This window comes from Halalkalibacter suaedae (genome assembly GCF_017939705.1).
GTDB classification, from domain to species: Bacteria; Bacillota; Bacilli; order Bacillales; family Bacillaceae_D; genus Halalkalibacter; species Halalkalibacter suaedae.
On sequence record NZ_JAGKSQ010000004.1, the window covers coordinates 57672 to 115342 of the forward strand.

The following is a 57671-nucleotide window of genomic DNA, read 5'->3' on the forward strand; positions in this document are numbered from 1 at the left end:
TCCGAAATTCTGAGTCTGTGCCAATGTTGGTAACGTAATAAAGTCATTGAAAAATCGGTAGTAGAGTACATTTGCATACAATAGGAGGGACATAAGTAAACCTATAATGATAACTGACAAATACTGTTTACGTCCCTTAAAAAGCAACCCCAAACTTAAGAACAATAGTGAAGAGCCAAGGGGATTTAAGAATAAGAGAAATTGTTGAGTAGCATTGTCAATTCCTAACTCAAATTGGGTTAATTGAACAAAGTAGGTCTTCAACCATAGAAGACCTACTGCACAAAAAAAGAAAAACGCAAATGAAGTCGTGATCCTTTGATTTTTAATTAATTCAGTTTTCATATTATCTAACCATCCTTCTTAAAACGAACTTGAAAATAGTGAGCATTAAATTATTTACAAAAGCCTCACATAAATATTAAAAAGAGTTTACCATGACAAGCATCTAAAAGGAACCATTTTGGTACATATACTTCCAGAACTATGGTAAATCTGTGACAATATTAATCATTAAACGAACACCAGAAAATAAGGTTAACATAAATTAAGAAACCAAAACACAAACTGTTTAAAGATGATGTTAAGATTTAATAAAATTTATAGCATTATTGAAGGATACTCGATATTCCATATTAAGTAAATACCTATTTGAAATTTTTTTTAGAACAGATATTTCTTTATGAGAATGAATCCGTTTACACCATCTGGTAAAATATAGTAATCTGATAATAATGTAGAAGAATTACTTAGATGGGAAATTTTCTTTTGTTACTGCTGAACTGGAGGGGGTGTAATTGATGCTGAAAAAATACATAGGAGTTATTTTGACAGTTTTAGGAGCCCTAATTTTATTATCCTCTGTCGTCGTATTTGAAGATTATGAAAATAATCGAGTAATTCGCTATAGTGGAGGGTTAATGTTTTTAATCGGGTCGCTCATAATTTCAACAAAATCACAATCAGGATCAGACTTAACAAAGTAGGTTTCCAGTACATAGTGCTGGGAGTCTTTTTTTTATTTAGAGAGTATTGGTTGAAATCATATATGCGAGAATAAAATCAGATGATTGGCTAGAAAATAATCTATTATAAAACCAATGTTAACTTAATATATTATGAGGTTGACGTATTTAGTTGATTTAAAGTAAACTTTATTTTAATTAGGTTAACAATATTCATCTTATTGATGTTTATTTTTAAAAAACTACTATATAAAGGAGAGGTTTAATGAATCAGTGGTTAGAGTGTTCAGAAAGAGTGTTAGCTGGGGGAGAATTGACAAATGATGAGGCACTTTCAATACTTAAGTGTTCAGACGAAGAACTACTTTTGCTCATGCATGGGGCATACCGAATCAGGAAGCGATATTTTGGTAATAAAGTAAAGCTGAATATGATTATGAATGCAAAATCGGGATTATGTCCTGAGAATTGTGGCTATTGCTCTCAATCTTCTATTTCAAAAGCACCTATTTCTTCCTATAGAATGGTAGATAAAAACCAAATTCTAGCTGGTGCGAAAAAAGCATTCGAGTTGAACGTAGGTACGTACTGTATTGTTGCAAGTGGAAGAGGTCCTACTAATAAGGAAGTTAATCAAGTTGTTGAAGCGGTTAAGGAGATTAAGGATAACTATGGCTTGAAAATTTGTGCCTGTTTAGGAATTTTAAAGCCAGATCAAGCAAGGCGGTTAAAAGAAGCAGGAGTTGATCGCTATAATCACAACCTAAATACGTCAGGAAGTCATCATTCAGAAATTACAACCTCTCATACATATGCTGATCGTGTAAATACAGTTAAACTAGTAAAGGATTCTGGACTTTCTCCCTGTTCAGGGGTGATTGTTGGTATGAAAGAATCAAAACAGGATGTCGTTGATATTGCAACTAGCTTACGAGCACTTGATGCTGATTCTATTCCAGTGAATTTCCTCCATGCAATAGACGGTACTCCACTTGAAGGGGTAAAGGAGTTAAATCCTCGCTACTGTCTAAAAGTATTAGCTTTGTTCCGCTATATTAATCCAACGAAAGAAATTAGAATCTCAGGAGGGCGAGAGATGAATTTAGGTTCCTTACAGCCGTTAGGTTTGTATGCGGCCAATTCTATTTTTGTAGGCGATTACTTAACAACAGCAGGACAAGAAGAATCGCTAGATCATAAGATGCTTCGTGATCTCGGGTTCGAGGTGGAATCTGTAGAGGAAATGAAAGCAAGTTTGGTGAAGGGATAGGATTTTTTTGTATAAAAGACTCCTACCTATAGAATTTGACATGAATTCAGATCTGTATCTCATTCCAATGAACGAAAAACAATCGTCCATTTCCCGCCAAACTGGTATACTAGTGTGTAGCAGGTATTTTATGTGAAAGGGTATGTGGATAGTTAAAATGGATAGAAAACATAATGACAAAATGAGGCAAGAAAACAGTTCATTTAGAGAGAGTGTTAGGAGAATAGTTGAGCATCAGTATTTTCAACCCTTTGTAATTGGATTGATCTTGTTTAACGGGCTTATTATCATCACTGAAACGTACATAACAGGAAATCAATTTCTAATTACTCTCGATAAAATCATTGTTTGGATCTTTGTGCTTGAATTAGTACTAAAAATTATTGGTCTCGGTTCGAGGACGTATTTTTCTGATAAGTGGAATATATTTGACTTTAGTATTGTGGTCGGAAGCTTGGTCTTTTACGCAACGCCATTTGTAAGTGTGATGAGATTAATTAGGGTATTGCGTTTGATAAGGATGATTCCGGCGATTCCTGCATTACGAAAGATTATTGATTCCCTGCTTAAGTCGGTCCCAGCGTTGATGGGTATCTTGGGATTATCAATATTAATCTTCTCGATTTATGCAATTATCGGAACAACCTTTTTTAGCGATGTTCTACCGGCTGAATTTTTTGGGAGTTTTCATAGTTCGCTGTTCACCTTGCTGCAGGTTGTGACGTTTGAGTCATGGGCAAGCCAGGTGGCTAGACCTATTATGCATGAAGTCCCATGGGCATGGGTGTATTTTGTTTCCTTTATCATCATCGGTGCCCTCGTCATCTTAAATCTCGTCGTAGCGGTAATTTTAAGCTATTTAGGACAAGATGATGATAATGTACGAGAGGAACAAATGAATCAATTATTTAGGGAGAATCAGGAATTAAAGAAAGATATACAGGAGATTAAGCAGATTTTACTTGAAAAGAAATAGCTTGTAATGTGAAACATCCACCTGAGTACCTCTACTCAATGGTGGATGTTTTTTCTTTCTATCAAGGGCTAGATGTCCTAAAAATCATAATGCTTACGAAGTAAAATGGAAATCCATGTAAATTCTGAATGATCTTTGATATTTTCAATTAACCCCTTTATAATGGCACGACTGTAAACAGGCTCAAGTAAGTCTTGTTTTAGTAAATGGAGTGATTCTGTTTCAATAGTATCTTCTATATCATTAAGCCTTTCTTCAATTATTTCAATCAATTGATCCTTTGTAATGTGTTCATCTAATGGATACTTGAGCTGTTGGAAAAAACCTTTGGAAATGAATGGCGTGGTCATATGCTCTGCTAGGATATTTGTTTTTTCTACAAGTGAACGAGTTAGTAGATCTAAGTCTAGTTCTAAATTATAAATTAATAATAACTCAGAGTGTATTCTTATAAATCCTTTAATAATATGCGCTAAATCATGTTTAGTATGCTGTACATTTTCACCGTACAAACGCTCTACCATCGACAAAATAATCGTTCCGACTAATTGATCGAAGTTCATGGTCTTTTGAATAAGCTCTTTGTTAAATGACTGAGTTTGCTCTTTAATAAAAATCTTAGCAAAATCAGCATGCTGATGAAATGATTGAAAGGTTTCATAATAAAATTTGTATAGTAGATCTGCGTTATTTCTAGTTTCTCTGACTGTGTAGTCAATATTCGAGATAAATTGCATCATGAAATGGTCCATTAATGCGAGGATTAACTCGTCTTTTGACTTGAAGGACAAATAAAAGGATCCTTTGGAAATCCCACAATGCTCGGTTATTTGTTGTATAGAAGTAGATTCAAACCCTTGATTTGCAAAGAGTTCCAATGCTTTTTCCATAATAAGTTGTTTTTTTATCATTTTAGTCACTCCTGTATCATCTTGTTGACAAATGACCGTCTAGTCATTAGTATAAGTAATTGAGTGTAACAAGTCAAATAAGGGTAGGTGTAATGGTGAAAGGTTTAGTCAATTTTGTCTTGAAAAATAAGTTAGCAGTATGGTTGCTAACGATCATTATCACTGTAACTGGTATGTATTCAGGTACACAGATGAAAACAGAAACAATCCCAGATATATCCATTCCATTTTTAATGGTAACGGGAGTATATCCAGGAGCAACACCTGAGCGAGTGATGGAGGATGTATCCATCCCTTTAGAATCAGCATTAGAAGGTCTTGAAGGTGTAAAAACTGTCTTCTCTAACTCGTATTCTAACATGGCGAGTATCCAAGTTGAATATGAATATGGGGAGGACATGGAAGAAGCACAACGAGAGTTAGAATCTGCGTTAGACGCAGTGAGTCTACCAGACGCTGTGCAAACACCTACAGTTTCAACATTTAGCATGAATATGATGCCGGTAGTTGCACTAAGCATTAGTAGTTCAACAGGAGATATTGTTGATCTTACTGAAACAGTAGAAGGTGGGTTACTTCATAAAATTGAGAGCATCGATGGGGTGGCTTCTGCGTCAATCACTGGGCAGCATATTGAAGAAGTGGAACTAACCTATGATGAATCAAAGATGGCTGAGCTTGAGCTTACAGAAGATGCTGTCAAGCAAATGATCCAAGCAAGTGATTTGAATGTTTCGCTAGGTCTCTTCGAATTTGAAGAGGGCGAACAAGCGGTATCTGTAGATGGGAAGTTCATGACTGCAGAAGAGTTAAAGGAAATGCTTATTCCTGTTACACCTACTGAAGCCAATCCCTCACCATTCGTAAAGCTTGGAGATATCGCTTCGATTGAGGTTGTTGGTAAGGTTGAGTCTATCTCGCGTACCAACGGGGAAGACGCGATTGCCGTTCAGATTATCAAGGGACAGCAAGCAAACACGGTTGAAGTGGTAAACAGTGTGAAAGAGTTAGCTGAAGAGGAGCAGGCTAACACAGAAGGACTCATGATTGATGTAACACTAGATCAAGGTGAACCAATTGAGAAATCCATTCATACGATGGTTGAAAAAGCAATAATCGGTGGAATAATTGCGGTATTAATCATCCTATTATTCTTACGGAATTTCAAATCTACGATTATATCAATCGTTTCGATTCCAGTTTCGATTTTCATGGCTTTATTGTTATTAAACTGGTTAGATATTACGCTGAATCTTATGACGTTAGGTGCGATTACGGTTGCTATTGGTCGTGTTATTGATGACTCAATTGTCGTCGTAGAAAACATCTACCGCCGCCTGCATCTAAAGGAAGAGAAACTAACGGGTCGGGCTTTAATTCGTGAAGCGACAATTGAAATGTTCAAACCAATTCTATCATCAACGCTAGTAACGGTTGCAGTATTCGCACCACTAATCTTTGTTGGTGGGATGGTTGGAGAGTTGTTCCTACCATTCGCATTAACAATGACGTTTGCACTTGTTGCTTCGTTAATTGTGGCAGTGACAATTGTACCTGCGCTCTCTCACTATTTATTTAAGAAAAAATTATACAGTGAAAAAACAGAAAGTAAGCATGAAGAAGTAGGTAAACTAGCAAACTGGTATAAGGGAATCTTGAAATGGTCACTTAATCATAAGATCATTACTTCATTAATCTCAGTTGTTTTGCTAGTAGGTAGTTTGGCCTTAACACCATTCATTGGCTTTAGTTTTATGGGTAGTGAAGAAGAAAAGATGATGACTCTGACCTATACACCAATGACTGGTGAGGTTCTAGAAGAAACGATAGCGAATGTTGAAGAGGTCGAAGAAGAGCTACTAAAACGTGATGACATTGATATCGTTCAACTATCAATCACCACTAGTGGCAGCGGTGATCAAATGGCAGCGATGATGGGTGGCGGTGGAGATGGTGCACTTATGTCCCTCATTTTCGATCCGGATATGGAAAACTTCACAGAAGTACGCGAGGAAATAGAAGAGTATGTGTTGAATATTGATCAAACAGGTGAATGGCAGAGCCAGAACTTCACGCAGATGTCAATGTCAACAAATGAAGTTAGCTACACATTCTATAGTGAAGATTTAGATAGACTGAATGAAGCCGTAGCTATGGTAGAAGAAGTGATGAGTGAAAATGATGGCTTGGAGGATGTTTCTTCAAGTGCAGAGAACCCATATGTGGAATATACATTTAAGGTAGAACAAGACGAAGTGCTTCAATATGGCTTAACAACAGGTCAAATTATTGGTATTTTAAGTCCTACAACGACTGAAGATGTATTAACAACCGTTGAAAATGACGGTAATACCCTTGAGGTTGTTGTTCAACAAGAAGAAACGGAAGAACCGAAATCAATCGATGATATCCTAGCTACAGAAGTGCCAACAGCACTTGGTACAACAATGCCACTATCTGAGCTAGTTACGGTCGAGGAGGGGACAACGTTAAGCTCCCTTTCACGTAGTGCAGGCGAATATTATGCAACAGTTTCAGGAACAATCATTGGGGATGATATTTCAACAGCAACAACTGAAGTGGATGAGGCCATTGATAATCTTGAGTTACCTAACGGAGTTACCGTTGGGGTAGCGGGTGTAGCCGCTGACATGGAAGAAACGTTTACACAGCTTGGTATCGCGATGGTTGCAGCGATTGCAATTGTCTATTTCATCCTTGTTGTTACATTCCGTGAAGGTGTTGCACCATTTGCAATTCTATTCTCATTACCGTTTGCAGTTATTGGTTCATTTGTCGGCTTATTAATTGCTGGGGAAACGATTTCTGTCCCAGTAATGATGGGGCTACTAATGTTAATTGGAATCGTTGTAACGAACGCAATTGTTTTAGTTGACCGAATCATTCATATGGAACGTGATGGAATGGGAATGCGTGAAGCGGTACTAGAAGCAGGAGCAACTAGACTACGTCCAATACTAATGACAGCAATCGCGACAATTGGTGCGTTAATTCCATTAGCCATTGGTTCTGGTGGTGGAGGATTGATCTCTAAAGGTCTTGCGATTACCGTAATTGGTGGATTAACGAGTTCAACGTTGTTAACATTACTTATTGTTCCAATCGTTTATGAAGTCTTATCGAAGATCTTTAAGAAAAATCGTAAGGAAGTAGAAGAAAACTAAATAAATTAGGTCCTATAGGATAATCGCTTCCTGTAGGACCTTTTTTGTACGATCAAGGTTGCTAAAAAGATATCTGTTCTGAAACAAATTACTTACTAGCTGCAACAGATAGTCTACACTATTTAATGAGTGAATGGACTTGAGACAACCCATAAAAAATCCTATTGACCTCAACCAATTGTTGTATTAAAATTAGTAAAATTTTCTAATTAGGAAGTGACCCATAATGACTCAACTCGAAACAAATCGTTTGCTATTACAATCTTTACAATTGTCAGATGCCGCTCGAATTGAAGAGCTAGCATCAGATGTCGATGTAGCAAAAACAACAGCAACAATACCTCACCCGTACCCCAAGGATTCAGCTGGAATGTTTATCGAGAAAATGTTAGAAGATGAGAAAAAAGGAGATATAGCTATTTTTGCGGTGAAACTAAAGGAATCGAATGAGTTGATTGGTGTAATTAATTTGAAAATATCTAAAGATCATCAACGTGCTGAGCTTGGCTATTGGATAGGAAAAGCATACTGGAATCAGGGTTTTGGTACAGAGGCAACCAAAAAGCTAGTAACCTATGGGTTCGATAGATTAAATTTAAATAAAATAATGGCGGCGGCATTTGTTCATAACCCGGGATCTTGGAGAATTATGGAGAAGAGCGGTTTGTGTCATGAAGGAACCTTTAAGCAACATGTGATCCGAGATGGGAATCCGATTGATGTTCACTTCTATGGAGTGACTAAAGATGACTACAAAGCTTCTTAAATTCCCAGTATGAATGAATCAAGTAAGTCACCGAAAGGTATGGTGGCTTTTTTTTGTTGAATCTTTTCGAAGAATCGTTCGTAGAAAAATAATGAGAGACTTTCTAGGGAAAAGAGGTTATTGTGGTGAAGGACGAAGAACACTCTAACAAGGACATGGCAAATGGAATGTTAGTTGGCGTAGCAATTGGTGTCGCTATCGGAATAGCAATAAGGAATATTGCAATAGGGGTTGCTGTTGGTTTTGTTTTAGGTATTGCGATTGGATCAAAGTCTGAGAAGCAAGATAAGTAATCGGAAAAGATGTACTAGTTAAGGTGGGTATTCTCATTTGTTTCCTGGTTCATTATGAGGAATATGTTTGTTTGCTTGAAAAACGCGTATAACATGGTAACTGTGATAAATAAACTATACAAAAATAAGGGAAATACTGTTAAAATTTAAAGGGGTGGGAGGATTTACGTGAACAAAATGTTGCAGGGAATTGCTTTTGTTCTTCTAGGTACGACTTTCTTATTGGTGGCATTATCAGTAACAGGACCTTCAATTTTATGGGCCGCTTCCCTTGGAACAAGTGTCATATTTAATTTAGTAGGTACGGTCAAGTTAGTTCAGTATTTAAAGAATTGCAAAAAAGAGTATTAAGTGAAAAAGTGACCCCCTAGGTCACTTTTCTTATGTCTCTTGAAAGTGTATCTTATCGTTTTATACAGTAGAAAGGAGGTTCAAGTACATGAAAATCTTATATGTGGAGGACGAAGTCGAATTAGGAACATGGGTAAACAAAGACTTAACTGAGCGTGGATATAAGGTGAAATGGCTAAAGGATGGTGAAGAGGCATTAGGGTATGCTGAGGATTCGGATATCGTCATTCTTGATGTGATGTTACCTGGTCTAGACGGGTTTTCAATAGGGAAGCGGATAAAAAAAGCATTGCCTAAACTTCCTGTCATTATGTTATCTGCACGGTCACAGGTTGATGATAAATTAGAGGGACTTCAATTTGCGGATGATTATTTGACGAAGCCGTTTCATCCAGATGAGTTAGTTGCAAGAATTATGGTATTACTACGTCGCTTCGACCGAATCATTCCCTCGGAAATGAAGGTACAGCACTTGACCTATCTACCAAAGCAGTTTCAGTTGTTTGACAGCGAGATCGGAGAGGAAATTGTCTTAACCGCTAAGCAACTGCATATTTTTGATTATTTAGTAAAGCACGGAAATCAAATTATGACAAAGGAACAAATCTACGAGTCGGTTTGGGAGGAAACTTATTTAGAAGGAGACAAAACGTTGATGGTCCATATTCGCTATTTACGTGAGAAAATTGAAAAGAACCCGGCAAAACCAACAATTATTGAAACTATTCGTGGCATAGGCTATAGGTTAAAACAATGAAGCCACGGTTTACGCTACAAACAAATCATTTGGTGTTAATTTTGAGTGCGATGTGTATTCTTCCACTTTCTTTTCCTATCGCCTCACTCTTTGTCTATATTCCTGCTCTTGTTGTTCAGCAGGATGAGTTAGACGTCTATAATAGTCAAGAAGTAGAAGAGAGCTGGCATGCAAAGGCGAAGGGGTTTGATCTTTTATCTGATAGTGAGCTAATTGCTGCATTAGAACAGACGGTGGAACAGTATAAAACTGCGAATGTGTTTTGGATCGATGAGAAAGGGAAAACTCGTTTCATTTCGGATGAAGAATTGTCCATTCCAGATGTGTGGGATCCAAGCTATACCGTTTCTTTTATGAAAGCTAGCTATGATAGAGATCCGTTTACGGTCGTTGCTTTCATAGGTGAGAGCACAAATGATGGCTTTGTCGTCTTGCAAATTGATCGAACATATATGGATTACCCGATTAAACAAATAGATGATTATTTTGAATATATCTATTTTGCAGTTGTTGCACTATTACTATTTTTATTTTTAATCTTATCTTGGTTATTTTTTCGTTCAATCAGAAAACGAATCGTTAGACTGCAATCCTCAATGGAAGTAGACCATCATGATATTCCTAATAAAGTAGTCGTTGGGGAGATGGATGAAATCGGTGCGTTGGAGGAGTCATTCAATCAAATGATCGATCGTTTAACTGCAAGTAGAAGGCGAGAGCAGGAGGAGGAAAAGCTAAGAAAAGATCTGATTGCCAACCTTTCTCATGACCTCCGAACACCACTTGCAACGATCCGAGCACATACATACTCATTACAAAAAGAGGAGCTATCTATGGAGGGGAATGATTCGATTACGATTATCGACCAGAAGATTGACCATTTACACACGTTGATAGAAAATCTTCTTTCTTACACATTGTTAACTTCAGGAAGATATACATTAAAGCGTGAAAAAGTTGATGTGAATCGAATCATACGTATGACATTAAAAGCCTGGTATCCTTTTTTTGAAAAGGAGCAATTTGTTGTTGATATCGCCTTATTTGAGGAGACAGTTTATTGGCAGATTGATCGTAACTGGTTTGAACGTATATTAGATAATTTGTTTCAAAATGTGTTAAGACATGCCAAGTCAGGTAAATATATTCGAATAACCTGTAAAGGAAAGACAATAACGATCGAAGATAAGGGTCCTGGAATGAAAGGAACCACTGATCAATCAGGCGTTGGTATTGGGCTAACAATTGTTGAACTAATGATAAAGGAGATGGAGATGTCATGGGAGATTGATTCGTCAACGAAAGGAACAGTAGTTACGATAACGAAGCATAAGGTTTGAGTGAGTAGGGTGTTGAAAGACAGCCTATTCGCTCTTTTTTTGTAACTAAATGACCTTCTGATTTTTAAACGAAATTTAAACATAACAAGTAGTTGGTTTTAAGCTTCTTTGTTTATTGTTTAGATGAGGTGATAAATATGGGTGAATTTGTTGTAGAGACAACTAATTTAACAAAAAAATTTAAAGGGACTCCGGTAGTAAATCAAATCAATTTACAAATTCCTAAAGGGTCGATCTATGGTTTTCTTGGCCCTAATGGAGCAGGGAAGACAACAGCAATTAAGTTACTGCTAGGATTAATGAAGGAAACGTCAGGCTCGATAAGAATCTTTGGAAAGGATATAAAAAGAGAAAAAATTGCTATTTTAAGAAAGATAGGGTCACTTGTTGAATCTCCTTCGTATTACGGTAATCTAACAGCAAAAGAAAATCTCCAACTACTCCAACGGATTTTGGATGTTCCAAAAGAACGAATTAATGAAGTTCTTTCGATCGTTCGCTTGGAAAAGGATGCGAATCGACCAGTTAAAAGCTTTTCTTTAGGGATGAAGCAGCGTTTAGGGATTGCGGCTGCATTAATTGGTAATCCAGATTTGCTCATACTTGATGAACCAACTAATGGACTCGACCCTTCTGGCATTATTGAAATGCGAGAATTAATTAAGAGTCTTCCGGAAAGATACGGTGTTACTGTCGTCATTTCAAGTCATCTGCTATCAGAGATTGACCAAATGGCAACAGAGGTAGGAATTATCTCAAAAGGTTCTCTCATATTCCAAGATTCAATTGAGATGTTACGAAAAAAATCGGTGAACCGAATACTAATACAGACGAGCAATAATGTTTCTGCATGTAATACTCTTCTTAAAGAAGGATGGAAGGGAGAAAGGGAAGCGGAGTTCATTACATTTCCTGAAACAACGAATAAAGAAGTTGCGGCAATCATTCGGACCTTGATTGAAAACAACATTGATGTGTACCGAGTAGGTGAAACGAAACGATCACTTGAAAGTATTTTCCTTGAATTAACGAAGGAGGAACAAAGCTTATGATCCTTCGAGTGTTGCATACTGATTTTAAAAAAGTGTCGCTTGGAATGTGGATTCTTGTATTCTTAGGGCCGATCGGCATCTTTTCATTAACTGCGATTAATTACAATGTTCGCTATGATTGGCTCATTACACAAACCGATGATTACTGGCTGCAACTGTTACGTCAAATCAACCTTTTTCTAACACCGGCATTATTACTCGGTACAACGCTTCTTGCGTCACTGATGGCAAGTATAGAACACAAGACAAATGCATGGAAGCAATTGCTGTCATTACCAATCAATCGGCTAAGCATTTATTGTTCGAAATTCATAACAGTAGGTATTTTACTATTTATACCAACGATTCTAATGTTTGTTGGCACGCTCTTCTTTGGCTTCTATTTTGATTGGGATTTACAAGTTCCTTATCAGGCTATAGCAATTAATAGTTTTTATCCATACTTCGCGGCAATCCCCGTTTTAGCGATCCAGCTTTGGTTTTCTGTTGCATCATCGAACCAAGGCACTCCCTTAACTTTTGGTATTGTAGGATCAATCGTTTCCATGTATGCATATGGGGGACCCGAGTGGTTAATCTGGAAATGGCCTCATTTAGAGAACAAATGGAACATCCCAGAAATTAGTGTATTACTTGGAATCGTCGTTGGGGGAATCATCTTATTCGTTAGTCTCATCCATTTTCAACGGAAGGATGTCAAGTAATGATTACACTTATGTATACAGAATGGATCAAGCTAAAGAAATCAAAGGTTCTACAAATCCTTTATATAAGTCCAATTCTAGCAACAATAGCGGGCTATTTCACTGAATTTACTGTTGCAGGGAATGAATGGATTGATACTTTTTTTACCATGATTTTAGTTCATGCAGTCCTATTTCTTCCGTTACTGGCTGGTTTGTTCTCGGCAGCAGTTTGCCGTTATGAGCATGCAGAAGGTGGATGGAAGCAGCTTCTGACATTACCGGTCAATCGAACTCAGGTATATAGTGCCAAGCTGATTGTTGTTTGTGTTTTCATTGCTCTCACTCAAATCCTATTACTAGCAGGCTTGTTTCTCATTGGGATTTTACATGGTTACACAGATCCTTTTCCAGTGAGGGAAGTCTTGATTCGTTTGTTGATGGGCTGGTTAGGTACATTACCCCTTATCTCCTTGCAACTATGGGTTTCAACCGCCTGGTCTAGCTTTGCAGCACCTGTTGCACTAAATGTAATTTTAACACTACCTAATATGTTAATTGCTAACTCAGACAAATATGGACCCTGGTACCCTTGGGCCCAACCATTTTTAGGCATGATTATCGACAGTGGATCGGGAATTACGTTCTCAATTGAAACGTTAATTTTTGTGATTATTGGTGGGTTTGTTATTTTTACAATTGGTGGGATTAGTTATTTCCGACAGAAGGCAGTTTAGAAGTAAGACATAAAATTCCGAACAAAGCATTTATTTAGCGGATGAAATATACGTAGACTCCTGCGGGATCAAAAGCGAGGCCACTGAAAAAGTCCCTTTGGGCAGGTTCGAGGAAGCAGCAATGGCTCCTCACGTTGCACGCCTTCTATGAGAAACCCACTCATAGCAGGCTTAAGACAATGCAACGGTTTCGCTCATTGCTTAAAGGCCACTAAAGAAAGGTGAAAATCACACCTTTTTCAGTGGCCTCATCAAAAGCCAAAGGTGAGACCCCGCAGTAGCGAAGCGTACGAGGAGGCTCACCGGCTTCCCGCGGAAAGCGCAGTATATTTCAGTAGCGGTTTACGTCCGCCAACCACCAATGTCCGGTTTTTCTATTAGTTAAATCACCTTTTGTTCCAACCTCATTTGCTGATTATTAACAATGAGCGTTCGAATATGAATTTTAACTGCAAACAATTATAATAAGCACTAGACTACAATTGTTCTGTCCATATTGTTTAATAAACCGCGAAATACATAGTAGAAAGGTGTCACTAATGGAAAAATACCGGATTGACCAAAGCAAAGGACTTGAGTTTGGAATTTACACATTAGGGGATCATCTACCTGATCCTTTAACTGGGGAAAGAGTATCGGCAGGGGAGCGAATAAATGAAATTATTAATTACGCTAAACTAGCTGAAGAAGCTGGTGTTGACTTTTTTAGTGTAGGAGAAAGTCATCAAGAGTATTTTGCGACTCAAGCACATACGATTGTGTTATCAGCTATAGCTCAAGCGACGAGCAAAATTAAAATAGGAAGCTCCTCGACGATTGTTAGTACATCAGACCCAGTGCGTGTTTATGAGGACTTTTCAACAATTGATTTAATTTCAGAGGGACGTGCAGAGATCGTTGCAGGCCGTGCTTCAAGAATAGGACTTTTTGAGCTATTAGGCTATGATGTGAACAAGTATGAGGAGTTATTCGAGGAAAAGTTTGATCTATTACGCCTTATTAATGAAAATGATATCGTAAACTGGAACGGTGAGTTTCGCGCCCCTCTAAAAAATGCTGAAATTCTTCCGCGACCACTTAATGGTTCACTACCGATCTGGCGTGCTGTTGGAGGTTCTCCAGCTAGTGCGATTAAGGCAGGTCGTGCTGGTGTTCCGATGTTCTTAGCTCATCTAGGTGGACATGTACTAAGTTTCAAGAGGTCGATCGATGCATACCGTGAGGCTGCAACAGAGGAAGGATTTGATCCAAATGAGTTGCCTGTTGCAACAGCTGGTTTCTTCTATGCTGCAGAGACATCACAGCAGGCAATTGAAGATACCTACCCTCATATCAATGAGGGAATGAAACGAACGAATGGTAGAGGATTTCCTAGAGAAGCTTACGCACAAGGAATTGATCCACAAAATGTTATGAATATTGGGAGTCCACAACAAATCATTGAGAAAATTCTTTATCAGCATGAGGTTTACGGTCATCAACGATATATTGCTCAAATTGATTTCGGTGGCGTTCCATTTGATCGATTACAAAAAAACCTCGAGCTAATAGGAACCGAGATTTTACCAGCGATAAAAAAATATACAGCAAAATAAGAATGGAAGATGATATCGTTAAGGGGATAATAGAATGGAACAGAAGCAAAAACAAAAACACAGTTTAACCATTGTTGATTTTACAATTACTGAGCATCAGACAATATTTGTTCAATTCAGTTGCTACGATGCCGTTTTAAATAAAGTAGTCAAAGGCGAGGTTAAATTTATTGGTGGTGTGCCGTATGGGGATATTCTTCACCCCGATAGGTCCATTCTGTCAATGGAATGCAGAGAAGTAGTTAAGGAACAGCTAGTAACTAAATATCAATCAGGGGAAATAAGTTAGTAGTACCTGTTATCTAGATAGTGGCAATGACAACAGTAAACGAGATAAAAAAGACCAACAAATAAGTGGTCTTTTTTTCTGTTTCATAAGGGAATCAATGTGTCCAACTAATTAAGAAAATAACATATGAATGATTACAAGATTTCAATCTTTTGTTGAGGTTCTTATATTTGATAGATAGTAAGAATATATCAGGAAGTCTTAAATTTCTAGGGTATATTCTTTAGTTTATCTGATTAAAAACTTCTCCTTACTTGTCATAATTATAATTTGAGAGGGGGATAAAATTTATTTTGTTTTTATAATTTTGTAAACGCTTTACTAGTTTTACCTAAAATTCTTTAATGGGGGAATGTAGCATATGAGTAGGAATTTTAAAAAGTTAGTATCATTACTTCTAGTAGCCATTTTGGTAGTTCCATCTAGCTTGTTTACGCAGGCTACACAAGCTGCAACGGAGAAAAATATTCCGGTTCTTCTATATCATCGAATCGTCGATAATCCTACCAATGAATGGACGGATACGAGTATTGAAACGTTCGAACAGACTATGAAGTACCTTAACGATAATGGGTATAATACTTTATCTGCTACGCAATATGTGAGCATTATGGAAGGAACAGAAGAGGCACCAGAGAACCCAATTCTATTAACCTTTGATGATGCGACACCTGACTTTATTACAAATACTCTACCAATATTAAAACAATATGAAATGAATTCAGTGCTGTTTGTTGTAAGTGACTGGATCGGTGGTGGTTTCAGCATGTCAGCAGAACAGCTGGAAACACTAGTGAATGAACCAAGTGTTAGTATTGAAAATCATTCCAAAACACATGATCAAGAAACGGTCTGGAATGGAGAAGGGGACTTAACAAAGGAAAAAGCTTCTGAAGAAATTGCAGAAGCAAATGTATATTTAAAGTCAATTACAGGTAAAGACCCACTTCTTATGGCATACCCATATGGAGCTTATAATGCAGATGCAGAAGCGGCAAACGCAGAGAATGGTATCAAGTATGCATTTAAAGTTGGGTATCCTGACTCGGGTAACTATGCGATGGGTCGTCACTATATTATGATGGATACAACTTTGGAGGAAATTGCCGGCTGGATAGGTGGACCAGCACCAATTGCTGATCCAGTACCAGAAGTACAGCCAAGTACGGAAACAGTTTATCATGAAACGTTTGATAGTGGCTTGGGTGTTGCAACACAAGCAGGTGGTGCAACATTGGAGGCAGTTTCTGATATGGTCTTTGTTGGCAATGAAGACGGGAAAGCTCTATATGTAAGTAATAGAACGAATAACTGGGATAGCGTTGATATCAAATTCGACGATGTCGGTATGGAAAATAGCAAAACGTATACGATTACTATCAGAGGCTATGTTGCTGATAGTGTGTCAGTTCCTGAAGGTGCACAAGCATTACTTCAGAATATAGACAGCTATGATGGCTTATACGTAAATACCAATTATGTGGCGGGTGAAGCTTTTACATTAACAGGTCAATATACGGTTGATACAAGCAAAGATTCAGCCTTACGCATTCAATCTAACACTGAAGGGGCAGCGGTTCCTTTTTATATCGGCGACATATTGATCACTGAAGAAGGAACATCGGGTGGTGGTGATGAGCCAGATGAGCCAGAGGAACAAAGACCTCCAGCTGAAGAATTTAAAACGATTACTTTTGAAGATCAAACTACAGGTGGTTTCGAAGGTAGACACGGTTCCGAATTACTTACTGTAACCGATGAAGCGAATCACACAGAAAACGGTTCTTATGCATTAAAAGTAGAGAATAGAACAGATACATGGCATGGTCCAACGCTAAATGTAGCGAAGTATGTGGACAAGGGTGCAGAATATACTGTTTCGGCTTGGGTTAAGTTAATTTCGCCTGATAGCTCACAGTTACAGTTATCCACACAAGTTGGAAATGGTGACGGTTCAAGTTACAACAATATTCAAGGTACAACCGTTAGCAAGGAAGATGATTGGGTTAAGCTAGAAGGCACATACCGCTATAGCAGTGTAGGTAATGAATTTCTAACTATCTATGTTGAAAGCTCTAATAATAGTGAAGCGTCTTTCTATATTGATGATATCAGCTTTGAGCCAACGGGTTCAGCACCAATTGAAATTGAAAAGGATTTAACACCAATTAAAGATGCTTATCAAGACTATTTCTTGATTGGAAATGCAGTATCACTTACAGAATTTGAAGGCCAAAGACTTGAGCTTTTAAATATGCATCATAATGTTGTTACAGCAGAGAATGCCATGAAACCAGGTTATACGTATAACGATGCTGGAGAATTTGATTTCACAGCAGAGGATGAACTTGTGAGTAAGGCATTAGCAGAGGGGCAGAAAGTGGTTGGGCATGTACTTGTTTGGCATCAGCAGTCGGTAGAGTCACAGCACACTGACGCAGATGGTAATCCATTGCCACGTGAAGTAGCTCTTGAAAATCTAAGAACTCATGTAAAAACGGTTGTCGAACACTTTGGTGAGGACGTCATCTCTTGGGACGTAGTCAATGAGGCGATGAATGATAACCCATCTAACCCAACGGATTGGAAAGCGTCTCTTCGTCAATCAGGTTGGTGGAAGGCAATTGGACCTGATTATATTAAAGAGGCTTTCATCGCTGCAAAAGAAGCACTGGGCCCAGATTCAAATGTCCAGCTTTATTACAATGATTATAATGATGATAACCAAAACAAAGCTACTGCGATTTATCATATGATTAAAGAAATCAATGAAGAGTATGCAGCAGAGAATAATGGTGAACGTCTAATCGATGGGATGGGTATGCAATCTCATTACAACCTTAGTACGAATCCAGAGAATGTAAGAAGCTCATTAGAAATGTTTGTTTCATTAGGTTTAGAAGTAAGCATTACTGAACTTGACGTAACAGCTGGAAGTAATAACGTACTAACAGAAGAGGAAGCAATTGCACAAGGATACTTATATGCTCAATTGTTTAAGCTCTATAAAGAATACAAAGACAATATCGCACGTGTTACGATTTGGGGATTGAATGATTCAACGAGTTGGAGAGCAGCCCAAAATCCATTGCTTTTTGATGCGAATTTACAAGCAAAACCAGCATATTATGCAATTATGAACCCAGATCAGTTTATTGCAGAAAACCCTCCTAAGGAGAAAAATGCAACACAAGCAAAGGCTTTACGTGGCACACCTGTCATTGATGGAGTAGCAGATGATGCTTGGAGCGTAGCACCTACTTTGGATGTTAATCGCTATCAAATGGCATGGCAAGGTGCAAGTGGTGAAGCGAAAGTTCTATGGGATGATCAAAACCTTTATGTGCTAGTTAAAGTTAGTGATTCACAATTAGACAAATCTGCTGCGAATGCATGGGAGCAGGATTCAGTCGAGGTCTTCCTTGATCAGAATAATGCAAAAACATCGTCATATGAAGCAGAAGGTGATGGACAATATCGTGTTAATTTTGATAATGAAACATCCTTTAATCCAGCCGCTATTGCAGAAGGATTCGAATCTGCAACGAATGTTGCGGAGGGTGGATACACAGTTGAATTTAAAATTCCACTTAATACGATTACTCCAGAACTCAACAAGAAAATTGGTTTTGATATTCAAATCAATGATGCTAAAGACGGGGCTCGTGAAAGTGCAGCAACATGGAATGATATGAGTGGTGTTGGCTATCAAGACACATCTGTGTTTGGTGAAGTGACGCTTGTTAATGATCTAGGGACAGAAGATCCGGTCATTGAAACTCCAGGTGGTGAGAACCCAGGTACAGGTGATCCAGGTAGTGAAACTCCAGGAGACAAGGACCCAGGTAACGAGAATCCAGGTAATGAGAACCAAGTAAAAGAAGTAACAGAAGATGACTTAGTTATTACTGAAGATGAAAAAGTGTTTGAAGTAAAAACGACATCTGATTCATTTAAATTTAGTAAGTCAGTTTTAAATAAGCTCGGTTCAGATGCTGAAATTCTAATAACAAACGGAAAGGCCAGAGCTCAAGTTCCAGTATCAATTCTTTTATTGACCGGTGCAGATCATGTTACTTTTAACTTTGGTGAAGATCTTTCAGAGAAGTATACATTTGGGAATGCACAAGCAGTTAGTGCGGTGTATGACTTCACGATCACTGATGCTAGTGGTAATGCCATTACCGAATTTGGTGATGAACGTGTAACATTGATGTTCACGGTTAGTGCAGATAACATAAATAATGTAGTGATTTGGTACATTGACGAAGATGGCAATGCAACATCATTTGAAACGAAAGTGACAGGGGAAAATGAAGTCTCTGCAGATGTGAATCATTTTAGTATGTACGGTGCTTTTGAGGTAGAAGCTTCAGCAAATCCTAAACCGAGTACTCCAGAACTAGGAACTGAAGGCCCTTCTACTGAAGTTCCAAACGGTGGTGATACCGAACAACCTAAAGCAGAAGATCCTGTAAAAGGTAATGGAGTAAGTGAAAAATTACCTAATACAGCAACAAATTTCTATACAAGCATGTTAATGGGTGTCTTGCTAGTCATTGCTGGTTTCATTGTATACCTTGCTAGCAGACGCAGAGAAGCTATAAAATAAGTAATCATTATAAACTGAGAAGGAAAAGGCTGGGAAATTCGAACAATGATAGTTGGCAGACGTAACAGCTCCTAAAATATACTTCGCTTCCGCGGGAAGCCGGTGAGCCGCATCACGCTAAATCTGTGGGGTCTCATCCTTGGCTTTTGCATGAGGCCACTAAAGAAAGGTGGAAATCACTCCTTTTTCAGTGGCCTCTTTTGCATCAAGCAAGAGTCTACGTATATTTCATCCGCTACGCAATTGCCTTGTTCGGTATTTCAGTTAGCCACTTTAGTTATGTCCCAGCCTCTATCTCAGTCTTTTTTGGTTTGAATTTTAAGGCAACAGTTAAGTTAGCTAGTTATAATATTAACCTATTCCTAGGAGATCTGTGACCAATGATAGAACTAGTAAAGTTGCCATAATTGTTCCGGTGAATAAAGCTCTTGAAAGACTAACCTCACTCGTTTCCCTCTGTCGTGTTAGAACATATCGGAAATAAAGGATAGATCCTATTATGACGAGAATGCCTTCTACCGTCATGCTAATGATTGGCCATTTCCACATTCCTAAGCCAAGCAGAGGGAAATTACCTAGATTTCCTGGTACAATAGCCATGTCAGCACGATGGACAAGGAAATCTAACAACCAGTGACTAAAAACAACACCACCAATGACAAAACCACTTCGTTTTCCCCATCTCCATGCTCCAAGAAAAAAGGCAATGAGTGAGATAATTAACGCACTTACTAAAGAGTGAGAGTAATCAGCATGAATGATAACTTCTCCTATTCCTGGTCCGAGCAGTTCAAGTCTTTCAATATCTGCAATCAAAAGAGGAACAAAGATGAGATCGAGTAATTGTGTGCTAACCATCAATGCCCAGAGTGGTACTTGAGGTTCTTTTGCTTTGACAGCTGCCGCTAAGCCAAAATGACCTGCAAACATTTAAACCACTTCCTTATTAATGTTTGTTTCGATTTTTGAATCCAAGTATCCAGTGATGACTGAGAAGAGTAAAATAAAGATGATGAACTTCATATATGAACTCTCCTCTCCATATATCGATAAACTAACACCATTAGTTAAATGGTAAACTAATGGTGTTAGTTTATCAATGGGGATTTTATCGCATATTCTTCACCCTCTCATTCTTCAGAATTTTATTGTTCTATCTTTAATGGTGATCTCAAATTATAATGGTGTAATGTGTTGTGAAATTGATATTAAATTAAAGTGAGGGACCTGTGCGTGTTTAGACAAATTAACGGTAATGCAAGGGCTTGTTTGATGTTAGAACCAATGTTTATTATCCCGTACAGTCTATTTGTCACATATGCTTCTGTATATATGTTGATGATTGGGTTAAGTGAAATGGAAATTGGACTTATTACGAGTATTGGACTTTTTGTACAAATTTTTGCTTCCTTTATAAGTGGTTTTCTAACAGATAAACTCGGTCGGAAGCGTGCATTACTTATTTTTGATTTATTTAGCTGGTCGGTTGCTACTCTTTTATGGGCTGTTTCACAGAACTTCTGGTTTTTCCTAATTGCTGCAATCATTAATGGCTTTCAAAAGGTTCCACATATTGCCTGGACTTGTTTGATCGTTGAGGATACTGAGCCAAGTAAACGGTCGATTGTTTATACGATATTGCAATTCATTTCAGTAGTTGGGGGTTTATTTGCACCAATTGCGGGAATTTTGGTTGCTCAGCTAACCATGGTGCCAGCTGTAAGAATTATGTATATTTTAGCGTTCATTAGTATGACGTTAATGTTTATTATTCGTCATCTTACCACGACAGAAAGCGAACTTGGCATAAGAAAGCGTGAAGAGTTTGGTGAAATGAAAATTGGCAGGCTATTAAGTGAATATGTCAGAACGGTTAGAGATATCGCTCGAAATAAAAAGCTTCTTATCATTTTTTTCGTATATGTTCTGTTTCAATTTCAGTTAGTTATGCAAAATACATATTTATCAATCTACCTAGTTGATGTTCTATCTTTTCGAGACTCAACAATTGCTATTTTTCCGGCCATTTCATCATTCTGTATGTTAATTTTGTTAGTCGTTGTTGTTCCAAGGCTGAAACAGGAACGACATGAAGGTTATATGGTGCTAGGATTTGCTTTATCAATCGCTGCACTGCTATTACTGATTACAGCAAAGCAGGGGGATATCGTTGTTATTGGTATTAGCACGATTCTTCTGGCTGCAGGTTTGCTATTTGCCAATCCTTATTTAGAAACGGCTGTGGCTAATGAAATGGAAGATGATAATCGTGCAAATATGTTCTCGATTTTGCAGGTGGTCGTATTGCTATTTATTTCACCAGCGGGGATTATCGGGGGGATTACCTACAATATTGACCCGAAAATACCTTTTCTATTAATGATCATTGCTTTATTTCTAAGTGCGATCCTTATTCTTATAAATAGAAAGAACCAGATTCGGCAACGAGTAACTAATGGCTCTAATTTAGAAGTGCAATAAAGAGATCGAATATATATTTCCAGTGACTATCATTAAACATTCTAAGATCTTTCATGTTCTATATGCTATAATTTCATTTTGGATGAAAAAGATTTAATGCTTAATAAAGCAAGTAGGTGGACAGATGATGAAGAAACAACTAAATCCATATCGTTGTCCGGTTACTTTAACGAATAAAGCGAAGGACAAGATGCGGGAGCTCAAACTTGATGAGCCCTCGTTTTTTTCTTTGGAAAAATCATTTCACGTATATATAGAAAAGTATCCTCCAGCGGCTGATCGGACTCTATCCGCAGCGTTGTTCTTCGATAATGAAACAAACGTGAGGATGGCTGAGAAGTACAGTGAATTTGTTGTTGTATTACATTGTGTAATGGAGAGGGATAGACTCATTGCAACGAATGTGACGACAAGAGCCTCACATACACCGGTGCAGACTAATTGGCGGCGATCTGCTACTATTTCATTTGATTTGAATCGACATAGTGGAGAGACGATCTCACTTAGTCTATTAAATTTGCTACACGAAATGCCAGTTGCACAGGAAAGCTCACAATATGTCAAAAAGCGTATTGCCAGTTGGGAAGGGTATTTGAAAATTCAAGAACGTTCTGCTGATATTCCAGATATGACGTCACGTTACTCTGGACTAATGTTCAATCGTGATTTCACCCGAGTGACAATTAAGGATTGTGAGTTTAATGAAAAGGAGTGGAAATCACTCAAGGATTTAAGCGTTAAGCTAAAAGGAATTGACCGGGATATCGGGAAAGTATTGAAAGCAAATCGTTCAGCTCGAACGGTTGAAGTTGAATTAAACGGTAATATGGAAGAGCGGGCACGAAAGCAGGAGCTAGATGTAAATCCAAAAGAAGTTATCTTTAGTAATTTTGCGACATTAAGTCAGGTGAAAAGACTACGACAGGGATTTAGGCATTTAGAAAATGGACTAGCAGTGAATCCGGAGCTTGAACGACTATTATTTGAAAATAAACCGCCTGTTCAAATAGCTAAAAAACAAGTTGTCTTGAAATTTCATAATCGTTTGAATGAATTCCAGCAGGAAGCTGTAACTGGGGCAATGTCTGCAGAGGACTTATATGTCATTCAAGGACCCCCTGGAACAGGAAAAACTACGGTCATTTCTGAAATTTGTTTGCAAAATGCGAAGGCAGGCTTACGAACGCTTGTCGCATCACAGTCTAACTTAGCTGTCGATAATGCTCTTGGAAGGTTATTGGCAAACCAAGACATTCGTATTCTTCGAGTAGGCCGAACGGAAAGCATCGAAGAAGAAGGAAAAAAGTTCATTGAAGAAAATGTAGGCCAATATTGGAAAGACCACACATTAAAAGAAGTCTCAGCCCAATTTGCAGCAGGGCAAAAAAGAGAAGCTCAACTTGAAGTAGACTGGACTATGAACGAACGTGAATATGAACAGCAGCAGGCCGTACTTGAGCGAGTTGAAGCTGAGCTTAAAACAAAACAGAATGCAGAAAAAAAGGATAACGAGCTTAAATCAAAGATTGCTGAGAAAACAGATAATGTCGCTAAGGGCAAGCAGCAGCAGCAAGCATTAATGCAGGAGCTCGAGCAGCTTACCGAAGCGTTAAGCCTATTAAATGATTCGATTGAAAATGACAAGGAATTTCTTCAAGAACAGCCTGATAGTCAGGAAATACAAAGTGAGTGGGAAGCGAACGAGAAAATAATTCTCCGCTTGCAAAACATCATCGCTAGTCAGGAGCTTGAAGAAACAATCAAGGATAAGGAACGATCAGTTAAGTATGTTGCGAATGAGTGTGAGAAATGGGCTGAAGAAACAAAGAAATCGGATGCTCTAGTAGAAAAAATAACGGCAGTCAAACAAATTGATGGGTTAAGATGGATTATGCTGGAACAGAATATCAAGCGAACGCTACCTATTCAACAGCTACTCGACGAGCTTGAGGATATTCGCGGAGAACTAAATCAGCTCAAAAAATTACATGATTATCATGATAAATTAAGCAAGGCGATTTCCTACCTAGAACAACTTTTAGAAAAGCATCGTATTCCTTTTTCGCCTGTTGGACAGAAGGTACCAAACGGTGCTGCTGCTTATACGGCGGCAGAAATTGATCGATTTTTAGAAGAGCTTAGAAGCAAGTTAAAAGGATCAATGATATATCCGCAAATGCTCACAGTATCTCGTGAAGGCTTGTATTTAAGGAGAAAGTTTATTGAACAAAGACAGGAACGCTTCAAGTCGTTTGACATCTACAAAGAACAAGCAAAGGAAGCCTTTCAGTTACTCAAGCAGGAACTATTAGAAGAGTTTCAGCCTAATCAAAGAGATAATAGACTGTTGTATCAAAAGTGGCTACGAACGTTGGAGGAGGAAAACACTGAGCTTAATGCTCTTCAACATCAGCTTAAAGAAATGATCGGACCCGGGGAAAAGATTCCAAATGCTAGTGAGATGCTTCCTATAAAGAAAGCAACGGCTGTTGAATTGAAGAACAAGATTGATCAGCTTGAGAAAGTAAAGAAGAGACTTGAAGAAAATACTCATACACAAGTGAACAGTACCAATCGGATAAAGGAAGCAGAGGCGGATTTAGCAGATTTAAAATCTTTTCTCAAGAAATTAAAGAATGAGATCAACGAAATGGCTGAAGACCAGGCTACTTTAACGAGCATTCTAGCTACGGAACCGGAACGAGAGCATGAAGAAGTCTTAAAGAAGATCGCTAGTCTTTCTTTTACACGGGAATCATTAAAGGAAGAGAGGAAGAGATTGCCGCTATTTCAGTCCATTCAAGGGAAGTGGCTTTCTTTACTAGAAGAAGCAAGTGATCATGATTTAGATGAAATACGTAAGCTATATGTGAAGCATGCGAACGTGATTGGAACAACATGTGTGGCATCAGCTCGAAAGGACTTCATTGATAGCTATCCGGAGTTTGATGTGGTAATCATTGATGAAGTATCAAAGGCAACTCCTCCAGAGCTTCTATTGCCGATGTTAAAAGGGAAAAAGATAATCTTGGTTGGCGACCATCATCAGCTACCTCCGCTCTTAGGGAATGATACATTAGAAGAGACTTTGCAGGAGATGGCCGATGGTAGTGATGACTTCGACGGAAAGGCAGAATTGAATAATTTGTTGAAGGAATCTCTTTTTGAACGTTTGTTTAAAAATTTGCCAAAGAGCAATAAAACGATGCTGGCAATCCAATACCGAATGCATGAAAACATCATGGAAACCATTACGCCTTTTTATGAACAAGAAAATGAGCATCTTCAATGTGGATTAACTGATTCTGACTCACAGCGCGATCACTTACTTGAATCAGAGCACATTCAACGAGAGAACCATCTGCTCTGGCTAGATATGCCAAACGAGCCAACTTTCTTTGAGGAACGAATGAAAGGTGGGAAGAGTTTATTTAATCCAGCAGAATTGAAAAGGATTGGCGAGCTACTGCAGGAGTTAGATTCGGCGACAGCACTAGCAAAGCAAGCTGGTAGAATGAAGTCTGATGAACTGAAAAGTGTTGGCGTGATTAGTTTTTACGGGGAGCAGGTCAAGCGGATCGATCGACTCATTCAACAGGAGCTGAAACTAAAACATCTAACGATTAGAACTGGGACAGTGGACCGTTTTCAAGGAATGGAAATGGATGTTATTTTGCTTAGTATGGTACGAAATCATGATAATAAACAAGATGATATCGGCTTCGCCAAAGATTATCGCCGCTTAAATGTAGCCCTTTCACGAGCAAGAGAGCTTCTCGTGTTAATTGGAAGTACAACGATGTTTACAGAAAAGACAAAGCAAAGAGAAGCAAGAAAGATGTATACGCATGTATTGGATGCAACAAAAAAGCAAAATGGTTTACGTATGCTTGAAGAGGTGGTCCCACATGGATAAATTGATGAAACGACTACAGTCAACCTTGCTTGAGAACGAATCAGTTGAAATCAAACACTCTGCTATCTGGTATTTACCTATAACAAGAATGGAAGTTCAATTTAGCAGAGTCAGGCGTTCAAAAATGGATATTCTTATGAAAATGATGCTCGTTACTTTTGAGGAAGCGACTATAAGGCGAGCAGCGAATGTGGCTGAAATGCTACTAGTAGAGGAGTTGTTCATTGAAGATTTACTTGAGAAAATGCAGCGAACAGGTCTAATCCGATTGGAAAGCGGTATATATCAGCTAACGGCAAAAGGAAATCAACAACTTGAAACAGGAATTACTGAAGAAGAGCTTGAAGATGAATGGACGGAGCTTCTATACTGCTCGGATCACGATGGATTTTGGCCAGAGCTAACCATACCAGAGTCTAAGCCAGCGGAGGATTTCATCGCTTACCGATATACAAATGAACAGAATGCTCCTGATAGTGATCAGCTTATCGAGGTTCTATCAGTTAGAGAAAATAAACTCGATGAAGACGGTTTTCAAACAGTCGTATCTGAGGTGCTGTCCTCTAGTCAACACAGCATTGAATTTGTCCCTTGTTTAGAATTCCAATTGTACAATAAAGATCAGGACCTTTTTTACTCTAGGGTTTGGAACGGTTGGCTAGAACGTTGGGATGATGCAATTGAAAAGCAAATTGAAGAACATGAGCGGTTGCAGTGGCGAGAGAAATGGATAGTGGAATCCTCTAATGCAGAGAAATGCTAATAAAATAGGAAATATTAAACCTCTTGGAGAGTGATCTTCGAGGGGCTATTTTCTATTGAATATGGAAAAATTAGATTAAGGGATGAGTTTAAATAAAGGCATGGTATAATCCAAGTTATACAGGGTTTAAGAATTAACTAATAGAGGTAATCAAAAGTCCCTTTGGGGCATTTCGAGGAAGTAGCAATGGCTCCATACATTGCACGCCTACTATGAGAAATCCACTCATAGTAGGCTTAAGACAATGCAACGGTTTTGCTCATTGCTTAAAGGCCCTAAAGAAAGGTGAAAATCAAACCTTTTTTAAGGGCCTGTAATCAAGTATGGTGGTGGAAAACGAATGTTAAAAGTAACTGTAGCAGATTTAGTAGAGAAATTTTCATTGAAAGTATTAACTGGTGTCGATCAGTTACAAAAAAATATTACTCAAACACGAGCACATCGTCCCGGGTTAGAATTTGTTGGTCATTTTGACTTTTTCCCGACCGAACGCGTTCAAATACTAGGGAGAAAAGAAATCAACTATCTACATAAGCTAAGCAAAGAGGAAAGACAGGTTAGAATTGGCAACATCGTTCATTATCATCCCCCTTGTTTTATCGTGACAACTGGAGAAGAGGGACTCACCTATCTAACTCATTATTGCAAGGAAGAGGGCATCCCGTTGTTAGTAAGAGACACTGTTGAAACGACGTCTGAGTTTGTGATGATGCTGGATGCTTACTTACTGAAAAATTTAGCTCCGCAGATTTCTATTCATGGGGTTTCTATGAATGTCTTTGGGGTTGGAATCCTGCTTAGAGGTCATTCTGGTATAGGAAAAAGCGAGCTTGCACACACGTTAATTGGGCGAGGTCACCGACTTGTTGCCGATGATATCGTCGTATTAAAGAAGCTTAGTCCACGAACACTCCTAGGAACACATGCTGATAAAAATAAGGAGTTCTTAGCCCTTCGTAGCATTGGATTATTAAATGTTGTTAAGTTATATGGCCAAAAAGCTTATCAGGAAGAAACAAAAATTTCACTCGATATTAATTTAACGAAATGGCAAGGTAATTCTTTGAATAATGATTTGGAATATGCCCCTGCCTATACAGAGTATATGGGAGTTACTGTGCCATCCATTGAAATTCAGCTTCAGCCAGGACGCGACGTAGCAGGACTTGTTGAAGCCGCAGCGAACAACTGGTACTTAAGACAGCAAGGATACAGCGCTGCCGAGGAATTTATGAAAAGGATCGAAGCCGATTTACCAGATGCGTAAGAGGTTAAGTGGTGTACTTTAATAAGATACTGTTCTCAAAGGACATAATTTTATTTATTTCTGATTGCTTAGAGATAGTGTAATTACGTCTCGTGTTTTATAGCAATGAATAAAATCGGTTCAACTGATTTTTGGGTGGACTAACCCTTTAGTTGCTGTGTATTTATGAATATAGGAAAAGAAGCCTATTTCCATTGTACCTCTCACTTAGCGGACGGAATGGGAGGGCCGACTCCTGCAGGAAAAAAGGGCAAAATGGAAATCCACCGGCGAAGCCGGTTAGTTCCATGCCCTCCTGCGGAAAGCGTGCCCCCCATTCCGGTAGCGAAATCGAAGCGTCTTTCATGGATCAGCAACCTCACTTTCATGTTTAACTAATACTCTATTTATTAAAAAAGCCACTGAAAAAGATCCTTTTCAGTGGCTTTGATTATATTAAGCTAATCTCATTTTAAAATCTTGATAGCCAAACTCCCTAACAATACGATAATCGCCGTCTTTATCTTTAACAGCAATAGCTGGTAGTGGCATACCGTTAAATGTAGTGTTTTTGACCATTGTGTAAATGGCCATATCACCAAATACTAATCGATCACCATTTTCCAATGGTTGATCAAATGAGTATTCACCAATTACGTCTCCTGCAAGACAAGTCTGTCCGCCAAGACGGTAAGTGAATGGCTTTTCGTTTGCTACTCCTGAACCAAGAAGAGGAGGGCGATAAGGCATTTCTAGCACATCTGGCATATGGCAAGTTGCAGATGTATCAAGGATTGCAATTTCCATATCATTTTCAAGCTTATCAAGAACTGTTGTAACGAGGTAACCAGCATTAAGTGCAATCGCCTCACCAGGCTCAAGATAGACTTCTAAATTGTATGTTTCCTGCATTTTCTTAATACATTTTTCAAGAAGGGCGATGTCATAATCATCTCTTGTAATATGATGACCACCGCCAAAGTTGATCCATTCCATTTTTGATAAATATGGACCAAACTTTTCTTCAATAGCATTCAATGTTGTTTCTAAATCGTCTGAGTTCTGCTCGCAAAGGGTGTGGAAATGAAGTCCTGATACCCCGTCAAGTAGCTCTGGACGGAAATTCTTAATCGTTACCCCGAAGCGTGAACCAGGTGAGCATGGATCATAGATCGCATGCCCTTCCTGTGTAGAGTGCTCAGGATTGATACGTAAACCGACTTTTTTTCCAGCTTTAAGCACTTTGTCTTTAAACTTTTCAACCTGTGAAAAAGAGTTAAAGATAATATGATCACAATAGGAAATAATCTCATCGATCTCATCATCTCGATATGCAGGGGCAAAGCAATGATTTTCTTTGCCCATTTCTTCACGGCCGAGACGTGCTTCGTATAACCCGCTTGAAGCTGTACCACTTAAATATTTCCCGATTAATGGATACATTGTTGACATTGAAAAAGCCTTTTGTGCAAGAATAATTTTCGAATCTGTTCGTTCCATCACCCCATTTAGGATCTTAAGATTCTTTTCTAGCAGGCCTTCATCTACGACATAACAAGGTGTTGGTAGTTCTTCAAACCGCATCTAACGTACGTTCTCCGTCTCTTTGATCGGCTCTTGGTCAACAAGCTTCGGGTCAAAGCTTTCTTGCCAAGGAAGACCCCATTTGTTCAATGCATCCATGAATGGATCTGGATCGAACTCTTCAATATTAAACACGCCAGGCTTGTTCCACTTACCTGTCATAACCATCATCGCACCAATCATCGCTGGCACACCAGTTGTGTAAGAAATCGCTTGTGAGCCTACCTCTTTATAACATTCTTGATGGTCACATACGTTGTATACATAATATGTCTTGTCTTTGCCGTCTTTTTTACCTTTGAAGATACAACCGATGTTTGTCTTACCAACTGTGCGTGGTCCAAGCGAAGCTGGATCAGGCAATAGTGCTTTCAAGAATTGAAGTGGAACAATTTGTTGTCCTTCATATTCAATTGGCTCAATGGAAGTTAATCCGACATTTTCAAGGCATTTCAAATGAGTAATGTAGCTTTGACCGAACGTCATAAAGAAACGAATGCGCTTGATGCCAGGAATATTTACTGCAAGAGACTCAAGCTCTTCATGATATAAAAGGTACATATCCTTTTCACCGACTTCAGGGAAATTATAAACGCGCTTAATTTCCATTGGGTCCGTTTCTACCCATTCACCATTCTCCCAGTATCTGCCGTTTGCGGATACTTCACGGATATTAATTTCAGGATTGAAGTTTGTTGCGAAAGGATAGCCGTGATCTCCACCGTTGCAGTCAAGGATATCAATATATTCGATTTCATCAAAATGATGCTTTAGAGCATGTGCTGAAAAGACACCTGTCACTCCAGGGTCAAAACCACTTCCTAAAAGTGCAGTAATGCCTGCTTTTTCAAAACGTTCACGGTAATCCCATTGCCATTTATATTCAAACTTAGCCGTATCTTCTGGCTCATAGTTTGCTGTATCCATATAATGTGTCTTTGTCGCGAGGCAAGCGTCCATAATCGTTAGATCTTGATATGGTAAAGCTAAGTTCATGACGATATCCGGCTTCACTTCTTCAATTAGAGCAACTAATTCATCAACATTATTTGCATCAACTTGCGCTGTTGTAATTTTAGTTTTCCCGCCATCTAACTTCGCTTTTAAGTCATCACATTTCGATTTAGTACGACTAGCGATACAAATCTCTTCGAATACCTCGCTATTTTGTACACATTTGTGGATGGCTACTGATGCCACTCCACCACAACCAATGATAAGTGCTTTTCCCATTTTCATAACTCCTAACCTAATAAATTTTGCAAAAATGAAAGAGAAGTCCGTACACCATGTACACATTACTAGCTTAACTGCCGAGGAGGTCTTTTAGCAAAAAAACGGCTCAAAAGATCTAATTCCACAACAAAAAAGCAAGTGAAAATGCGTCATTCGCGCACAACACTTGCTAAGATATCATTATCAATATTAAAAAGGATAATAATCCTACAATCAACGTGTTAGTAACGCAACTAAAAAAAACAACACGATGAAAATAGAAGGGCTCTTTAATATTTAAATTATTATCTTAATAGGATCAGAGTCTATATAGCAAATAATTACTTTTAGCACTCTTATTGACCGTTTCACAAGTTTTGTGCAAAATGCACTGGTTGTAAAGTAACCAACTTATAAAATTTGAGCTTTTAACTCAATCAATAAGGCAACTATAGTTGCCAGTCGGCTTTGACCCGCTGTCCGTATGGCTTAGCTTACAGTGTAAGTGGTCAAAATTATCTGCTTGGAAAGACCTGATGTCGAAAAAAGTAGTTTTCCAATTAATGCTTCTCTAGAGTATCAACATATAATTAAAATATCAATAGGCATATTAAAAAAAAGTGAAAAAAATGTGAACATATTTTTGCATAAGGTGAAGGTGACAGCTCTAATAATGTATATACAGATGATTACTAAGCGACTAATCACTATTATCCTGCTCTATGTTATTGAAATGCACTCTGAGCAATTTGAATCAAAACAGCCCAATCAGATTATTGGACATAAGGCTTGTATACCGTATACGCTATTTATAGTACATATGAAAGGGTGAAGGCAGTGAAAATTCTAGTTGTAGGAGCAAATGGTCAAATTGGGAAACACTTAGTTAAAACGATTCAAGAGAGTGGAAAGAGTATTGCTAGAGCAATGATTCGCAAACAAGAGCAAGCATCATATTTTGAAAGTCTTGGTGCAGAAACCTCTGTCGTCAATATTGAGGGTGAAATTGCGGATATTGCCAAAGCAGCTGAAGAGGTAGACGCGATCGTTTTCACTGCTGGTTCGGGTCCACATACTGGTCCTGACAAGACGATTGCAGTTGATTTAGATGGTGCTGTTAAAACAATTGAAGCAGCGAAAGTAGCTGGAGTGAAACGATTTATTATGGTTAGTTCTTTTGATACTACACGAAACGCTATTCAAGAAGCTCCAGATTCCTTCAAACCATATGTAATTGCAAAGCACTATGCTGATGAATGGTTGCGAGAGACGGATTTAGATTACACGATCGTCCATCCTGGAGCCCTAACAAATGATCAGGGAACGGGACAAGTGTATGCTGCAACAGAAGTAGCAAGAGGCAGTGTTTCACGCGAGGATGTTGCAAGTGTCATTTACGAATGTATAGAGAATCATTCTACAATTGGAAAAGCATTTCAAGTGGTCTCAGGCGAAACACCAATTAAAGAGGCAATAAAAAAACTATAATTGTTGCATAGTGCTCCCCTCAACTGGATAGATCTTGAGGGGAGCACTTTTTTTGTATCTGTAAGATAATAGATTTTGAAAAATAGTCTTTACTAAACCCCTAATAACCCTTTATTAATCAGATTATTAATCAATTGAGCCATTTCTTTTGGTGATTTATCCATCCTGTTATTGAGCCAGCTGCGAATCATATGGATACAACCGCTAATGACAAAAATACTTAAATACTCAGTTATATCCTCATCAACATTATTGTCGGAGATCCAGCTTTCAATGAAAAATTGCTTTGCAAATTTCATTACCTTTTTCTGAAAAGTTGTATCAATTTTTTCATTAAGAAGCGTTTGGCAAATTTCTTGTTTGGATGCAAAATATTCTAAAAGCTTTTCAAGCATTTTGATGGCATCTTCTTCTTTTTTATAATTGAATTGGCTGAGATAGCCAGTCATATCTTCAATGATTTCATCCTCGACTTTATCAAGAAGATCGAATTGATCGTTATAATGTGAATAAAAGGTTGAACGATTAATATCAGCTCGTTCACAAATCTCCTTGACTGTAATAGAAGACATTTGCTTTTCCTTTAATATTTTCATCAGACTATCTTTTAAAACGGATTGCGTGTATTTTTTTCGTCTGTCTAATTTAGAGGACGTCATAGAAAACTTCCTTTCTTTTATCCTTTTATCCAACACATTGCGAAGATGTGTTGCCAAAAATACGGATGTTGTTAAACTGTTTGTTGATTAGGCAACACCGTGTCATTATAATAATATAGTGATCATCATTAAATGGCAAGAGAGGGTGAGTTGCGATAAATATTGCAGCAAGTATTATTAAACATAAAAAGGCAATTGCGATTATCTTTGCGATCCTAACAGTTATTAGTGCTCTGGCATCAATGACAGTATCAGTTAATTACAATATGAGCGATTACTTGCCTGAGGATGCACAGTCAACAATTGCTATGGAAATAATGGAACAGGAATTTGAGGGAAGTGTTCCAAATAACAGAGTAATGATTAATGACATGACAATTCAGGAGGCACTTGCTTTTAAAGAGGAGCTTGCTGCGATTGACGGGGTGTCAGATGTTACATGGTTAGATGATGTTATTGATATTAAAACACCACTTGAAATAGCTGATCCAGAGGTAGTTGAAGGCTATTACAAAGATCAAAAAGCTCTGTTTTCATTTAGCATTCGTTCAGGCGATGAGGTCGCAATTACAAATGAGATCTATGAGCTAATTGGTGAAGATAATGCGATGGCAGGGGAGTCCGTTAACACGGCGACACAGCAAACGATGGCTGGTAGTGAATCGATGTACGCTGCTGCCTTATTAGTCCCTATTATCATCCTTATCTTAGTATTGTCGACGACCTCATGGATTGAACCAGTGTTTTTCCTAACGGCTATTGGGGTTTCAGTCTTAATTAATATGGGAACTAATTTCTTCCTTGGAGAGGTGTCCTTTGTCACACAGTCAGTTGCACCAATCCTCCAGTTAGCGGTATCGCTTGATTATGCGATCTTTCTTCTTCATAGCTTTGAAGAATATCGTAAAAAGGTAGCTGATCCACAAGAAGCGATGCAGCTTGCAATGAAAAAATCTTTCTCAGCGATTACAGCTAGTGCATCAACGACCTTTTTTGGTTTTATTGCACTATCATTTATGAATTTTGAAATTGGTTCTGATTTAGGAATTAATCTTGTTAAAGGGATTCTAATCAGCTTTATCAGTGTAATGGTCTTCTTACCTGCACTTACACTGCTATTTTATAAGTGGATTGACAAGACACAGCATCGTCCATTATTCCCTCGATTTAAAAAGGTGGGGAATGGCATTGTGAAAGCGAGAATCCCTACGTTGGTCCTTGTCCTTATCCTAATTGTGCCTGCTTTCTTAGCACAGAGCGAAACGGATTTTATCTATGGTGGCGGTGAGCAACCTGAAGCGACAAGAGTTGGAAGTGACATTGTTAAGATAAAAGAGTATTTTGGTGAAAGTACCCCAATGGTGCTACTTGTTCCAAAAGGAGATATCGCCAAAGAAGAAGAGTTAGTTCAAGATTTAGAAGCTATTGAAAATATGTCTAGTGTTCTTGCATATGTGAATACAGTTAGTTCTGCTATTCCAGCAGAATATTTGGATCCGGCAATAACAGACCAATTCTATTCTGAGAACTATAGCAGAATCATCCTGCAAACAGATACAAGAAACGAAGGGGAAGAGGCATTTCAATTAATCGAAGATGTGCAGCAGACGGCTGCTACCTACTACGGCGATGATGTGTATACAATTGGAGAAAGCGTGTCCTTGTATGATATTAAAAATGTCGTTCAAAAAGATAATACATTTGTTAACACATTGACCCTTTTGACCGTTGCATTCGTTTTGTTTGTGACATTTAAGTCGATTTCGATTCCGCTGGTTTTATTGATTACCATTCAATCTGCTGTTTGGATTAATTTATCGTTTCCGTATTTTACGGATACTTCATTAGTCTATATTGGTTATTTACTGATTAGCATTATTCAGCTTGCGGCAACAGTCGATTATGGAATTCTTTTGACAGATGCCTATAAGGAATATCGCCAGGAACTTCCTGTAAAAGAGGCGATTAAAAGGACACTCAATGAGAAGATTTTCTCGATTGCGATATCTGCTTCAATTCTTTCGAGTGTTGGATTTATTTTATGGCTTACTTCATCAAATCCTATTGTTGGCTCAATTGGGTTATTACTTGGAAGAGGGGCTTTACTAGCCTTTTTGATGGTTATCTTCTTTCTTCCAGCGATGCTACTTGTGTTTGATAAATTAATTATGAAAACAACCTGGAAATCAAATTTTTATAAGGAGAAATGATGAATGAAACTTAAAAAAACGATAGTCGTTCTGACCGCAGCCACGTTAGTTGCACCTTCATTTCTTGTTGCAGCCGAGACAAATGATACTGAGACTGGAGAAAGTGGATCTCAAGGTACGGGGGAAATTTCCTCAAAAGATGAAGTTGTCTATGCGAATCTAAGTGCAACTGGTGAAAGAGAAGAGATATACGTTGTTAATATTTTAGACATTGAACGAGCGGGAAATATCATCGACTATGGCCCGTATACCAGTCTAAAAAATTTATCGGACCTATCTCAACTAGAACAAAATAAAAACGCAATAGAATTCCATGCACCTGAGGGAAAGTTTTACTATCAAGGAAACCTAGATGATTCACCATTACCATGGGATGTGTCGGTTTCTTATTTACTTGATGGAGTAGAGATTTCTCCCGAAGAACTTGCTGGTGCCAATGGACGTGTTCAAATTAAAATTGCAACATCTGCTAATGAAACAGTCGATCCGGTCTTTTTTGAGAACTATTTGTTACAGATTTCTTTGTCTCTTAATCTAGAAATCTTCAACAATATTGAGGCTACTGACGGAATGCTAGCAAATGCTGGGAAGAATAAGCAAGTGACATTCACAGTTATGCCAGAAAAAGAGGAAGAGCTTATTGTTGAAGCGGATGTCCTCGGATTTGAGCTAGAAGAAGGCATTAACATCACGGCGATTCCTTCTTCTATGCCGATTGATGCACCAGATATTGGCGAGATGACAGGGGAAATGCAAACATTGACCGATGCGATTGCCGAGATTAATAATGGTATTGGTGAGCTAGAAAATGGTGTTGGTGAATTAAATGGAGGAGTTAATCGCCTCAGTGATGGTTCGGATCAATATAAGAATGGCATTTTAAAAGCGGCTGGTTCTTCTTATGAATTACTGAGCTACTCCAAGCAAATTCAGCAAGGGCTTGATGAAATGAGCAATTCTCTTAAGAATAACTCTCAGGACATGGGGCTCGGAGAATTAAAGAAGCTCGAAGCTGGGCTTAGAGAAATGGCAAGTGGTTTAGAAAAAACGGCAAAAGGTCTAACATCACTTAACGATAACTATACTTCAGCCTATAATGCATTAGATGATTCAATGGCTACCATTCCAGCTCATGAGATTTCAGAAGAAGAAATCCAACAGTTGTATGTGAGTGGGGCTGATCAAGAAGTTATTGATCAACTTGTTGAAACATATGGAGCTGCTTTAACAGCCAAGGGGACATACACTTCTGTAAAAGAAGCGTTTGCTGCCGTAAATGGAACGCTTGAACAAGTGAGTGGTTCATTAACAATGATGGTAGCAACACTAGAAGAGATGGCAAATGGTCTTTCTGCCTCATTAAAACAGATGGAAGAAACTGATCCGCTTGCTCCATTAAAGAAGGGGCTCAATGATCTAGCGTCAGGTCATGCTGAAATCCACTCAGGGTGGATTGAATATACAAACGGTGTAAGCCAATTAGCGAGTGAATATAAGGAACTGCACGGTGGAATCTTAGGCTTTTCTGAAGGAACGAGCGAAGTGGAGAATGGCATTAGTGAACTTCATAATGGAACAACGGAGCTCTATGAATCCACTAGTGACCTGCCTGATCAGATGAAAGAAGAAATTGATCAAATGATGGCTGAATATGATAAATCGGATTTCGATGCAGTATCGTTTGTTTCAAGTGAAAACGAATCGATCAATTCAGTTCAATTTGTAATTAAAACTGAAAGTATTAATTACGAAGAGCCTGAGGGACCAGAACAAGTTCAAGAAGAGGAAAAAGGATTCTGGTCACGCTTGAAGGACTTATTTTCATAAGGTGAATATCATGTCAGCCTCTATCTGAATGGGGCTGGCTTTTTTTGTCGATTCCTAATTAAGTAGTATAGATCAAGTTTTTTCTTTTTGTTAAATTAAAAGGAAATTAATGTTAAAATAAAGCTAACTCTATAATTTATTTATAGTAAAAAGATAGAATGTGAGGAGAATTCCATCTATGAGTGAGAAACATTTAGAAAATAGGTTATCTGTTCATTTTCCTAAGATGCGTATGATTTCCGACGGTTTGGTTAATTTGATAGTGTTCGTCGTGTTGGCAGGTCTGTTTTGGTTAAATTTTTATTTTGAATGGCCAGCATGGGCATTTTGGGTATTAATTGCTCTACTTGTAATTACAATAGCGAGCACAGTTTGGTCCCTATTTGAACCAATGTATTTGTATCGTAGCTGGAGTTACGAGTACGATGAGGAGTATTTGCAATTAAAGTACGGAATCTTTAAAAAGGAATGGGTCACCGTTCCGATGACGAAAATACAGTCTGTATCCACGGTTAAAGGACCGATCATGAAATGGTTCAACACTCGTTCTATTAAAGTTGAAACGATGGGCTCCTCTCATTCGATTCCTGCTTTAGATGAGGAAGTAGCATTACAATTAAGAGAAACGCTAGCGGCGTTTGCCAAGTCGAAGGAAGTGGATGAATCTTGAGATATCATCCATTAATCATGGTTTTTCGTTTGTACAATCTTGTTAAAGGTAGTTTGTTTTTTGCTTTTATTCTTTTTGTTGTTAATCGAAACTCAGAGAGTTGGTTCTTTGAGTATGGTAGGTATGCTTTTTTAATCGTGATTATTTGGCGTTTGCTACTCATCATCGTTTCTTGGTTCGCTGAGACGTATGATTTGGAGGATAACACCTTTCATATTCGTAAAGGGGTTTTTGTGAAGCGAACGAATATGATTCCGTTTTCTAGAATTCAGAACGTAACGAGAAAAACGTCTTTCTTTCATAAATTAATGGGTCTAACCTCTGTAACATTCGAAACAGCGATGGATGGTAAGGATGACTCTGTCCACTTTGAAGTATTAACGAAGAAGGATGCAGACAATTTAATAGGCTTAGTTAAGCCGGGAAAGCAAGGTCTTACTCAAAAGGAAAATGAAAGTGACCCTTCAATGGCGTTTGAGAATGAAGAAGAGGCTCCGGTTGAAGTAGAAAAAGAAAGACAGCCTGAAACGAATCGAACCATTCACTTTACCCCGAAGCGAAAGGATCTATGGAAGGCGAGCTTTACCTCATTAAGCTTCCTTGCCATTATTCCAATTGTCTTTGCCGCACTAGATTATATTGAGCCGTTTTTTGCCGAGACAAATCAGGTAGAAGGGTATTATGAGGTTATGCTTGCTAGTATATGGTTGCTTGTTGCTGTTATTGTCCTTGTGTTAATAATTGCTGTTGGATTTGGAGTCATTAGGACATTTGTGCGTTACGGCAAGTATGAGATTAGCTCTGATGAGACTCATGTTTATATCAATCGAGGGGTTTTAGAGGAGAGTTATTTCGCGATCGAAAAAAAGAAGGTTCAAGGATTAGAAATCCAACAGACATTTATGAAACGATTGTTTGGATTAGCGGAAGTGAAGTTAATTAGCTCTGCTAGTACAATTAGTTCAGGAGAAGTGAATGTTAACTCCTTGTATCCTTTCCTGCCAATGGACCAGGCCTTTGAGCTAATAAATGAAATCCTTCCAAACTATCAGTTAGAAGTCAAATTAGAACGGTTACCAAAGAATTCTTTATGGGTGAAACTTCTACGCCCAAGCTGGTTTTGGATTATTGCAACGATTGCCTTAACCTATTTTAAGCCTGAGCCGTTTCAAATTGAACAGGCATGGTGGATAGCAAGTATTATTTTAGTATTTGTGATTGTTTTACAAAGGATTCTTGATTATATCCATACTAAATATGGCGTAACAGAAGACCAAGTTCAATGGTGGCACGGAGGGTTAACGAGCCGGATGTTCATTACGAAACGAAAAAATGTAATTGAAATGACCTATTCTCAATCACGGCTACAGACCTTTTTTAATGTGGCATCAATTACGACAATAAATCGAGCGACTCCGGTACATGTTGAAGAGATAAAAGACATCCCGGTGCCATATGCAATGAACATCAAGGCCTGGTACTCTAACCGACACGAGGATGTGCAGTTGATTGGAAAGGAATGAGTGGTTAACCTTTCCTTACTTAATCATATTGTTGATGTTTTCCTAGTTATAAACTTAATAAAGGTGGAGTTACCTTGCAAAAAAAATTAACAAAATCAGCAACAAATCGATCAATAGTCGGCGTTTGCGGAGGAATTGCCGAATATTTTGGTATGTCTCCTATGGCAGTAAGACTAATCATGATTTTTTTTCCTGCTAATTTGCTCATCTATATTATTCTAGCAAATACGATGTCTGAACCTCCTCGGACGTTGTAAGGGTCATATGCTATCATCCCTTCAAAAGTGGCTAGGACATAACTAAAGTGTTTATTGGAAAATCCGAACAAAGCAGGAGTGGGAGTGGCTTACGTCAGCCCAACTAGCATTGTTCGGATTTTCTTTTCACTAAATTACTTTTGGTCCAAGCTCTTTTTCCTTCCTTCCTACATTTTCTAGTAGAGCCAATCACCTTTCCCTTTATCATGCTTCACTTAAATTACATTGTTATTTGTATTCGAATCATTTTTCTATAATTTTTCTAGTGATCACTATATTTTTTGAGGTTGAATTGAACTAACTACTTTAATAAGATTATATTGTAATCGCTTTCAATTACTTTTATGGAAGGTGCTGGTAGTTATATGCTATAGGGCGTGCTGCATTATAGTAAGACAAATGCAATAAAACAAAAACAGGAGGAATGCCAAATGATCCAAAGTAGTAGAATTAGGTTATTTGTAGCAATTGTGATTTGTTTTGCACTTACAATACCTGCAGTAAATGTACAGGCGGCTCTCAGCTCAAATGAAGTTGGTACTCACGACGGCTATGACTATGAATTCTGGAAAGATAATGGTGGCTCTGGAAGTATGACGTTGGGAAGTGGTGGTACGTTTAGTGCCGAGTGGAGTAATGTTAATAATATACTATTCCGTAAAGGTAAGAAGTTTAATGAAACGCAGACACACCAACAGATTGGAAATATGTCTATTAGTTACGGTGCCAACTTCCAGCCAAACGGTAATTCGTATTTAACTGTTTATGGGTGGGCAGTTGACCCACTTGTCGAATTTTATATCGTTGATAGTTGGGGCAGCTATCGCCCAACTGGAACGTTTAAGGGCACCATTAATGTTGACGGGGGTACATATGACGTATATGAGACCACTCGAACCAACCAGCCTTCCATTAAAGGGACTGCAACATTTAAGCAGTATTGGAGTGTTCGCACATCGAAGCGTACGAGCGGAACAATATCTGTTAGTGAACATTTCAAAGCATGGGAAAATCTAGGGATGACGATGGGTAAGATGTATGAAGTCGCACTTACTGTAGAGGGCTATCAAAGTAGTGGAAGTGCTAATGTATACAGTAATACACTTACAATCGGAGGAAACTCTGGTGGCGGTAGCAATCCTCCTCCATTAAGTGGCGGTGGAAGTGATAATACTACGAAAAAAGAAGCTGAGAGCATGACAAAAGCTGGTCAGTATACAGGAGATATTAGCTCGCCGTTTAACGGAGTAGGTTTATATGCGAACAATGATTCAGTCAAATACACCCAGTATTTCGCAAGTGGCACCCATAGCTTTTCACTTCGTGGTGCATCAAATAACTCAAACATGGCTAGAGTTGATTTGAAAATAGGTGGACAGACGAAGGGTACCTTCTATTTTGGCGGTAGTAATCCAGCAATCTACACAATTAACAATGTTAGTCATGGAACAGGAAATCAGGAGATTGAACTTGTTGTCACAGCTGATGAAGGAAATTGGGATGCATTGATTGATTATCTAGAAATTAAGTAATTAAGAGAAAATATAGCGGATAGAGCTTCAAATAATTGAAATCTAGTATATGTTAATAAATCCTGGCGTGGGGCTTCCCTGCTAGGATTTTATTTGTATTTCAAGCTGATACATTAAAATTTGTGAATTAAGTTTAGATAAAGGCAGGTATTCTTGTAGCAAGAAGATAATGTAATGATTAGTCATTAAGGTTGCCTCAACAAGCAGCTGTGTAAACTAATAGACACTTTATGGAAGGCGGTACTATGGGAAAATCATTTGTTAGTATATTGATGGTTATCTTACTAGCCTCATGCTCATCAAGTGAGAGTGACTTGAAATTTGTCGGAGAGGGTGAAACATGGTTAGTTGAACTATCTGTTCATCAAATAAACAGAGAAGAAACCTATCATATTAAGATATTTAGTAAAATGAATGAGAAAGACGGAATCGAGAGTTTTCATTATAATATAAAATCAAAAGATGATGTATTAGACTATAGTGTGAACAATGCGATTCTGGATCGTAATAAGGAATACAACCACAAATTATTAAGTTCGAATAGTGCCACGACGACTGAGTTGGATGAGTTAGCTATAGTAATAAAATGGAGTGGTACTTTCGAGAGTTTTGATTTGAATAACAGTAATTGAGGTACTGAGTTCAATATGTTATTGCGTGTATGTAGGGATTTTGAAAGATGGCCTATAAGTCGAGGCGGCACTTGTTAAATTTACAATTAATAGTAATTAATTTGATTAAGAAAATAGGAGGGGTGAAATTGGGATATATTGATGAGTTACGCAAGCTTATCGGGAACAGGCCTATTATAAGTGTAGGTGCTACCATTCTTGTTGTAAACGCTGAAAAGAAAATACTATTTCAACATCGTTCAGATACCTTGGATTGGGGATTACCAGGAGGTTCAATGGAACTTGGTGAAACTCTTGAAGAAGTTGCCTCAAGGGAACTTAAAGAAGAAACAGGACTTACAGCAAATCGGTTCGAGTTGTTAGGGGTTTTTTAAGGTCCAAGCTATTATTGCCGTTATCCAAATGGGGATGAAACATATAGTGTCATTAATCTATATCATGCGATAGATGTAACTGGGAAACTGGAAATGACTGATGGTGAAAGTATTGATCTTCAGTACTTCGATAAGGATAATCTTCCAAATCATATAAAAAAAAGAGCAAAGGCATTAATTGAGAGTTTAGGAGAAGGTATCTGGGATTTAGAAGATTCATTTTTGGAACTTTAGGTAGGGCATAATTCGGAGTGAACAAGTGCATTATACAGTTAAATTAAAAGGATTCCACTCCAAAAACTAAAAATTTAGGAGTGGAAAGTGATTAACTATACCTCAATTGCTCGTTTCTTTACCGGAATATAAATATCCATCATTTTCTCTGGTCCGATACAGCGTTCATCATACAACTCGAATTCCACTGTGCCGCAATGCTCATAGTCGGATTGTTGAAACCATTCTGTAAAAATATAATTCCAAGTTGATTGAATTGAAGCTGTGAATGATTCAGTATCTGCCACTGGAGTGGTGAAGACAGCATATTCTTGCTCAGGGAAATGCCTGTAGACCATTCCGTCAAGTGCTTTTGTTCCTTCTTCGACTTCCATTCCAATGATATAGACGAACTCGCCTGTCTCAGGACAAAAATCAGTGCAAATTCCAAAATCAGCATTGTTAATTGGATTAGGAATGGTGCAGCCTAAGTTGTTTTGTATGTATTGCTGCCAGAATTCAGGTATGTCCCGATTGTTTTGTCCATCCGTATTTTTTGTTTTTAGTGCATAACCAATAATGTGAAATGCTGGCTTCGTTCGTAAGACTGGTTCCATTTTGCATCCTCCTAGAAATTGTTTTGAAATAAGGTAGGCCTTACCATGGAAAGGTCCGGATATCTGCACTAAGTTGCGATATTGCTTCGGTGAAACGCCATACATTTTCTTGAAGGCACGATTGAATGACTCTTGATACTGAAACCCTGAATCAATCGCAATTTTCATAATCTTATCATTTGAGTAAAATAAACGTTCAGCTGCAAAAGTAAGCCTTCTTTTTCTAACATAATCCATTACAGAATCTCCGACCATTGCTTGGAAGATTCGATGATAATGAAACGGAGAGAAACAAGCAATCTCTGATAATGTTTCAAGAGTTATCGGTTCATCCAAGTGTTCTTCAATATAATTGAGCGTTCGTTGTATGCAGCTCTCATAATCCATCCCTGTCACCTGCCTTATATTTACAATAACAGAAAACAAACGTTTGTTCTTAACATTTTTTGCTATGTTAATTATTTTTTAGGGAAACTAGTTAGGATGATTTAAATTCATTTGATTAAAAATCTTGTTAGCACTTCTCTATAGCAGAGGAGGGATATCATGTAAGAATATTATTGACTAAGGATAAATTTTGCATATATTATCCATACTAAAACATACGATCTAAAAAATTTATACATATGTTATGACAAACGGAATTGGAGGAATGTAAGTGGACTCATATGATAATCTAAAGGCCGGTGAAAAAGGGGCTTGGCTCAGCATTTTCACCTATATCTTTTTATCAATTGCTAAATTGACAAGTGGTTATTTAGGGAACTCAGGAGCACTACTCGCGGATGGATTAAACAATTCAACTGACGTGGTTGCTTCTATTGCAGTATTAATTGGGTTGAAAATTGCAAGAAGGCCTCCTGATAAAAATCATCTATATGGACATTATCGTGCTGAAACGGTAGCTTCACTTATAGCTGCATTTATCATGGTTTCAGTCGGAATACAGGTTATCATTGAAGCCGCCAAAAACCTAATGGAACCGGGTAATGTCGTACCTGATATGTTTACTGGCTGGGTAGCTTTAGGTAGCTCAGTTATTATGTTTTTTGTTTATTTATATAATATGAAATTAGGTAAAAGAATAAAAAGTCAATCAGTACAAGCGGCTGCAAAGGATAATTTATCTGATTCGCTTGTAAGTATTGGGGCGTTCATTGGGATTGTAGGTTCTCAGTTTGGGCTCGGTTGGCTGGATACTGCTACAGCCATTGCTGTTGGATTAATTATTATTAAAACGGCCATTGGCATCTTTAAGGTAGCTGTGCTTGAGTTAACAGATGGGTTTGATGTTAATGAATTAGACGAAATAAGAAAAACAGTTAACGATAATCCAAAGATAGAAGAAGTGAAAACTCTAAAAGCAAGAATGCATGGAAATCAAACGTTTGTTGATCTGGTAATCGTAACAGACGATCATTTAAATGTCGTTGAAAGTCATCAAATCACCGAGGAAATCGAAAATACTCTGAAAGAAAAGCATGATGTTCAGCATGCTCATATTCATATTGAACCAAGGTAATAGGATGTTTGTAAAACCCTATTGGTAGAGGTCGCTGAAAAGGATTGATCGTTACTCTTTTTACGCCTTTAAGCGGACCTCTAGCTTATATGATTAGAATTTTTAGCTGGAAAAGTGAAGGTCCTTATCATCTTTTTTTCATTGAAAATAGTTCCTCGGCATAACCAACTATACAAATGGGTGCTTGGATAAACGAATATAAAACGAGAAAAAGTATCAGCGAAACGAAACCCTTGCTAACGGAGATACCGATTTCACCCAAGATTCGTTGCTGATATTGATACATTTGCAATACGTTTAATAAGGCAAGCGGTATGAGCAATAATGTTATAACACCTGCTATTAAATAGAATTGAAAAAACAGAGCTACTAGAATACCAGGTAACAGGACAAACATAATCATTAAATCAATCAATGGAAAAAAGAGATTTAAAAAGATGATGAATTTTGATAAACCTCGATATTCGATTAAAATAGTAGGATGTGCACGGAACGCCTCAAATAACCCTCTTGCCCAGCGTTTTCGTTGCTTAAAATAACCTGCGTACTTAACTGGAACATGGGTAAAACCCACTGCTTTAGCTTGATAGTCAACCCGGTAATTATGCTTAAGAATTCCCCATGTTAATACGATGTCCTCACCTACAACAGGAAACCAGCCCCCAGCCTTTTCAATTGCCTCTTTTAAGTAAGCACTAAAGGCCCCTTGAGCAACAAGAGTTCCTTCGTACAGACTTTGCTGTCGTTTGACGGCAGCAATACTGATTAAATAATCCCACATTTGAAGACGTGCTAGCCAGCTCATTTTTTTGTTCTCGACAATAAGACTACCCGAAACGGACAGAAGCGGAGAAAATGCATGTTTGTAGAAACATTAGGTTGGAGAAAGACTATTAATAATGAAATATTCTAATTAGAATGGAACTTAGTAATTAGTTATTTTATAGCCTTGATATAAATAACTGAGTATTTACAACTACTTTTGGTCTTTCTTTTTAAACAAATCAGATTATTGCTAACAACATTATCCATTTTTTAGTATAATAGTAACAAAGATACATGGAATTCATGGAAATCCTGCTCGGATAGAGATAATATGATTGTTTGTCCTATATTTAATTGCTCAGCTTGAAAATAAAAATAAGAGGTATGGTCCTGTGAACTCCCAATTAACTACTTTTATAACTCTCATGTGCACATCTGGTGTCCTTAATCTGTATTTATGCTGTCGTGTACTTATGAAGCGACATCACTATTCAACAATTGCTAACTTCTTTGTCATTTATGCTGTGTCTGTAACGATTTATTGTTTTGCGGCTGCTTTTGGATTAGCAGCTACAACTCTTGAGCAAATGAAACTGTCAACGATTATTCAATATATTGGATTGCCTTTCTCTGCACCGTTAGGCTTGTTATTTATAATGAAATATCTAGGAATAACGATAAAGAAGAAGACATATCTCGCTTTGTTTACGATACCTATCATTAGCTTGATTATGGTTGTGACAAATGACTATCATCATTTACATTATCGAGTGTTTGAAGTGGATCCGAATTTAGGTGCTCCCTTTATTTATATGGAAATTGGAATATGGTATATGATTTATGGTTCTTTTACATTTGCCTGTATGTTTGTTGCTTTTTTGCTCGTCCTTTCTCGTTGGGGAGAAACTGACAGGGCCTATCGTACACAACTAATTGCACTAATATTCGGTCAACTCGTCCCTATGCTGACTGCATTTGTTTATTTAATTGGGCTGACTCCCCCTGGTATTGACCCTGTGCCGATGATTTTATGGGTGTCTTCTCTTTTATATTTATGGTCAATTAATTCATCTCAATTGTTTAAAATAATGCCTATCGCAAAGGACGCGATATTTAATAGCATCAATGACGGTGTTATTGTATTGGATGAATCGGACAGAGTTATTGAATTTAATAATGCGTGTGAGCAGATGTTTCCACTCCTAACTAGATCGCTGTTTGGTAAGGGTTTTGATGATGTGTGGTTGTCTTTAGCTGGAAGGGCTTTTCCCTTCCCTTTAAGCCATGTCGCATTTAAAAGTGAAATCGAATTAGTTGTTAATAATTCTAAACGTGTTTATCAGATTCGTACCTCTGCTTTGGAGCCAGTAACGAACGGGAAGGGTATGTTACTTATTTTTACTGATATTACCGAAGTCAATAGATTGCAGAAGAAGCTAGAGCAGCAGGCTTACTATGATGAATTGACAGAGATTTTTAACCGTCGTGCTTTCTTTACCCATTGCGAAGAAGAGATTGCAGCTGCTAGAGAGGCTTCAAATCCGTTTACAATCATTTTGCTTGATATTGATTATTTTAGAAAGGTTAATGATACGTATGGTCATTATATTGGTGATCGGTTGCTTGTCCATGTAGCTAAGGTTTGTCAAGCAGAATTAACTGAAGGGATGCTATTTGCTAGATATGGTGGGGAAGAATTTGTGCTAGCATTAAGTGGACGTACTATAGAAGAAGGTCAAATAATAGCAAATAAGCTTCGAAGAAAAATACAGGAACAGCCACTACTTATTGCTGAGGGCATAATTTCTGTTACTTTTAGTAGTGGAGTTGCTGAGGCAATGAAGACAAACGAAGAAACGCTGCATCAGTTATTAAATAAAGCGGATCAAGCTTTATATGCAGCAAAACGTGATGGGCGTAATCGGGTTCATATTTATACTGAGAATTTACTTTGATCAGTTATTGTTTTTAGAAACCCCTATTTATATTAAACAAAAAAGAATTCGCCCGATTCAGTATGAGAAAACGTTGTTCTAATATAATTTATTTTCAGAATAAATTGTTTTGTGAAATTTTTTATGATATATTATTTTTCGTCGCCATATGAGTCTACATCTTAAGTTTTGCAGTGAATTAGGTGATTACTGAGAGTGAGCTTGAGTTTTCGGCGTAATTATATAGAAGGAAGTGTATTATGTCATCAAGAGATTCATTTACTAATGTTATTGCGGTAGGATTTATGTTGTTTGCATTATTTTTCGGAGCTGGGAATCTAATTTTCCCTGCAATGCTAGGTCAATTGGCTGGTGAGAATGTATTTGCAGCAAATGCTGGTTTTATTGTTACTGGAGTTGGATTGCCGATTCTAGGGATCTTGGCATTAGCCTTTTCTGGAAAGAGTGATCTACAATCACTAGCAAGTCGTGTTCATCCTGTGTATGGAATTACCTTTACGGTAGCCCTTTATTTAGCGATTGGACCTCTGTTTGCTATACCAAGAACCAATACCGTTTCATTTGAAATGGGAATTAGACCGTTTTTAGGTGCTGATATTAGTTTTGTACCATTGCTGTTGTTTACGATAATATTCTTTGCTATAACATTGTTTGCGTCATTGCACTCTGGCAAACTCGTTAATATCGTCGGTAAGGTATTGACTCCATTATTATTAATTTTTATTAGTATTTTAATCATAGTTGCATTTATGAATCCAATTGGACAGCTTCAAGCACCAACTGAAGGGTATACAGCAAATAGCTTTTTCAAAGGATTCCAAGAGGGATATTTAACGTTGGATGCTCTTGCTGCTTTCGTGTTTGGTATCCTTATTATTAATATCATGAAAGATCGAGGGGTCACTTCGAAAAAAAACCTAATGATTTCCACATTAAAGGTTGCCTTAGTTGCTGGAGTCTTGCTTGCAATTATTTATTCTTCTCTTTCTTATATTGGAGCAACAAGTGTAATTGAGCTTGGTCATCTAGAGAATGGTGCAGTTATATTAGCTGCAGTGTCAGAGCATTATTTCGGTGCATTCGGTAAAGTGATATTAGCTTTAATTGTGATCGCCGCTTGTTTAACGACTAGTATTGGATTAGTCACTTCATGTGCTTCATATTTCACGAAGATCGTCCCAAGCGTCACTTATAAAAGCTGGGTTATTCTATTTACAATTATTAGTGCAGTTATCTCAAATGTGGGCTTGTCGACCTTGATTTCAATCTCGGTACCCGTTTTATATATGCTTTATCCGTTGGCGATTTGTTTAATGGTGCTGACATTCTTACATCCTTTATTTAAAGGGAAAACAGAAGTATATCAGCTTAGTATGTTATTTACATTTATTATCAGTATTTTTGAAGGTTTAAAAGTTGCTGGGATTAAATTTGAGCAAGTTGACGAACTATTCACAGCGATTCTTCCATTGTATACAGTTGGATTAGGCTGGGTTATTCCGGCGATCATTGGTGGAGTGATCGGCACCATGCTCACTTATACAAAGCAGAGAGAACCTTCAGTTAATTAATAGTATTTGTTTGGTTATATTGACAATAAATGAATAGATGAGAAAGGACCAAAGCGTGAGCTTTGGTCCTTTTTCTGTTAAATAAAATGACATCATTAGAATTTTTGATTATAGATAGGGACCAATAAGTTAAACATGTACGTACAAAATTATATTATTTTAAATATAAAAAATAACTTATAAAGTTATTTTTTATAGAATGTCGATCTATTCTAAATAAATCTGTATGAATTATATATTTTTATTGGTTTTTATTGAGAATCTTGTTGGTTTATAGTAATCTATTTTTAAGTGGTAGTGCTAACAAGTATTTTGTAAGCGTTTTACTTCTTGTAAGTACATATAAATAATGGGGTGATGCTAATAAGATGTTGTCCGTAAGTGGTTGTTTGAATTTGCAGTATAAAATGACAAATTATTTGTAGGTACATTAACTCCATCGATTTTCTAGAACTCTATCAATTATACTTGGACATTTTCTTGCTCTGAAATAACTATTAAATGAAGAAAATGCAAATATACAGAGTTTGAAATGGATGTGAATTCAGTTGTGCTTGCGAAAGGAGCAGAGCGTAGTGAAGAATGTTATTCATAGAAGTTTAATAATTTTTCTTACAGTACTCTTATTAATGCCTGGAAATATTTTAGGGGCTGAGCAAACGAATCAATCGGAGCCGATCGAATTCGAACGTGCATCGGTGCACGATCCATCTATTATAAAAGATAAGGATGGCATGTATTATGTTTTTGGTTCACATATTGCAGCAGCGAAGTCATCTGATCTAATTAATTGGCGTTCGATAGTGGAACGAGAATATCAAACTCCAGAAAATAACCCTATCTATGGCAACCTGTCTGAAAACCTTGCTGAGTCTTTTGAATGGGCTGGCGAAAATGATTCAGATAGTAGAGGTGGTTTTGCTATTTGGGCTCCTGATATTTTTTGGAATCAGGACTATGTATGGGCAGATGGTTCAACTGGTGCCTATATGATGTACTATAGTGCTTCATCCACATATATTCGTTCAGCAATTGGTATCGCTGTGTCGAAGAACATTGAAGGACCATATGACTATACTGATACAATTATGTATTCAGGTTTTACTAATTATGAAGCATATGACAGTAATAGTGAAGTAAATAAGCATTGGGAGAATACAAATATTTCTGATCTTATTGCTGATGGTGTTATCGATGAACCAAATCCTGAATGGTTTACTAGTCAGGGGAATTTTAATAATGCCCTTTATACAAATGCAATTGATCCGAATATTCTCTATGATGAAAATGGAGATTTATGGATGACATACGGTTCTTGGTCTGGTGGGACATTTATTTTGCCATTAGATAAAGAGACTGGTGTACCAATTTATCCGGGGGAAGATGGTACAACCGCAGACGGTAGAATGATTGATAAGTATTTTGGTACAAAGATTGCTGGAGGCTACGGTCGTTCTGGTGAAGCTACTTACGCAGTGTATGATGAAGAAACAGGTTATTATTATCTCTATATTACGTATGGTGGTCTAGCTTCTGATGGCGGCTATCAAATGAGACAGTTTAGAGCAGAAAGTATCGAAGGACCTTACTTAGATGCGTCTGGAAATGAAGCTGTCTATCCTGAAAGCTTTGATTTGGGTGTAGGGAATTTTCCTGGTAATGACGATCATAAGGATATCGGAAACAAAATGATAGGGAATTTCTTATTTAAGAGAGATCTAGGAGAAACAGGTAGCGGAATTGGTACCGGTTACATGGCCCCGGGTCATAACTCTTATTTAATTGATGATGAGCTCGGGAAGGAATTTATCGTTACACATGCCCGTTTCCCAGAGCAAGGAGAAATGCATCAGGTTCGTGTGCATCAAACATTCAAGAATAGTGATCAATGGCCAGTGCCAACTCCTTATCACTATGCAGGTGAAACGATTGAGACCGTTTCAGAAGCTGATGTTACTGGTAACTATAAGTACGTCAACCATGGCGAGGAAATTGATGGTGAATTAATTGAATCAACATGGATTGAGTTGAATGAAGATAAGACGATTACTGGTGCTGTAACAGGTACGTGGAAACTATATGATAACTATCGAGTGGAATTAACGGTTGATAATGAAAGTTATGATGGCGTATTCATTCGCCAATATGACCCTACCTCAGAGAAATGGGTCATGACATTCAGTGCAATGTCTAATGATGGAGTTGTAGTCTGGGGAAGTCATGTAGAAAGCAAAGAAAATCAAGAAGTGGTTGATAGTATTAAGCAAGAATTAGAGACGATCATTCCTGCGACCGCTATCAATAATCTATCCTTGCCGACACTAGCAACACAGGGAACTAAGATTTCATGGGAATCTTCTAATTCAGAGATTATTTCTGCGGATGGAGCTGTAGAAAGACCGAAATTTGGTTCTGAAGCAGCTAATGTTGATTTGACGGCAACAATCTCTTTAGGGGATGCGACAGGTACATTAACAAAAACAGTTACCGTTCCTGCTGAAGAACAAGGTGGTTTATCTGCGTATTATGACTTTAATGATGGGTTAGCAGATCGCTCTGGTAATCAAGCAGATGCTACAGTTACTGGAGACCGTCTTACAAATACAGGCGGAGAAATTAGCTATGCCGATGGAGTATCAGGAAAAGCGGCCAAGTTTAATGGTGAATCGGGGTTGAAATTAGCCGATGGTTTAATTTCTACTAATAAGTATTCTGTGTCACTTTGGATGAAGCCTGAAGAAATTACACAATTCACAACAGCATTTTTTGGTGCGAGAACAGAAAGTAATTGGATTAGCGTTGTTCCAAATGCACATGATGTGACAAAGGTGTGGGTTCATAACGGTGAAGATTGGTATGATGCAATGTCTGATTCAATTATTCCAACAGGGGAGTGGAGTCATTTTGCTCTTACTGTAAATGAAGGGGCAGCTAAAGTTTACATTAATGGAGAAGAAAAGTTCTCTAACAACAATTTCCCTAATGTCTTTACAACATTGGATGCAGAGTTCGGTCTAGGTGTTAACTACTGGGACACACCATTTAAAGGGTTAATGGACGAGGTTCGTGTCTATGATGGAGTTGTTCTACCTGCTGATGAAGTTCAGACACTTTATAACAGTCCTGATGGGTTAACAGCAAATTATAGTTTTGAAGATAACTTAGAAGATGAAACAGGGAACCATGAAGATGGTAGCATTACGGGTAATATTATTACTAATACTGGTGGGACCATTTCATATGAACAAGGGATTGATGGAAAGGCAGCTGTATTTAATGGGGAATCAGGTATTTCTCTGCCTAAAGGATTAATCTCTAGCAATGAATATTCAGTATCTGTATGGTTGAACCCAACAGAATTAACACAGTATACAACAACGTTTTTTGGTAGTAGAGACGAAAATAACTGGATAAGTCTTGTGCCATTTGGACCAGGTGACGGTAACACGATGCTATGGTCTGGTAGCGGAACTTGGTATGATGCAACGACTGGTGCACAAATACCAACAAACGAATGGACACATTTGACAGCAACCGTTAACAACGGTGAAGTTGTGATCTACCTAAATGGAGAACAGGCATTCACTGGTTCTGATTTCCCTTCAATTTTTACAACTACAGATGCAGTCTTTGGTCTAGGTGTTAACTATTGGGATACGCCTTATAACGGGCTAATGGATGATCTACGTATCTATGGTAATAAGGCACTTGCTGCAACTGAAGTGAGTGACTACTATAATCGTGTGGTGAATCCAGGAACAGAAGATCCAGGAACAGAAGATCCAGGAACAGAAGATCCAGGAACAGAAGATCCAGGAACAGAAGATCCAGGAACAGAAGATCCAGGAACAGAAGATCCAGGAACAGAAGATCCAGGAACAGAGGATCCAGGAACAGAGGATCCAGGAACAGAAGATCCAGGAACAGAAGATCCAGGAACAGAAGATCCAGGAACAGAAGATCCAGGAACGGAGGATCCAGGAACAGAACAACCAGGAACTAAAGAAACGGTTGTAAACCAAGTAGAAGATTTAGAGAAAAATAATAATGTTTATAAAACAAAGAATCCTTCAAAGAAAACAATTCTTAAAAAGGCAGTGTTGGATCAGTTGAGTGAAGATGCTGTTATTGTATTAGAATTTGATCGTATTGAAGTAGAAATTCCAGTATCAATTCTAAAAGGGCACGAAGATGTAGAATTTATTTTTGGGGATGTAAATAATGAAGTTATCTCTAAAAATTCCAATGCTATAAGTGGTTTATATGACTTCACGTTAAGTTCAAATGGAGAAGCAATTACATTTACTGAAACACCAATTACCTTAACATTTGATGTTGATCAGGAAAAAGTTAAGAATTGGAAAAATGTAAGAGTGTTCTATATTGATGAAAATGGAGTAAAACAGGAAGAAATTACTCCAACAAAGTATGACAGTAGTACTGGTGAAGTAATAGCTGAAGTTACTCACTTCAGTATTTACGGAGCATTCGAAATTGCAGATGATGAAGTGAAAGTAGGAGAAGGTCAAACAGAAGTAGACGATCAAACTGGGAAAGATAAACTACCAGATACTGCTACAAATCAATATAATTGGTTTGTAATAGGACTTCTACTAGTAGTCATTGGAAGTGTTGCATTCTATGTTGCTAGAAGAAGAAATGGTTTGAATCTCTAAATGATTTATAGAAACCCCTTGTCTAATACAACAAGGGGTTTCTTTGTATTCTCTTTTATCTTTTAAATATTATTCTGAAGTAGGGTAGGTAATTTCTACAAAATAACAATAATTTAGTAAAACTTCTTCCGTTTATACCAAGCCTTAGCTTCTAAATGTTATGATAGAAAAATAGGGAAGATACTAAATGTAAGGGGATTTAAATATGACACAGCGTGCTCGAACTCAAAATAATGTTACATTAAAGGGAAGAGGGAAGCAGCCGATTATTTTTGCACCTGGTTTTGGCTTTGATCAAGAAGTTTGGGCAGCTGTCGCTAAATCATTTGAAGATGATTATCAAGTGATTTTATTTGATTATGTTGGTTTTGGGCAGTCAGATATAACGGCCTATGATCCGAAAAAATATAGTACAATTTCTGGTTATGTCGAAGATGTATTGGCGATTTGTAATGAGTTGGCTCTAGATAATGTAGTCTTTGTCGGGCATTCGGTTGGCAGTATGATCGGTATGCTTGCATCGATCCAACAGCCAGATCTAATTTCAAAACTAATTATGATTGGGCCATCCCCATTCTTTCTAAATGAAACATCTGGATATCAGGGAGGTTTCGAAAAAGAGGAATTAGATGGTTTGATAGAATTGATGGAAAAAAACTATCTGGAGTGCACAACAACGATTAGTAAGGCAATAATGAACGGTTCCGATTATAAGCAATTCGAGAGTGAGATTGAAGCTCAATTCCGTTTGAATGATCCTGTAATTACCAATCAATTTGCTAAGGTCTGTTTTTATACAGACTACCGAGAACAACTGAAAAATGTAACAGTCCCAACGTTAATCATTCAGAGCGCAAACGATCTGTTTGTTCCAGAGGAAGTTGCTTATTACATGAAGGAGACGCTTGCCAATTGCGTGCTTTCCTACTCAAGTGCAATCGGCCACTGTTCGCATATTAGCCATCCGACAGAAACCATTCATTTGATCCAGAATTATTTGAACGAACCGTTTGCTAGTCAACTACAAGGTACTGGCGGTATGATGTAATGGAAAACAACATTAATGGCATCCCAGGCGGACTTTTAACTCTATCAAAGGATTTTGAGATAGAAGAAATTAATCACACTTTATTACAGTTGTTACGTTATGATATTGACGAATTAATTGGTCAAAGTGTTCGGACTATCCTTACTAGATCAACTCAAGCATTCTTTCAATTTATTTTCTATCCATTATTGATCCAAAAGCAACAAGTTGAGGAAGTATCTCTAGAGTTAATGTCACATCAAGGTGAAAAAATACCTGTCCTTCTATATGCCTCCACCCGATTAGATGGAATTATTTCCTGTATTATTGTTCCTAATAAAAAAAGAAATCAATACGAGAATGAATTACTTGAAGCAAATAAGCTGGCTGAAGAAAGGCTAAAAGAAAAAGATAGAATTAATGCTGAACTACAGTTGGTTTTACATAATTTAGAAGAAAAGCAAGCTGAAATGTTAAGAATCAACCAACAAAATCTTAAATACAAAACGGAAACTCAAAAGGAGCTCAGCTTAGCAAAAAAGATACAGGAAACAACATTGACGGATGCAATAAATAACGAACACCTCCAAATTGAATCCTATTACCATGCTTCGAATGAATTATCAGGTGATATTTACGGATTCTATCAAATCAATGAACATCAGTATGGGATCATCCTACTAGATGTGATGGGACATGGTATCTCTTCTTCGCTTATTACGATGTCACTCGTTACATTGTTTCAACGATTAATATCAAAAGGAGCATCATCAGATCAAATAATGAAAGAGCTAGATGATCAGATGCATCTTTTATTTGAAAACGAAGAAGATGCCTGGCATTATTGTACGGCGATTTATCTATCGATTGATATTAAAGAACAGACCGTTGAGTACATCAATGCAGGGCATCCACCTGCCATTTACTTAGGATTGGAAGGCGAGCATAGAGAGTTGAAAACACAAGGCCCACCTATTGGCTCCTTCAAAGGAATGGATTTTAAACACTCGGTATTCTCATACACGAAAGGGGCAAGGATTCTTCTATATACTGATGGAGTATCAGAGCCATTCGAACAAGGCCGTTTACACTCATTCTTAAAGAAGCATTCGAGGGCTTCTTTATCTGTAGCTAAAGAAAAACTAGCTAAGATGTTAAAAGACAAAGAAAACGTCGGTTACAGAAGTGATGATCAATGTTACATTTTAATTGACTTAAAATAAAAGGATTAAGACAGGTCATTTTCCAGGAAATGTTTTACATAAGCTTTATTTGTTATGAAGAAATGAAGGACCGTGCAGAAGGTTATTTTATGATACAGAAGTTATTGGAGAAAATAAATAGAAAAAGATTAAGTTGATTTGATAGTCGTAAAGCCTATTAAATCAACTTTTTTCATCTTGTTAAACTAAAAGTTACTACCCCCTAACTTTTGGTTTATAGTCTAATTGTTAAAAGTGCAGTAAATTTAATGTGTAGTCATGAAACGCTTTCAAATTGATTTAGATTTAAATGGTAGCGTTTCACTTAATGAGGAGGGGAATTTCCACACTTGTTAAATGCAACAACATTTTTAGTGAGGTAACAATATAACAGGGGGTAAGAGCATGGCTAAGAGAAAAATGAGCAAGAAAAAGTTTCGCATTGTATGGAGCTCGATTTTAAGTATTTTGTTAGTTATTGCGATTGGTGCGAACGTTGCATTAGGCTATTATTCAGATGTCATTACATCGTATTTTACAGAAATTGACACAACAAGTAATGAAGCGATTGCAGCACGTGATCATTCAACAGAGGTTGCACAAAAGATTGCAGATGAAGGAATTATCCTTTTGCAAAATGAAGAAAACGCTTTACCATTTGCTGAAGGAACAAAAGTCAACGTATTCGGATGGAGCTTCACTGCACCGATTTATGGTGGAGCTGGTTCCGGTGGTACAGATGCATCAACTGCCATTACTCCTAAAGCAGGGTTAGAGGCAGCAGGAATTGAAATTAATGAAGAATTATATAATGCTTATGCTGCAACTGATCTGGTACGTCCAGTAATTGGAATTGAAGGGCAAGATTTCACGATACCAGAGCCTGAGCCAGAAACATTCTACACTGATGAGTTAATCTCTCAGGCAAAAGAATTCTCTGATACAGCAGTTCTCTTTATTGCTCGTTCGGGTGGAGAAGGCGCTGATCTTCCTCAGAGCTTATTTGGAGAAGATACGTATGATCCAGACGGTAGTCCACAGGGACCAACTGGTCAAAAGTTTGGTTTTGAAGATGACCAAGATCCGGATAAACATTACCTAGAACTGACGAATAGAGAACTAGGAATGCTAGAAGCTGTAACAGAAAACTTTGATAACATCGTTTTAGTTTTAAATAGTGCGAATACATTCGAGCTTGATTGGCTTAAAGATTATGACCAAATCAAGAGTGTTGTGAATATTGCAGGACCAGGACAAAGTGGATTTGGTTCTTTAGGTCAAGTACTTGCTGGTGATTTAAACCCTTCAGGTAAAACAGTAGATATCTATGCTAATGACCTACAAGATGCACCTGCAGCTGCTAACTTTGGTGATTTTGATTATGTTCTTGAGAATGCTGATGGAACATTCTCAACTGCAACAGACGCAAAAGGAGTCCCATTAAAATATGTTGACTTAACAGAAGGTGTCTATGTTGGATATCGCTATTATGAAACAGCGGCCGCAGAAGGCAGCATTAACTATGATGAAAAAGTATTATATCCATTTGGTTACGGACTGAGCTACACAACGTTTGATCAAGAAGTAGTAACAGATAGTGTTACATGGACTGATACAGAAGTTTCAGTAGATGTTCAAGTTACGAATACAGGATCGGTAGCTGGTAAAGAGGTTGTACAGCTTTATTACACTCCGCCTTATACTGGTCAAATCGAAAGATCATCTGTTAACTTAGCGGCTTTCGGAAAGACAGCTCAACTTGAGCCAGGACAATCAGAGGTGATTTCACTATCATTCCCTGTAGAAGATATGGCAGCATACGATCATAACAAGATTTTCAGTGAAAATGGCGCTTACGTACTTGAAGCAGGCGAATACAATGTCATGTTAATGAGCAACTCACATGAGAAAATTGCAGACGTAGCATCACAAACTCTTTCAGAAGTAGTTTATAACGAAGCTGG

44 protein-coding genes (2 of these 44 cut by a window edge) are annotated in these 57671 nt (G+C 37.8%); 36 read left to right on the forward strand and 8 right to left on the reverse strand.

The genetic code is table 11. From position 1 onward, the window contains the following. Nucleotides 1-345, reverse strand: the 5' portion of a protein-coding gene (gene ltaS / locus J7W16_RS10595) for a lipoteichoic acid synthase (protein ID WP_210597289.1). It extends 1656 nt beyond the left edge of the window; only the first 345 of its 2001 coding nucleotides appear in the window; the start codon lies at nucleotides 343-345; the stop codon falls past the left edge of the window. Between the two features lie 455 nt (nucleotides 346-800). On the opposite strand from ltaS, the gene J7W16_RS10600 reads away from it, so the two are divergent. The 3 genes from J7W16_RS10600 to J7W16_RS10610 all read left to right on the forward strand — a co-directional run bounded on the left by J7W16_RS10600 (nucleotide 801) and on the right by J7W16_RS10610 (nucleotide 3211). Beyond that, nucleotides 801-986 (forward strand): hypothetical protein, encoded by a 186-nt coding sequence (locus J7W16_RS10600; protein WP_210597290.1) that lies wholly within the window; start codon nucleotides 801-803, stop codon nucleotides 984-986. Between the two features lie 244 nt (nucleotides 987-1230). After that, on the forward strand, nucleotides 1231-2235 hold the full coding sequence (bioB, locus tag J7W16_RS10605; RefSeq protein ID WP_210597291.1) for a biotin synthase BioB: 1005 nt from the start codon (nucleotides 1231-1233) through the stop codon (nucleotides 2233-2235). A gap of 157 nt (nucleotides 2236-2392) precedes the next feature. Continuing rightward, nucleotides 2393-3211 (forward strand): ion transporter, encoded by an 819-nt coding sequence (locus J7W16_RS10610; RefSeq protein WP_246879958.1) that lies wholly within the window; start codon nucleotides 2393-2395, stop codon nucleotides 3209-3211. Nucleotides 3212-3288: 77 nt separating this feature from the next. On the opposite strand, the gene J7W16_RS10615 is transcribed toward J7W16_RS10610, so the two are convergent. Then, on the reverse strand, nucleotides 3289-4122 hold the full coding sequence (locus J7W16_RS10615) for a TetR/AcrR family transcriptional regulator (protein WP_210597292.1): 834 nt from the start codon (nucleotides 4120-4122) through the stop codon (nucleotides 3289-3291). 95 nt (nucleotides 4123-4217) lie between these two features. Between J7W16_RS10615 and J7W16_RS10620 the strand changes: the two genes are divergently transcribed. The 12 genes from J7W16_RS10620 to J7W16_RS10675 all read left to right on the forward strand — a co-directional run bounded on the left by J7W16_RS10620 (nucleotide 4218) and on the right by J7W16_RS10675 (nucleotide 19782). After that, entirely contained in the window at nucleotides 4218-7307 is a 3090-nt protein-coding gene (locus J7W16_RS10620) for an efflux RND transporter permease subunit (protein ID WP_210597631.1), read from the forward strand. Nucleotides 7308-7533: 226 nt separating this feature from the next. Further along, nucleotides 7534-8073, forward strand: a complete 540-nt coding sequence (locus tag J7W16_RS10625; RefSeq protein WP_210597293.1) for a GNAT family N-acetyltransferase — start codon at nucleotides 7534-7536, stop codon at nucleotides 8071-8073. Between the two features lie 125 nt (nucleotides 8074-8198). Beyond that, entirely contained in the window at nucleotides 8199-8366 is a 168-nt protein-coding gene (locus J7W16_RS10630) for a glycine zipper domain-containing protein (RefSeq protein ID WP_210597655.1), read from the forward strand. A gap of 168 nt (nucleotides 8367-8534) precedes the next feature. After that, the gene (locus J7W16_RS10635) at nucleotides 8535-8717 is read left to right on the forward strand and encodes a hypothetical protein (protein WP_210597294.1); all 183 of its coding nucleotides are present in this window, start codon (nucleotides 8535-8537) and stop codon (nucleotides 8715-8717) included. A gap of 88 nt (nucleotides 8718-8805) precedes the next feature. Then, on the forward strand, nucleotides 8806-9474 hold the full coding sequence (locus J7W16_RS10640) for a response regulator transcription factor (protein ID WP_210597295.1): 669 nt from the start codon (nucleotides 8806-8808) through the stop codon (nucleotides 9472-9474). After that, the gene (locus tag J7W16_RS10645; RefSeq protein WP_210597296.1) at nucleotides 9471-10814 is read left to right on the forward strand and encodes a HAMP domain-containing sensor histidine kinase; all 1344 of its coding nucleotides are present in this window, start codon (nucleotides 9471-9473) and stop codon (nucleotides 10812-10814) included. Before J7W16_RS10640 ends, J7W16_RS10645 begins: the two co-directional genes overlap by 4 nt. Before the next feature lie 137 nt (nucleotides 10815-10951). Continuing rightward, nucleotides 10952-11866 (forward strand): ABC transporter ATP-binding protein, encoded by a 915-nt coding sequence (locus J7W16_RS10650; protein ID WP_210597297.1) that lies wholly within the window; start codon nucleotides 10952-10954, stop codon nucleotides 11864-11866. Beyond that, a complete protein-coding gene (locus J7W16_RS10655; RefSeq protein WP_210597298.1) occupies nucleotides 11863-12570 on the forward strand; it encodes an ABC transporter permease in 708 nt (235 codons plus the stop codon). Before J7W16_RS10650 ends, J7W16_RS10655 begins: the two co-directional genes overlap by 4 nt. After that, nucleotides 12570-13286 carry an ABC transporter permease gene (locus J7W16_RS10660; protein WP_210597299.1) on the forward strand — a complete coding sequence of 239 codons (717 nt, stop codon included), beginning with the start codon at nucleotides 12570-12572 and terminating at the stop codon, nucleotides 13284-13286. Before J7W16_RS10655 ends, J7W16_RS10660 begins: the two co-directional genes overlap by 1 nt. A 539-nt stretch (nucleotides 13287-13825) precedes the next feature. Next, nucleotides 13826-14881, forward strand: coding sequence for an LLM class flavin-dependent oxidoreductase (locus J7W16_RS10665; protein WP_210597300.1), 1056 nt, complete (start codon nucleotides 13826-13828; stop codon nucleotides 14879-14881). 34 nt (nucleotides 14882-14915) lie between these two features. Continuing rightward, on the forward strand, nucleotides 14916-15170 hold the full coding sequence (locus J7W16_RS10670; protein ID WP_210597301.1) for a hypothetical protein: 255 nt from the start codon (nucleotides 14916-14918) through the stop codon (nucleotides 15168-15170). A 361-nt stretch (nucleotides 15171-15531) separates the two neighbouring features. After that, the gene (locus J7W16_RS10675; protein WP_210597302.1) at nucleotides 15532-19782 is read left to right on the forward strand and encodes an endo-1,4-beta-xylanase; all 4251 of its coding nucleotides are present in this window, start codon (nucleotides 15532-15534) and stop codon (nucleotides 19780-19782) included. A 351-nt stretch (nucleotides 19783-20133) separates the two neighbouring features. Here J7W16_RS10675 and J7W16_RS10680 read toward each other — a convergent pair whose 3' ends face one another. Then, on the reverse strand, nucleotides 20134-20712 hold the full coding sequence (locus J7W16_RS10680) for a permease (protein ID WP_210597303.1): 579 nt from the start codon (nucleotides 20710-20712) through the stop codon (nucleotides 20134-20136). 342 nt (nucleotides 20713-21054) lie between these two features. Here J7W16_RS10680 and J7W16_RS10685 point away from each other — a divergent pair, with 342 nt between their 5' ends. The 4 genes from J7W16_RS10685 to hprK all read left to right on the forward strand — a co-directional run bounded on the left by J7W16_RS10685 (nucleotide 21055) and on the right by hprK (nucleotide 28209). Continuing rightward, on the forward strand, nucleotides 21055-22263 hold the full coding sequence (locus J7W16_RS10685) for an MFS transporter (RefSeq protein ID WP_210597304.1): 1209 nt from the start codon (nucleotides 21055-21057) through the stop codon (nucleotides 22261-22263). Between the two features lie 127 nt (nucleotides 22264-22390). Beyond that, nucleotides 22391-26179: a DEAD/DEAH box helicase gene (locus J7W16_RS10690; protein ID WP_210597305.1), complete on the forward strand. Its 3789-nt coding sequence runs from the start codon at nucleotides 22391-22393 to the stop codon at nucleotides 26177-26179. Next, nucleotides 26172-26942 carry a hypothetical protein gene (locus J7W16_RS10695; protein WP_210597306.1) on the forward strand — a complete coding sequence of 257 codons (771 nt, stop codon included), beginning with the start codon at nucleotides 26172-26174 and terminating at the stop codon, nucleotides 26940-26942. The genes J7W16_RS10690 and J7W16_RS10695 overlap by 8 nt, the downstream gene beginning before the upstream one ends. Before the next feature lie 340 nt (nucleotides 26943-27282). Then, entirely contained in the window at nucleotides 27283-28209 is a 927-nt protein-coding gene (hprK, locus tag J7W16_RS10700; RefSeq protein WP_210597307.1) for an HPr(Ser) kinase/phosphatase, read from the forward strand. Nucleotides 28210-28644: 435 nt separating this feature from the next. Here hprK and nspC read toward each other — a convergent pair whose 3' ends face one another. Further along, on the reverse strand, nucleotides 28645-29772 hold the full coding sequence (nspC, locus tag J7W16_RS10705) for a carboxynorspermidine decarboxylase (RefSeq protein WP_210597308.1): 1128 nt from the start codon (nucleotides 29770-29772) through the stop codon (nucleotides 28645-28647). Further along, the gene (locus J7W16_RS10710) at nucleotides 29773-31005 is read right to left on the reverse strand and encodes a saccharopine dehydrogenase family protein (RefSeq protein WP_210597309.1); all 1233 of its coding nucleotides are present in this window, start codon (nucleotides 31003-31005) and stop codon (nucleotides 29773-29775) included. Nucleotides 31006-31824: 819 nt separating this feature from the next. On the opposite strand from J7W16_RS10710, the gene J7W16_RS10715 reads away from it, so the two are divergent. Beyond that, nucleotides 31825-32475 carry an SDR family oxidoreductase gene (locus J7W16_RS10715; protein ID WP_210597310.1) on the forward strand — a complete coding sequence of 217 codons (651 nt, stop codon included), beginning with the start codon at nucleotides 31825-31827 and terminating at the stop codon, nucleotides 32473-32475. A gap of 92 nt (nucleotides 32476-32567) precedes the next feature. Here J7W16_RS10715 and J7W16_RS10720 read toward each other — a convergent pair whose 3' ends face one another. Continuing rightward, a complete protein-coding gene (locus tag J7W16_RS10720; protein WP_210597311.1) occupies nucleotides 32568-33134 on the reverse strand; it encodes a TetR/AcrR family transcriptional regulator in 567 nt (188 codons plus the stop codon). A 242-nt stretch (nucleotides 33135-33376) separates the two neighbouring features. Here J7W16_RS10720 and J7W16_RS10725 point away from each other — a divergent pair, with 242 nt between their 5' ends. From J7W16_RS10725 to J7W16_RS22445, 9 genes are all read left to right on the forward strand, one after another. Beyond that, complete coding sequence (locus tag J7W16_RS10725; protein ID WP_246879961.1) at nucleotides 33377-35344, forward strand: efflux RND transporter permease subunit; 1968 nt, start codon at nucleotides 33377-33379, stop codon at nucleotides 35342-35344. Between the two features lie 3 nt (nucleotides 35345-35347). Next, a complete protein-coding gene (locus J7W16_RS10730) occupies nucleotides 35348-37171 on the forward strand; it encodes a YhgE/Pip domain-containing protein (protein WP_210597312.1) in 1824 nt (607 codons plus the stop codon). 178 nt (nucleotides 37172-37349) lie between these two features. After that, on the forward strand, nucleotides 37350-37841 hold the full coding sequence (locus tag J7W16_RS10735; RefSeq protein WP_210597313.1) for a PH domain-containing protein: 492 nt from the start codon (nucleotides 37350-37352) through the stop codon (nucleotides 37839-37841). Next, the gene (locus J7W16_RS10740; protein ID WP_210597314.1) at nucleotides 37838-39364 is read left to right on the forward strand and encodes a PH domain-containing protein; all 1527 of its coding nucleotides are present in this window, start codon (nucleotides 37838-37840) and stop codon (nucleotides 39362-39364) included. Before J7W16_RS10735 ends, J7W16_RS10740 begins: the two co-directional genes overlap by 4 nt. A gap of 74 nt (nucleotides 39365-39438) precedes the next feature. Beyond that, nucleotides 39439-39621, forward strand: a complete 183-nt coding sequence (locus J7W16_RS10745; protein WP_210597315.1) for a PspC domain-containing protein — start codon at nucleotides 39439-39441, stop codon at nucleotides 39619-39621. A 431-nt stretch (nucleotides 39622-40052) separates the two neighbouring features. Next, complete coding sequence (locus J7W16_RS10750; RefSeq protein WP_246879962.1) at nucleotides 40053-41153, forward strand: glycoside hydrolase family 11 protein; 1101 nt, start codon at nucleotides 40053-40055, stop codon at nucleotides 41151-41153. 245 nt (nucleotides 41154-41398) lie between these two features. Further along, entirely contained in the window at nucleotides 41399-41785 is a 387-nt protein-coding gene (locus J7W16_RS10755) for a hypothetical protein (protein ID WP_210597316.1), read from the forward strand. Between the two features lie 128 nt (nucleotides 41786-41913). Continuing rightward, nucleotides 41914-42159 (forward strand): NUDIX domain-containing protein, encoded by a 246-nt coding sequence (locus J7W16_RS22440; RefSeq protein ID WP_419095828.1) that lies wholly within the window; start codon nucleotides 41914-41916, stop codon nucleotides 42157-42159. Between the two features lie 93 nt (nucleotides 42160-42252). Next, nucleotides 42253-42393, forward strand: coding sequence for an NUDIX hydrolase (locus J7W16_RS22445; RefSeq protein ID WP_419095829.1), 141 nt, complete (start codon nucleotides 42253-42255; stop codon nucleotides 42391-42393). A gap of 95 nt (nucleotides 42394-42488) precedes the next feature. On the opposite strand, the gene J7W16_RS10765 is transcribed toward J7W16_RS22445, so the two are convergent. Further along, entirely contained in the window at nucleotides 42489-43376 is an 888-nt protein-coding gene (locus J7W16_RS10765) for an AraC family transcriptional regulator (protein WP_210597317.1), read from the reverse strand. A gap of 271 nt (nucleotides 43377-43647) precedes the next feature. Here J7W16_RS10765 and J7W16_RS10770 point away from each other — a divergent pair, with 271 nt between their 5' ends. Next, complete coding sequence (locus J7W16_RS10770) at nucleotides 43648-44511, forward strand: cation diffusion facilitator family transporter (RefSeq protein WP_210597318.1); 864 nt, start codon at nucleotides 43648-43650, stop codon at nucleotides 44509-44511. 127 nt (nucleotides 44512-44638) lie between these two features. Here J7W16_RS10770 and J7W16_RS10775 read toward each other — a convergent pair whose 3' ends face one another. Then, nucleotides 44639-45355: a glycosyltransferase family 2 protein gene (locus J7W16_RS10775; RefSeq protein ID WP_283246046.1), complete on the reverse strand. Its 717-nt coding sequence runs from the start codon at nucleotides 45353-45355 to the stop codon at nucleotides 44639-44641. A gap of 313 nt (nucleotides 45356-45668) precedes the next feature. Here J7W16_RS10775 and J7W16_RS10780 point away from each other — a divergent pair, with 313 nt between their 5' ends. The 6 genes from J7W16_RS10780 to J7W16_RS10815 all read left to right on the forward strand — a co-directional run. Then, complete coding sequence (locus tag J7W16_RS10780) at nucleotides 45669-47231, forward strand: histidine kinase N-terminal 7TM domain-containing diguanylate cyclase (RefSeq protein ID WP_210597320.1); 1563 nt, start codon at nucleotides 45669-45671, stop codon at nucleotides 47229-47231. 239 nt (nucleotides 47232-47470) lie between these two features. Next, nucleotides 47471-48802: a branched-chain amino acid transport system II carrier protein gene (gene brnQ, locus J7W16_RS10785; protein ID WP_210597321.1), complete on the forward strand. Its 1332-nt coding sequence runs from the start codon at nucleotides 47471-47473 to the stop codon at nucleotides 48800-48802. A 629-nt stretch (nucleotides 48803-49431) separates the two neighbouring features. Continuing rightward, nucleotides 49432-53478 carry a LamG-like jellyroll fold domain-containing protein gene (locus tag J7W16_RS10790; RefSeq protein ID WP_283246047.1) on the forward strand — a complete coding sequence of 1349 codons (4047 nt, stop codon included), beginning with the start codon at nucleotides 49432-49434 and terminating at the stop codon, nucleotides 53476-53478. Between the two features lie 205 nt (nucleotides 53479-53683). Beyond that, complete coding sequence (locus J7W16_RS10805; protein ID WP_210597322.1) at nucleotides 53684-54526, forward strand: alpha/beta fold hydrolase; 843 nt, start codon at nucleotides 53684-53686, stop codon at nucleotides 54524-54526. Next, nucleotides 54526-55728 (forward strand): PP2C family protein-serine/threonine phosphatase, encoded by a 1203-nt coding sequence (locus J7W16_RS10810; protein WP_210597323.1) that lies wholly within the window; start codon nucleotides 54526-54528, stop codon nucleotides 55726-55728. Before J7W16_RS10805 ends, J7W16_RS10810 begins: the two co-directional genes overlap by 1 nt. Before the next feature lie 384 nt (nucleotides 55729-56112). Further along, nucleotides 56113-57671: the 5' portion of a glycoside hydrolase family 3 N-terminal domain-containing protein gene (locus J7W16_RS10815; RefSeq protein WP_210597324.1), read on the forward strand. It continues 1312 nt past the right edge of the window; the window shows 1559 of its 2871 coding nt (coding positions 1-1559); its start codon is at nucleotides 56113-56115; its stop codon lies off the right edge, out of view.

Bases quoted from the DNA above. Each gene is read 5' to 3' on its own strand.
- J7W16_RS10600 (WP_210597290.1), top strand. From the start codon at position 801: ATGCTGAAAAAATACATAGGAGTTATTTTGACAGTTTTAGGAGCCCTA.
- bioB (WP_210597291.1), top strand. From the start codon at position 1,231: ATGAATCAGTGGTTAGAGTGTTCAGAAAGAGTGTTAGCTGGGGGAGAA.
- J7W16_RS10610 (WP_246879958.1), top strand. From the start codon at position 2,393: ATGGATAGAAAACATAATGACAAAATGAGGCAAGAAAACAGTTCATTT.
- J7W16_RS10615 (WP_210597292.1), bottom strand. From the start codon at position 4,122: ATGATAAAAAAACAACTTATTATGGAAAAAGCATTGGAACTCTTTGCA.
- J7W16_RS10625 (WP_210597293.1), top strand. From the start codon at position 7,534: ATGACTCAACTCGAAACAAATCGTTTGCTATTACAATCTTTACAATTG.
- J7W16_RS10640 (WP_210597295.1), top strand. From the start codon at position 8,806: ATGAAAATCTTATATGTGGAGGACGAAGTCGAATTAGGAACATGGGTA.
- J7W16_RS10645 (WP_210597296.1), top strand. From the start codon at position 9,471: ATGAAGCCACGGTTTACGCTACAAACAAATCATTTGGTGTTAATTTTG.
- J7W16_RS10650 (WP_210597297.1), top strand. From the start codon at position 10,952: ATGGGTGAATTTGTTGTAGAGACAACTAATTTAACAAAAAAATTTAAA.
- J7W16_RS10655 (WP_210597298.1), top strand. From the start codon at position 11,863: ATGATCCTTCGAGTGTTGCATACTGATTTTAAAAAAGTGTCGCTTGGA.
- J7W16_RS10660 (WP_210597299.1), top strand. From the start codon at position 12,570: ATGATTACACTTATGTATACAGAATGGATCAAGCTAAAGAAATCAAAG.
- J7W16_RS10665 (WP_210597300.1), top strand. From the start codon at position 13,826: ATGGAAAAATACCGGATTGACCAAAGCAAAGGACTTGAGTTTGGAATT.
- J7W16_RS10670 (WP_210597301.1), top strand. From the start codon at position 14,916: ATGGAACAGAAGCAAAAACAAAAACACAGTTTAACCATTGTTGATTTT.
- J7W16_RS10675 (WP_210597302.1), top strand. From the start codon at position 15,532: ATGAGTAGGAATTTTAAAAAGTTAGTATCATTACTTCTAGTAGCCATT.
- J7W16_RS10680 (WP_210597303.1), bottom strand. From the start codon at position 20,712: ATGTTTGCAGGTCATTTTGGCTTAGCGGCAGCTGTCAAAGCAAAAGAA.
- J7W16_RS10685 (WP_210597304.1), top strand. From the start codon at position 21,055: ATGTTAGAACCAATGTTTATTATCCCGTACAGTCTATTTGTCACATAT.
- J7W16_RS10690 (WP_210597305.1), top strand. From the start codon at position 22,391: ATGAAGAAACAACTAAATCCATATCGTTGTCCGGTTACTTTAACGAAT.
- J7W16_RS10695 (WP_210597306.1), top strand. From the start codon at position 26,172: ATGGATAAATTGATGAAACGACTACAGTCAACCTTGCTTGAGAACGAA.
- hprK (WP_210597307.1), top strand. From the start codon at position 27,283: ATGTTAAAAGTAACTGTAGCAGATTTAGTAGAGAAATTTTCATTGAAA.
- nspC (WP_210597308.1), bottom strand. From the start codon at position 29,772: ATGCGGTTTGAAGAACTACCAACACCTTGTTATGTCGTAGATGAAGGC.
- J7W16_RS10710 (WP_210597309.1), bottom strand. From the start codon at position 31,005: ATGGGAAAAGCACTTATCATTGGTTGTGGTGGAGTGGCATCAGTAGCC.
- J7W16_RS10720 (WP_210597311.1), bottom strand. From the start codon at position 33,134: ATGACGTCCTCTAAATTAGACAGACGAAAAAAATACACGCAATCCGTT.
- J7W16_RS10725 (WP_246879961.1), top strand. From the start codon at position 33,377: ATGACAGTATCAGTTAATTACAATATGAGCGATTACTTGCCTGAGGAT.
- J7W16_RS10730 (WP_210597312.1), top strand. From the start codon at position 35,348: ATGAAACTTAAAAAAACGATAGTCGTTCTGACCGCAGCCACGTTAGTT.
- J7W16_RS10735 (WP_210597313.1), top strand. From the start codon at position 37,350: ATGAGTGAGAAACATTTAGAAAATAGGTTATCTGTTCATTTTCCTAAG.
- J7W16_RS10750 (WP_246879962.1), top strand. From the start codon at position 40,053: ATGATCCAAAGTAGTAGAATTAGGTTATTTGTAGCAATTGTGATTTGT.
- J7W16_RS10755 (WP_210597316.1), top strand. From the start codon at position 41,399: ATGGGAAAATCATTTGTTAGTATATTGATGGTTATCTTACTAGCCTCA.
- J7W16_RS22445 (WP_419095829.1), top strand. From the start codon at position 42,253: ATGACTGATGGTGAAAGTATTGATCTTCAGTACTTCGATAAGGATAAT.
- J7W16_RS10765 (WP_210597317.1), bottom strand. From the start codon at position 43,376: ATGGATTATGAGAGCTGCATACAACGAACGCTCAATTATATTGAAGAA.
- brnQ (WP_210597321.1), top strand. From the start codon at position 47,471: ATGTCATCAAGAGATTCATTTACTAATGTTATTGCGGTAGGATTTATG.
- J7W16_RS10790 (WP_283246047.1), top strand. From the start codon at position 49,432: ATGCCTGGAAATATTTTAGGGGCTGAGCAAACGAATCAATCGGAGCCG.
- J7W16_RS10805 (WP_210597322.1), top strand. From the start codon at position 53,684: ATGACACAGCGTGCTCGAACTCAAAATAATGTTACATTAAAGGGAAGA.
- J7W16_RS10810 (WP_210597323.1), top strand. From the start codon at position 54,526: ATGGAAAACAACATTAATGGCATCCCAGGCGGACTTTTAACTCTATCA.